At 35.4% G+C, this 57,671-nt stretch carries 67 protein-coding genes (2 of these 67 cut by a window edge); 9 read left to right on the top strand and 58 right to left on the bottom strand.

Annotation, left to right across the window (positions count from 1 at the left end; translation table 11 throughout):
* Nucleotides 1–319, bottom strand: partial view of an MDR family MFS transporter gene (locus ABF633_RS04390; RefSeq protein WP_415522388.1) — the beginning only. The gene continues 1,091 nt to the left of window position 1, outside the view; only the first 319 of its 1,410 coding nucleotides appear in the window; the start codon lies at nt 317–319; the stop codon falls past the left edge of the window.
* A 138-nt stretch (nt 320–457) separates the two neighbouring features.
* Nucleotides 458–1,285: an SDR family oxidoreductase gene (locus ABF633_RS04385; protein ID WP_415522386.1), complete on the bottom strand. Its 828-nt coding sequence runs from the start codon at nt 1,283–1,285 to the stop codon at nt 458–460.
* A 193-nt stretch (nt 1,286–1,478) separates the two neighbouring features.
* Between ABF633_RS04385 and ABF633_RS04380 the strand changes: the two genes are divergently transcribed.
* Both ABF633_RS04380 and ABF633_RS04375 read left to right on the top strand, forming a co-directional pair.
* Entirely contained in the window at nt 1,479–2,108 is a 630-nt protein-coding gene (locus ABF633_RS04380) for a TetR/AcrR family transcriptional regulator (RefSeq protein WP_415522384.1), read from the top strand.
* A 204-nt stretch (nt 2,109–2,312) separates the two neighbouring features.
* Nucleotides 2,313–2,840, top strand: coding sequence for an HPP family protein (locus tag ABF633_RS04375; RefSeq protein WP_415522382.1), 528 nt, complete (start codon nt 2,313–2,315; stop codon nt 2,838–2,840).
* 138 nt (nt 2,841–2,978) lie between these two features.
* On the opposite strand, the gene hcp is transcribed toward ABF633_RS04375, so the two are convergent.
* Together hcp and ABF633_RS04365 are read right to left on the bottom strand one after the other, a co-directional pair.
* Nucleotides 2,979–4,631 (bottom strand): hydroxylamine reductase, encoded by a 1,653-nt coding sequence (hcp, locus tag ABF633_RS04370; protein WP_415522380.1) that lies wholly within the window; start codon nt 4,629–4,631, stop codon nt 2,979–2,981.
* Between the two features lie 288 nt (nt 4,632–4,919).
* Entirely contained in the window at nt 4,920–5,114 is a 195-nt protein-coding gene (locus ABF633_RS04365) for a hypothetical protein (protein WP_415522378.1), read from the bottom strand.
* 18 nt (nt 5,115–5,132) lie between these two features.
* On the opposite strand from ABF633_RS04365, the gene ABF633_RS04360 reads away from it, so the two are divergent.
* Complete coding sequence (locus ABF633_RS04360; protein ID WP_415522401.1) at nt 5,133–5,276, top strand: SWIM zinc finger family protein; 144 nt, start codon at nt 5,133–5,135, stop codon at nt 5,274–5,276.
* A 366-nt stretch (nt 5,277–5,642) separates the two neighbouring features.
* Here ABF633_RS04360 and ABF633_RS04355 read toward each other — a convergent pair whose 3' ends face one another.
* The 4 genes from ABF633_RS04355 to ABF633_RS04340 all read right to left on the bottom strand — a co-directional run bounded on the left by ABF633_RS04355 (nt 5,643) and on the right by ABF633_RS04340 (nt 7,476).
* Nucleotides 5,643–6,317, bottom strand: coding sequence for an NAD(P)/FAD-dependent oxidoreductase (locus ABF633_RS04355; RefSeq protein WP_415522376.1), 675 nt, complete (start codon nt 6,315–6,317; stop codon nt 5,643–5,645).
* A 270-nt stretch (nt 6,318–6,587) separates the two neighbouring features.
* Nucleotides 6,588–6,710, bottom strand: a complete 123-nt coding sequence (locus tag ABF633_RS04350) for a pyrroline-5-carboxylate reductase dimerization domain-containing protein (RefSeq protein WP_415522399.1) — start codon at nt 6,708–6,710, stop codon at nt 6,588–6,590.
* 1 nt (nt 6,711) lies between these two features.
* Nucleotides 6,712–6,969, bottom strand: coding sequence for a reverse transcriptase domain-containing protein (locus tag ABF633_RS04345; protein ID WP_415522374.1), 258 nt, complete (start codon nt 6,967–6,969; stop codon nt 6,712–6,714).
* A gap of 219 nt (nt 6,970–7,188) precedes the next feature.
* Nucleotides 7,189–7,476, bottom strand: a complete 288-nt coding sequence (locus ABF633_RS04340; RefSeq protein WP_415522372.1) for a hypothetical protein — start codon at nt 7,474–7,476, stop codon at nt 7,189–7,191.
* 622 nt (nt 7,477–8,098) lie between these two features.
* Between ABF633_RS04340 and ABF633_RS04335 the strand changes: the two genes are divergently transcribed.
* Nucleotides 8,099–8,272, top strand: a complete 174-nt coding sequence (locus tag ABF633_RS04335) for a hypothetical protein (protein ID WP_415522370.1) — start codon at nt 8,099–8,101, stop codon at nt 8,270–8,272.
* 120 nt (nt 8,273–8,392) lie between these two features.
* Here the strand turns inward: ABF633_RS04335 and ABF633_RS04330 are convergent, their stop codons facing one another.
* The 50 genes from ABF633_RS04330 to ABF633_RS04085 form a co-directional block, all read right to left on the bottom strand.
* Nucleotides 8,393–8,743 (bottom strand): DUF2200 domain-containing protein, encoded by a 351-nt coding sequence (locus ABF633_RS04330; protein WP_415522368.1) that lies wholly within the window; start codon nt 8,741–8,743, stop codon nt 8,393–8,395.
* Nucleotides 8,744–9,368: 625 nt separating this feature from the next.
* Complete coding sequence (locus tag ABF633_RS04325; protein ID WP_415522366.1) at nt 9,369–10,283, bottom strand: hypothetical protein; 915 nt, start codon at nt 10,281–10,283, stop codon at nt 9,369–9,371.
* 41 nt (nt 10,284–10,324) lie between these two features.
* Nucleotides 10,325–13,261 carry a hypothetical protein gene (locus tag ABF633_RS04320; protein ID WP_415522364.1) on the bottom strand — a complete coding sequence of 979 codons (2,937 nt, stop codon included), beginning with the start codon at nt 13,259–13,261 and terminating at the stop codon, nt 10,325–10,327.
* Between the two features lie 25 nt (nt 13,262–13,286).
* Nucleotides 13,287–13,787, bottom strand: a complete 501-nt coding sequence (locus ABF633_RS04315) for a hypothetical protein (protein WP_415522362.1) — start codon at nt 13,785–13,787, stop codon at nt 13,287–13,289.
* Nucleotides 13,788–13,928: 141 nt separating this feature from the next.
* Entirely contained in the window at nt 13,929–15,074 is a 1,146-nt protein-coding gene (locus ABF633_RS04310; protein ID WP_415522360.1) for a ferredoxin, read from the bottom strand.
* A gap of 13 nt (nt 15,075–15,087) precedes the next feature.
* Nucleotides 15,088–15,888 carry a hypothetical protein gene (locus tag ABF633_RS04305; RefSeq protein WP_415522358.1) on the bottom strand — a complete coding sequence of 267 codons (801 nt, stop codon included), beginning with the start codon at nt 15,886–15,888 and terminating at the stop codon, nt 15,088–15,090.
* A 17-nt stretch (nt 15,889–15,905) separates the two neighbouring features.
* Nucleotides 15,906–17,159: a hypothetical protein gene (locus ABF633_RS04300; RefSeq protein WP_415522356.1), complete on the bottom strand. Its 1,254-nt coding sequence runs from the start codon at nt 17,157–17,159 to the stop codon at nt 15,906–15,908.
* Between the two features lie 240 nt (nt 17,160–17,399).
* Entirely contained in the window at nt 17,400–18,572 is a 1,173-nt protein-coding gene (locus tag ABF633_RS04295) for a hypothetical protein (RefSeq protein ID WP_415522354.1), read from the bottom strand.
* Nucleotides 18,573–18,628: 56 nt separating this feature from the next.
* Entirely contained in the window at nt 18,629–19,552 is a 924-nt protein-coding gene (locus tag ABF633_RS04290) for a helix-turn-helix transcriptional regulator (protein WP_415522350.1), read from the bottom strand.
* Nucleotides 19,553–19,626: 74 nt separating this feature from the next.
* Nucleotides 19,627–19,914: a helix-turn-helix transcriptional regulator gene (locus tag ABF633_RS04285; RefSeq protein ID WP_415522347.1), complete on the bottom strand. Its 288-nt coding sequence runs from the start codon at nt 19,912–19,914 to the stop codon at nt 19,627–19,629.
* Nucleotides 19,915–20,077: 163 nt separating this feature from the next.
* Nucleotides 20,078–21,643: a recombinase family protein gene (locus tag ABF633_RS04280; RefSeq protein ID WP_415522346.1), complete on the bottom strand. Its 1,566-nt coding sequence runs from the start codon at nt 21,641–21,643 to the stop codon at nt 20,078–20,080.
* Nucleotides 21,636–22,061, bottom strand: a complete 426-nt coding sequence (locus ABF633_RS04275) for a recombinase (protein WP_415522344.1) — start codon at nt 22,059–22,061, stop codon at nt 21,636–21,638. Before ABF633_RS04275 ends, ABF633_RS04280 begins: the two co-directional genes overlap by 8 nt.
* Nucleotides 22,061–23,623 (bottom strand): recombinase family protein, encoded by a 1,563-nt coding sequence (locus ABF633_RS04270; protein WP_415522343.1) that lies wholly within the window; start codon nt 23,621–23,623, stop codon nt 22,061–22,063. The genes ABF633_RS04275 and ABF633_RS04270 overlap by 1 nt, the downstream gene beginning before the upstream one ends.
* A 62-nt stretch (nt 23,624–23,685) precedes the next feature.
* Nucleotides 23,686–23,904 carry an SHOCT domain-containing protein gene (locus ABF633_RS04265; protein WP_415522342.1) on the bottom strand — a complete coding sequence of 73 codons (219 nt, stop codon included), beginning with the start codon at nt 23,902–23,904 and terminating at the stop codon, nt 23,686–23,688.
* Between the two features lie 180 nt (nt 23,905–24,084).
* Nucleotides 24,085–24,768, bottom strand: a complete 684-nt coding sequence (locus tag ABF633_RS04260) for an N-acetylmuramoyl-L-alanine amidase (RefSeq protein WP_415522341.1) — start codon at nt 24,766–24,768, stop codon at nt 24,085–24,087.
* Complete coding sequence (locus ABF633_RS04255; protein ID WP_415522340.1) at nt 24,761–25,171, bottom strand: holin family protein; 411 nt, start codon at nt 25,169–25,171, stop codon at nt 24,761–24,763. Before ABF633_RS04255 ends, ABF633_RS04260 begins: the two co-directional genes overlap by 8 nt.
* A 26-nt stretch (nt 25,172–25,197) precedes the next feature.
* The gene (locus ABF633_RS04250) at nt 25,198–26,628 is read right to left on the bottom strand and encodes a hypothetical protein (RefSeq protein ID WP_415522339.1); all 1,431 of its coding nucleotides are present in this window, start codon (nt 26,626–26,628) and stop codon (nt 25,198–25,200) included.
* Between the two features lie 3 nt (nt 26,629–26,631).
* Nucleotides 26,632–28,242: a hypothetical protein gene (locus ABF633_RS04245; protein WP_415522337.1), complete on the bottom strand. Its 1,611-nt coding sequence runs from the start codon at nt 28,240–28,242 to the stop codon at nt 26,632–26,634.
* A 1-nt stretch (nt 28,243) separates the two neighbouring features.
* Entirely contained in the window at nt 28,244–30,142 is a 1,899-nt protein-coding gene (locus ABF633_RS04240; RefSeq protein WP_415522335.1) for a phage tail spike protein, read from the bottom strand.
* Between the two features lies 1 nt (nt 30,143).
* Nucleotides 30,144–30,845, bottom strand: coding sequence for a distal tail protein Dit (locus ABF633_RS04235; protein ID WP_415522333.1), 702 nt, complete (start codon nt 30,843–30,845; stop codon nt 30,144–30,146).
* 1 nt (nt 30,846) lies between these two features.
* Nucleotides 30,847–33,480: a phage tail tape measure protein gene (locus tag ABF633_RS04230; RefSeq protein ID WP_415522331.1), complete on the bottom strand. Its 2,634-nt coding sequence runs from the start codon at nt 33,478–33,480 to the stop codon at nt 30,847–30,849.
* 12 nt (nt 33,481–33,492) lie between these two features.
* On the bottom strand, nt 33,493–33,618 hold the full coding sequence (locus tag ABF633_RS04225; protein WP_415522329.1) for a hypothetical protein: 126 nt from the start codon (nt 33,616–33,618) through the stop codon (nt 33,493–33,495).
* Between the two features lie 68 nt (nt 33,619–33,686).
* Nucleotides 33,687–34,010 (bottom strand): hypothetical protein, encoded by a 324-nt coding sequence (locus ABF633_RS04220; protein WP_394887170.1) that lies wholly within the window; start codon nt 34,008–34,010, stop codon nt 33,687–33,689.
* Between the two features lie 98 nt (nt 34,011–34,108).
* Nucleotides 34,109–34,645 (bottom strand): hypothetical protein, encoded by a 537-nt coding sequence (locus ABF633_RS04215; RefSeq protein ID WP_415522327.1) that lies wholly within the window; start codon nt 34,643–34,645, stop codon nt 34,109–34,111.
* A 29-nt stretch (nt 34,646–34,674) separates the two neighbouring features.
* A complete protein-coding gene (locus tag ABF633_RS04210) occupies nt 34,675–35,265 on the bottom strand; it encodes a hypothetical protein (protein ID WP_415522325.1) in 591 nt (196 codons plus the stop codon).
* Between the two features lie 119 nt (nt 35,266–35,384).
* Nucleotides 35,385–35,957 (bottom strand): major tail protein, encoded by a 573-nt coding sequence (locus tag ABF633_RS04205; RefSeq protein ID WP_415522323.1) that lies wholly within the window; start codon nt 35,955–35,957, stop codon nt 35,385–35,387.
* A complete protein-coding gene (locus ABF633_RS04200; RefSeq protein ID WP_415522321.1) occupies nt 35,950–36,294 on the bottom strand; it encodes a hypothetical protein in 345 nt (114 codons plus the stop codon). The genes ABF633_RS04205 and ABF633_RS04200 overlap by 8 nt, the downstream gene beginning before the upstream one ends.
* Nucleotides 36,291–36,683, bottom strand: coding sequence for an HK97-gp10 family putative phage morphogenesis protein (locus ABF633_RS04195; protein ID WP_415522319.1), 393 nt, complete (start codon nt 36,681–36,683; stop codon nt 36,291–36,293). The genes ABF633_RS04200 and ABF633_RS04195 overlap by 4 nt, the downstream gene beginning before the upstream one ends.
* Nucleotides 36,676–37,002: a phage head closure protein gene (locus ABF633_RS04190; RefSeq protein ID WP_415522317.1), complete on the bottom strand. Its 327-nt coding sequence runs from the start codon at nt 37,000–37,002 to the stop codon at nt 36,676–36,678. The genes ABF633_RS04195 and ABF633_RS04190 overlap by 8 nt, the downstream gene beginning before the upstream one ends.
* 4 nt (nt 37,003–37,006) lie before the next feature.
* Nucleotides 37,007–37,306, bottom strand: a complete 300-nt coding sequence (locus ABF633_RS04185) for a head-tail connector protein (protein WP_415522315.1) — start codon at nt 37,304–37,306, stop codon at nt 37,007–37,009.
* 17 nt (nt 37,307–37,323) lie between these two features.
* Nucleotides 37,324–37,536: a Head fiber protein gene (locus ABF633_RS04180; protein WP_415522313.1), complete on the bottom strand. Its 213-nt coding sequence runs from the start codon at nt 37,534–37,536 to the stop codon at nt 37,324–37,326.
* 12 nt (nt 37,537–37,548) lie between these two features.
* Nucleotides 37,549–38,745: a phage major capsid protein gene (locus tag ABF633_RS04175; protein WP_415522311.1), complete on the bottom strand. Its 1,197-nt coding sequence runs from the start codon at nt 38,743–38,745 to the stop codon at nt 37,549–37,551.
* Nucleotides 38,746–38,758: 13 nt separating this feature from the next.
* A complete protein-coding gene (locus ABF633_RS04170; RefSeq protein ID WP_415522309.1) occupies nt 38,759–39,454 on the bottom strand; it encodes a head maturation protease, ClpP-related in 696 nt (231 codons plus the stop codon).
* Nucleotides 39,451–40,710 (bottom strand): phage portal protein, encoded by a 1,260-nt coding sequence (locus tag ABF633_RS04165; protein ID WP_415522307.1) that lies wholly within the window; start codon nt 40,708–40,710, stop codon nt 39,451–39,453. The genes ABF633_RS04170 and ABF633_RS04165 overlap by 4 nt, the downstream gene beginning before the upstream one ends.
* Before the next feature lie 87 nt (nt 40,711–40,797).
* Nucleotides 40,798–41,403 (bottom strand): hypothetical protein, encoded by a 606-nt coding sequence (locus ABF633_RS04160; protein ID WP_415522305.1) that lies wholly within the window; start codon nt 41,401–41,403, stop codon nt 40,798–40,800.
* A gap of 88 nt (nt 41,404–41,491) precedes the next feature.
* Entirely contained in the window at nt 41,492–43,093 is a 1,602-nt protein-coding gene (locus ABF633_RS04155; RefSeq protein WP_415522303.1) for a terminase large subunit, read from the bottom strand.
* A gap of 104 nt (nt 43,094–43,197) precedes the next feature.
* The gene (locus ABF633_RS04150) at nt 43,198–43,422 is read right to left on the bottom strand and encodes a DUF4314 domain-containing protein (protein ID WP_415522302.1); all 225 of its coding nucleotides are present in this window, start codon (nt 43,420–43,422) and stop codon (nt 43,198–43,200) included.
* Nucleotides 43,406–44,113, bottom strand: coding sequence for a virulence protein (locus tag ABF633_RS04145; protein WP_415522300.1), 708 nt, complete (start codon nt 44,111–44,113; stop codon nt 43,406–43,408). Before ABF633_RS04145 ends, ABF633_RS04150 begins: the two co-directional genes overlap by 17 nt.
* A gap of 103 nt (nt 44,114–44,216) precedes the next feature.
* Nucleotides 44,217–44,528 carry a hypothetical protein gene (locus tag ABF633_RS04140; RefSeq protein ID WP_415522298.1) on the bottom strand — a complete coding sequence of 104 codons (312 nt, stop codon included), beginning with the start codon at nt 44,526–44,528 and terminating at the stop codon, nt 44,217–44,219.
* 129 nt (nt 44,529–44,657) lie between these two features.
* Nucleotides 44,658–45,908, bottom strand: coding sequence for a site-specific DNA-methyltransferase (locus ABF633_RS04135; RefSeq protein WP_415522397.1), 1,251 nt, complete (start codon nt 45,906–45,908; stop codon nt 44,658–44,660).
* 31 nt (nt 45,909–45,939) lie between these two features.
* Nucleotides 45,940–46,089: a hypothetical protein gene (locus tag ABF633_RS04130; RefSeq protein WP_415522296.1), complete on the bottom strand. Its 150-nt coding sequence runs from the start codon at nt 46,087–46,089 to the stop codon at nt 45,940–45,942.
* Between the two features lie 2 nt (nt 46,090–46,091).
* Entirely contained in the window at nt 46,092–46,670 is a 579-nt protein-coding gene (locus ABF633_RS04125) for a P27 family phage terminase small subunit (RefSeq protein WP_415522294.1), read from the bottom strand.
* A gap of 132 nt (nt 46,671–46,802) precedes the next feature.
* On the bottom strand, nt 46,803–47,162 hold the full coding sequence (locus tag ABF633_RS04120; protein ID WP_415522293.1) for an HNH endonuclease: 360 nt from the start codon (nt 47,160–47,162) through the stop codon (nt 46,803–46,805).
* A gap of 259 nt (nt 47,163–47,421) precedes the next feature.
* Nucleotides 47,422–47,823 (bottom strand): DUF1492 domain-containing protein, encoded by a 402-nt coding sequence (locus ABF633_RS04115; protein ID WP_415522291.1) that lies wholly within the window; start codon nt 47,821–47,823, stop codon nt 47,422–47,424.
* Between the two features lies 1 nt (nt 47,824).
* On the bottom strand, nt 47,825–49,177 hold the full coding sequence (locus ABF633_RS04110; protein ID WP_415522289.1) for an SNF2-related protein: 1,353 nt from the start codon (nt 49,175–49,177) through the stop codon (nt 47,825–47,827).
* Nucleotides 49,158–49,439: a VRR-NUC domain-containing protein gene (locus ABF633_RS04105; protein WP_415522287.1), complete on the bottom strand. Its 282-nt coding sequence runs from the start codon at nt 49,437–49,439 to the stop codon at nt 49,158–49,160. Before ABF633_RS04105 ends, ABF633_RS04110 begins: the two co-directional genes overlap by 20 nt.
* Nucleotides 49,440–49,630: 191 nt before the next feature.
* Complete coding sequence (locus ABF633_RS04100) at nt 49,631–51,895, bottom strand: phage/plasmid primase, P4 family (RefSeq protein ID WP_415522285.1); 2,265 nt, start codon at nt 51,893–51,895, stop codon at nt 49,631–49,633.
* Nucleotides 51,892–52,323 (bottom strand): DUF4406 domain-containing protein, encoded by a 432-nt coding sequence (locus tag ABF633_RS04095; RefSeq protein ID WP_415522283.1) that lies wholly within the window; start codon nt 52,321–52,323, stop codon nt 51,892–51,894. Before ABF633_RS04095 ends, ABF633_RS04100 begins: the two co-directional genes overlap by 4 nt.
* Entirely contained in the window at nt 52,304–52,537 is a 234-nt protein-coding gene (locus ABF633_RS04090; protein WP_415522281.1) for a hypothetical protein, read from the bottom strand. The genes ABF633_RS04095 and ABF633_RS04090 overlap by 20 nt, the downstream gene beginning before the upstream one ends.
* A 15-nt stretch (nt 52,538–52,552) precedes the next feature.
* Complete coding sequence (locus tag ABF633_RS04085) at nt 52,553–53,221, bottom strand: Rha family transcriptional regulator (RefSeq protein WP_415522280.1); 669 nt, start codon at nt 53,219–53,221, stop codon at nt 52,553–52,555.
* Nucleotides 53,222–53,614: 393 nt separating this feature from the next.
* Between ABF633_RS04085 and ABF633_RS04080 the strand changes: the two genes are divergently transcribed.
* From ABF633_RS04080 to ABF633_RS04060, 5 genes are all read left to right on the top strand, one after another.
* Nucleotides 53,615–53,788, top strand: a complete 174-nt coding sequence (locus ABF633_RS04080) for a hypothetical protein (RefSeq protein WP_415522278.1) — start codon at nt 53,615–53,617, stop codon at nt 53,786–53,788.
* The gene (locus ABF633_RS04075; protein WP_415522277.1) at nt 53,781–54,131 is read left to right on the top strand and encodes a DNA ligase; all 351 of its coding nucleotides are present in this window, start codon (nt 53,781–53,783) and stop codon (nt 54,129–54,131) included. The genes ABF633_RS04080 and ABF633_RS04075 overlap by 8 nt, the downstream gene beginning before the upstream one ends.
* The gene (locus ABF633_RS04070; protein WP_415522396.1) at nt 54,124–55,245 is read left to right on the top strand and encodes a DUF2800 domain-containing protein; all 1,122 of its coding nucleotides are present in this window, start codon (nt 54,124–54,126) and stop codon (nt 55,243–55,245) included. Before ABF633_RS04075 ends, ABF633_RS04070 begins: the two co-directional genes overlap by 8 nt.
* 13 nt (nt 55,246–55,258) lie before the next feature.
* Nucleotides 55,259–55,822 (top strand): DUF2815 family protein, encoded by a 564-nt coding sequence (locus ABF633_RS04065; protein WP_415522275.1) that lies wholly within the window; start codon nt 55,259–55,261, stop codon nt 55,820–55,822.
* Nucleotides 55,823–55,891: 69 nt separating this feature from the next.
* Nucleotides 55,892–57,671 carry the 5' portion of a DNA polymerase gene (locus ABF633_RS04060; RefSeq protein WP_415522273.1) on the top strand. The gene runs 212 nt beyond the window's last position, so only the first 1,780 of its 1,992 coding nucleotides appear in the window; its start codon is at nt 55,892–55,894; its stop codon lies off the right edge, out of view.

Genomic DNA, 57,671 nt, shown 5'->3' with positions numbered 1-57,671 from the left:
GACTAGGAGAAGTAGCTAAAGAGCAGAGGAATGAACCTATAGTAAATAGTCCAATAACGATAATAAAAATTCGTTTTGCACCAAATCGATCGGTAATCCAACCAGCCAAAGGAATAACAGCAGCAAGAGCAAGTGCATATCCGGTTATAGTCCATTGCATAGTTGACAAGGTACTACCAAAATATTTAACTATTCCTGGCATAGCTACGTTTAAAACTGAACCATCAAGACTAACCATAAACATACCTAATATAATAGCTAGAAGTGGACCTACTAAAGATTTTACAGATACATATTCATTTGTTTCTTTAATCTCCATTTTAATACCTCCAATATTTATAGTATAAAATTTGCTAAAAAGGATATAGAACTTAGACATTGGAAGGATGTCTAGATCTATATCAGTAATGATAGATGGTGCTTATTTGGATGGATCTTTATAATAAATGATTACTTCTTAGAAAGAAAAGTCTTTTCCTAAATACACCTTTGGAGCACAGAGGTATACCTCGCGCACAACAACGTTTTTAGGTTGCTTTAGGGCATAGACTACTGCATTTGCTACGTCCTCTGGGCTTAAAAAGATTTGTCCCATGGCTGAGTGTATACGCTTAAGTAGTTCATCAGAAAGGTGTTCATCTTTCTTGATTTCAACATCCATGCCAAGTTTTGCAGCAAGTCCTTGTATCATTGCAGGATCTGCACTTCTTCCAAAATTAGTGACAACTGCACCAGGCATAATATTAGTTACTTGTATTGGTTCATCTGCAAGCTCTTGAGTCAGTGCTTCACAGAGTGAATTTACCATGTGTTTTGTGGAACTGTAAAAATCTTTTCCAGGCTCTTTTGCATTACCTGAAGAAATATTGATGATATTTCCACCTGTACTGTCAGGATTTTCGAGCATTGCGTGAATGGCTGCTTGTGAACCAGCTAGCAGTGCTAAAATATTTACATCAATCATCTCACGCCAGCTTTCCAGGTCAGTTTCAGCTATTTTCCCGTGAATGTGTAGACCTGCATTGTTGACCATTACATCCAAACGGCCAGTTTCATCCTTTGCTTGCTGAATAAAATGTTGAAGTTTAGTTACATCTCGAATATCAAAAGCACTGGCACTGACACATCCACCAGCATTTTCGATTTGGGAACGAACAAGTTCAAGTTTCTCCTTATTTCGTCCAGTAATGTATATGTGCATCCCATCATTAGCCAGACTGTTTGCAATGGCACGACCAATACCACTGGAGGCACCAGTAATAACTGCAGTTTTTTTGTTTAACATATAAATCACTCCTCATAGAATTAGTCTACTCAAGGTTTTTTATTTAAAATGCACAATTAAATATTTTGCAACCTAGGTATAACAAATATGATACTACGGTATAATAAATTTGTCAATATATCTAGAATTGAATTGACGATAAATTAAAAAACATGATATTCTATAATAAATAAATTCTATAGGAGGGCTTCTTTTGGCTGAGATAAAAACAAGACAACGAATTATTCAGGTAGCAATTCCTTTATTTCGTGAGAAAGGTTTTGATGCCATAACAATTAAGGAAATATGTAGTGCTGCATCAATAAATAAGCATACATTTTATTATCATTTTAAATCTAAGGATGAATTGTTAGAGGAGTATTATAATTTTGAAAATGAAATTACTCCGGAAATTTTTGCTCGTATTATGAGTGCTAAAAATTATGTTGAGCAGGTGTGGATAGTTTTCCAACGTTTAATTGACTTTGTAACAGCTTCTGGTCCTGAGATTTTTAAGCAACTTTCTATAAAAGATATCTCTGAAAAAGTTAGTGCATTTAAAGATGAGAAAATAAAAATTTTATACGAGACTATAGTTCCTATGATACAAAAAGGTAAAGATTCAGGGGAATTCCGAACCAGTATTGATAATAAACTTTTATTCATTCTGTTTTTACAAGCTTTTCATGGAACTTCTAATTGGAATATAAGAGATGGAGAATTTGATTTTGAAAAAATGATGCGAATCATTTATGAAGCTTTGTTTGACGTTGCACCTGAACTTCGTATAAGTAATGAATCAGAGTTTGATGTAGCTTGGACAAAAATTAAAGAGTCGTTTTAATATGCATCAAGCCTTAGCTTAATGATCATAATCATTAGTTACCTTAGAAAGAAAATTCTCATAAATGATAAAAACTCTTTATTGCCATATTTAAGGCTAGTTATGGAATAATTAATATGGTTGCTGTGACGATAGTCACAGCAAATTTTATTATAACATGATATATTTAATTGTACATTATCAGCTGTAAAGGCGGGGTTTAAAATGACAAAAATAATTTCATATATTATGAATATAATTCACCATCAACATAGATTTATATTGCTAAATAAAGTTAAAAGAGCGTTATTAATTGGATTATGTGTTTTTATATCTGTATTTATAATTAATAAACTCAGTTACTATTATAAAATAACATTGTTGATTCCGCCTATAGCTGCCAGTTGTGTAATAATTTTCACTTTACCACATAGCCCCTTTTCGCGGCCAAAAAATATTTTTTGTGGACATATCATCAGTGCTTTTATTGGAATATTTCTTGTAAACACAATGAATATTACCTCATTAAGCTTATCTATTGGATTAAGCTTGTCAATACTTTTTATGCTTATAACAGATACTTTACATCCTCCTGCAGGAGCTACTACTATTTTAATTATGTCTACTAAATCAAACTGGCATTTTGTGTTTTTTTCAGTAGGAATCTCAGCTATTACAATATGTATAATTTCAATAGGATACAGAAGATTACACAGGTTTGTAAAGGAAGGAAAAAAAGAAATACATACATAAGAGTAAATGTTTTTCTGTAAATAACTTTCTATGATAATTATTATTTAAGCATGAAAGCCTACTAGAGACTTTCATGGCTTTATTAAAATGTAGTGGTAACAAAGTCGAATACAAATCCAACTTAATTCAAGTTTCACTTTATTTTGTTTGCTTTAGTGCAGTTCTTAAATCATCCTCTGGTGTACTTATTGGTGTTATATTAAATGTATCCACTAGATATTGTAGTACGTTAGGTGATAAGAATGCTGGCAAACTTGGTCCTAAGTACATTCCTTTTATACCCAGTGATAATAGTGCTAGTAAATCAGCTACAGCCTTTTGTTCATACCAAGAAAGTACAATGGTCAGCGGCAGCGAATTTACATCTGTTTCAAAGGCATCTGCCAATGCTGTGGCTATTCTAACTGCCGAATAGGCATCATTACATTGACCTACATCTAATAATCTAGGTAATCCAGCTACTGTCCCAAAGTCCAATTTATTGAATCTGTACTTACCGCAAGCTAAAGTAAGAATTACACAATCTTCTGGAACCATTTTAGCAAAATCAGTATAATAATTTCTTCCTGGTCTTGCTCCATCACAACCACCTATTAAGAAAAAATGTCTTAGTTTTCCCTCTTTAACTGCATTAACTATAGCTTCAGCATGTGATAATGTTGCATTATGTCCAAAGCCTACTAGTATTTCCTTTTCTTCTTCATCTTCTTTAAATCCACCTAGTTCTAATGCTTTATTTATTATTTCACTAAAATCCTTAGTTCCATCTTCAGAAACTCCGATATATTTTACTCCATCCCAACCTACAACACTAGTAGTAAATATTCTATCTTTATATGTTTCTCTTGGTCTCATCAAACAATTAGTTGTCATTAAAATACAGCCTGATATTCCATCAAATTCTTTCTGCTGATTTTGCCAAGCAGAACCAAAATTACCTACTAAATGTTTATATTTTTTTAATTCTGGATATCCATGTGACGGAAGCATTTCACCATGAGTATAAATGTTAATCCCCTTACCTTCGGTTTGCTCAAGCAGCATTTCTAAATCTCTTAAATCATGTCCGGATACTATAATAAATGGACCTTTTTTAATATTAACATTTACCTTATGAGGTGAAGGATTTTTGTATCTAGTGGTATTTGCTGCATCTAGAGTTTTCATTACTTCTACGCTCATCTCTCCAGTTCTCATAGCCATACGTATCATATCTTCAAGAGCTAAGTTGTCATTTGTGGTAGATTCCAGTCCTAAAAAATAAAATTGGTCTACTTGATCACTATTATAACCAATAAACCTTGCCTGATGTCCGTAAGCACTTATACCTTTTAATCCATATAATATAGTTGATCTTAAGGATCGAATATCAGCATCAAGATCTTGGTCATACATAATTCCTGCTTTTACTGAATCCTTTAACATAGCTTCTTTAGTATCACTTAGATTATATGTAGCAGCATCTGGATATTCTCCTTCAGGCGCTTCATTTCTTAAGCTTTCCTTTATCTTTTGTGATTCCTTTAATCTTCTTACATGAACCTCTGCATCAAAGTTTACATTTGTCAATGTTGTGAATAGACTATTTTCTACGAATTTTACTATCTCTTTATCAATAATCTTTCCCTGTTCAATTAGAGGCTTTGCATAACAAGAAATTCCTTTCAGCTGATATATTAACAAGTCCTGGAGATTTGCAATTTCTGGTACTTTTCCACAAACTCCACTCTTTGTACAGCCCTTTCCTCCAAATGTTTGTTCACACTGATAGCAAAACATTAAATTTTCCATTTTAATCTCTCCCTTAATAGAATTTGATTTGTACCCATTTTAACTTTACCATATTACCAATGATATTTGTACTTAAAGCTGTATTTATCAGACAACTTTTTACATATATTTTTATTTTTTTAATTATTCTTCTACTGTATCTGACTATACCATTTCATTATTTATTATGCGAATGAATTATTTATCTTTCATATTAGTCTAACCTAAAATAATAAGGGCTATCCATCTCCCTCTTATAGAAGATTTGGTCGCTTTCACAGAGTGCGCTGGAAATATTAGAGTGGGTAGTCATTGGATAAAAGATTTACACTGTCTTTTCTCATTTACATATGCTGGGGTTCTTCTCTTCTTACTGCAATAATAACCAAACTGTAGATATTTACACTCTGTGCATTTTGCTTTACCTTTCCTGTTCCATTCTTTATTCTTCCTTCCAACATCTACTATATAGCTTGTACTTATACCTGTTTTTCTTGATTTCATAATCTCAACTCCCGTTTAATTTATAATGTAGATTTAAATCATACTGTTTGTGATTGTAGATATTTTACTTTTCAAAAACGTGAGGAAAGAAAAAAATGCAAACACATAATAGCTGCAGGACAGTTATCTCTGACATTAAATACTTTAGCTAGTGCAAAATAAGATTTTACGAGCTACGAAAGAATGTTTTGGAATAAACCACCATATAGCATACACTTTCAAACTCAGATAGTACACACTGATATATAGCTATATCTATGTATAAGAAAAAATCCCTTACACCTTTTATCGATGTAAGGGATTAATAAATCTGCTTATTTTTTAGGATATATAACTTTTCAATATGGTTACTTTTCCTTACGGGTGAGTCCTCAATTCCATTAGCATAGTTCCATATAAGTACTCCATGACTTTTAAGAAATGATTTTAATATTTCCAGGTCATATTGGGCTAAATCTCCTATTGTGAATATATTCAATTTATTTAATTTAGGCAAAGTTGCCATATTTTTCCCAAGTCACAGTTACCTTATAGATAACTATCAAGATCTATTTGTTTCTTGAATTCATCTAATCCTACTCTATCTATGTAGCTTCCTAATCTTTCTCTAACAGTTGCATTTTCTTCATATATTTGAACCACTTTTTCTACTAAATCAAATACTTTTTCTTCTGATACACAAGGTGCTATTTTATCTGCTATTCTTGGCTTAGCTCCACCTTTTCCACCAACATAAAACATCCAGCCTTTTCCGCTTCCTATTAATCCTATATCCTTAAATGCACTATCTGCACAACTATGAGGACAGCCACTTATGCCAATTTTTAATTTATTAGGAAGTTTTTTCCCATGATATAAGCTGTCTAATTTTGATCCAACTGCTACTGAATCTTGAAGGCCTCTTTTACAAAAAGTAGTTCCTGGACATATTTTTACACTTCTTACACATAAACCTATTGCTGCACCTGGATCCATGCCTAAATCTTCCCAGACATTATCTAAATCTTCTTCTTTTAATCCAACTAGTGCAATTCTCTGAGCTCCTGTGACTTTAATAGCTGCTGAATTGTATTTTTCAGCTACATCTGCAATAGTTCTTAAAATATCCGGAGTTAAAAGTCCAGCCGTTAAATGTGGTGCAATTGCATAAGTTTCTTTATCTCTTTGTAATATTGCTCCTTTTTCTAATAAATCAGTTTTCATTTGTATCCCTCCCAAATTTCATAAATATAAATTATTAACTAATAATCCAGTTTAATTGTAACACATTTATATAATAATTCAATTCTCTTTCATACTAATTCTTGTATCTTATTCCTCAAACTTAAATAATTCTTCCACCGTAGTATTAAATATAAATTTTAAATATACTGCCTTCACCTAGTCCACTTTTTACACTTATATTCCACTGAACAATTGGTTTTACAATATATACACCCAATTCACTCCCCTCACTAGTTCTCCTAAATAGCTTTATTTTTCTAATTCATTAGCTCTTTCTAAAACTTTTTTTACAGCAGACATAACAATTCCATGAAAACCTGATTCATTTAGTACATGAGATGCATTAATCCCAATACCTGCTGGTGAATTCATTCTATCCAAAGCTTGTTTTATTTACCGTCATATTATTAAGCCTGCTATTTATTAGTAACCAATAGAAATTACTCGCCTCATTTTTATATCGAAAACAGCATACGTAATCATCGGCATATCTTACAATCTCGGCTTGACCTTTAAAATTTCTTTTAATTATTCTCTCAAACCATAAATCTAATGCATAATGCAAATATATATTAGCCAAAGTAGGTGAAATTATCGAACCTTGAGGAGTTTCTAATTCTGTTGCTTCCATGACCCCTTCTTCTATCATTCCAGCTTTCAAAAATTTATTTATTAGCTTGATGATGTTAGGATCTCCTATCCTTAGTTCTAAGAATTTTATCATCTACTCATGATTCACATTATTAAAGAATCCTTTTATATCTGCATCCACCACATAACTTATTTTACCTGTTTCAATTATATTGTTTAGCCTTTTAATTGCAGTATGGCAATTCTTGTTTGGTCTGAATCAATATGAAAACCCCATAAAATTTGCTCCATATATAGCTTGTAGTATTTTATTTAGTCCCATTTGCACTATTTTATCTTCATATAATGGTATCCCTAATGGTCTTTTTGATTTTCCATCACCTTTAGGCATATACACTCTTTTAACAGCTTGTGGTTTGTAGTTATGTTTCTTAACTCTCTCAACTAAGTTATTTATATTATCCTCTAAATTCTCAGCATATTCAGCTTTTGTAACCTCATCTATGCCTGTTGCTTTATTTCCACTAAGTTCTTTGTGGCATTTCATTAGCATTTCTTTATTTAGATAATGGTATAATGATATAAAGATGTGAACCTTTCTTTCGGATTTCTCTTTCGGATTTCTCTTTCGGATTTCTCTTTCGGATTTCTCTTTACAATTTCTGCTATCCTAACTAATTTTGTTTCCATTGTTTATTATAGTGTTGCTTTCCAGAGAACCGACATCGTCAGCCTTCCTATTTTTCTACTTATTACGGGACCCACTTTCAAGCCTGCTACCTAACTGTCAACGCTTAATATATAGGATTACTCCCATATATCCATGACTCACTACTGGTGGTTTGACTTTAACCTTTACAGAAGGGATTTCCACCCTTTAAATTACGCAGCCTTGCTCAGCCGCACCGATTCACCGTAACATCACTATCGGAGGTTTTATGCTATGTCGCTGTTTATCTACTTTACTTCGTTTCTCCGCTTATCGGAGTTTACAATTAACAATTGAAAAGCCTTTGGACTTCATAGAGCCCTTATAACCTCCAAAGGTACAGCTGGAAGAATCGGCAGTGTTATAACAACATTAAATCTTACTAGGACGGATTTAAACTATACTCAGTACTTTAAATATTGTCCATTTCTCACACATGGGAAATGTGGAGCTTGTATAAATGGCTGTTCCTCTTCAGCTATTACAAATGAAGGAAACGATAACAGGAGTTGCAGCGATTATATTAATAAAGAAATACTATCTGTATTTGCACCACGGTATGGTTGTGGCAAATGCAACATTAAAGTACCCTGGTAATATAGAATTCCCAAAATTTAAATCACTGGTACCATAATAGCTTTGATGCCAGGCACCAAGGTTATCTTCCTTAAGCTTCAAGATTATTCCAAATAAACGAAAAACACCAATTCTTTTATATTTTGCATATAGAATCAGTGTTTCTTCGTTTTAATTATTATTTCCGCAAAATCTTATCCATCGCTTTTCCCTTTGCTAACTCATCAATTAGCTTATCTAAATAGCGAATTTCCTGCATAGTTGGTTCTTCAATGTCTTCCACTCTGACACCACAGACCACACCTTTAATCAAAGTTCTCAAAGGATTCAGTTGTGGAGCTTCCACAAAGAAAGTCTCAAAATCTGTCTGTTTTTCCAGTTGAGCTTCTAACTCTTCCTGGCTATATCCTGTCAACCAACGGATGATTTCATCAACTTCTGTTTTCGTACGTCCTTTTTTCCCCGCCTTCGTAACATAAAGGGGATAGACACTTGCTACACTCATTGTATAGATATTATGTTTGGTCATGATACACCCTCACTTATGTAATTTTCTTTATTATATCACGAAAAATAGTTGGCTCAAACATAAGTTTCCTTTATTTTTATAAGCTCACCAAAAAACTGAAAATTAACCTCTTTTGCTAATTTCATCTATTATTAATGATTTTGAAATATACAGTGTTTAAATTATATTCTCAAGGCGAATGCGATGAAAGGTACCCTCCGCAAATTTTAGCTGTGCTTTTTCACATTTACTGATTATTGAAGATACTGGGGGTAGTGCTTCTATCAATTCTTCTTTTGTATATTTTTCCATAGAGTTTTATCTTTTAAAAAATCTGTTTAAATCCTGTTGGTTTTGGATTTTTTAAAATTAGACACTTTTCATCAATTCAATTTGAATCTCTCTTTCTTAACTTCATCTAAATCATTAGTGTACATTTTACCGTAGTATGAAGGAATATAAAACACACTCAAATATTCACTTAAAATCCGTAAAGCCTTTGATATCAGCCTATTTCTTTACTATCTTCACAACACACTCGAGGTGGCTTGAGAGGATAGGAAGTACGTCTATTCCATACTCCGCCAACCTTCCGTTTGTGGGAACATATCCACTGCCATTTCTTGTGTTCGTGGAAACATATCCACTACTTTTTCTTTGAATATACCCAAAAGAGAATGCTATCCATCAATCGCAATGAGAATAATACATCTTCTAAAGTAGGATTCTCTTGAGTGGCTTCATTTCTATGCGTACCGTAATCTGACATCATTGAATAAATCATGTAGATTGCTTTTGTTTTAGTTAATTTACCTGCACGATTTTCATAAAAGAAATCTGCCAAATCATCTTTTCGAAGGTCTGTATTTAATGCCTGAGACAAATCCTGTGCAGTAGAAACTGTATTTTCACCACTGGTATTATATATTCCTCTCATCCACTTAGCAAAATCTTCTGTACCCTTATATTTTGAAAAGATACTTACTAAACAAGTTCTGCATGATTCAATACACGCTCCTGCGTGTCCTTGAGTATACGCATCAATAGCCGACTCATAAGAATCATATACTTCTCTGTGGTTTTGTTTTAACCAATTTTCCACAGAAAACAATTCAACAACTCTTTTCTCATTGCTTGTCATACAGGTTGTCACAATTACTCTGTCACAATCAATACTTATTGATAAACCAAGCAACTCATAAAGGTTTGCCAATTCCTCAAAATCCGTAGCCAATTCTTCTGTAATATATCCAACATTAAACGATTTTGTTAGTTCCTTCAGTAAAGATATAATCTCGCCGTTTTTCCCTTCGTGATACAAATCGTTAAAAATGCTGTCCAATCCAAGGAATACATCATATTCCTCGTTCGGGTTCTCAAATTTATGTGCATATCCATTATTATAATAATATGGAATCAGATAATCAGCGTACTTTTCAAAATACTCGCCCAATCCTACACATTTAAGTCTTGATTTAAATTCCGAATTACTCTTTATAAGGAAGCCTCTTCTACTTAATATTTCCGCTATTTTTGATAGAATTATCTCTTTGTTATTCATATCAAATCCTCCTTGTGATGCTTCAGCAAGCCACATCATGCTTACTGTGTATTTTTCCTATTTTCGTATATAATCTGATGATGCCCAAATCTCCCAACAGCAATCAAACTATGCCCTTTTAATTTAGCTGCATATTTACCGTTTTTAAGATAAGACATTAAGAACTGAATAACGTCCCTTTCAGCTTCTTGTTCATCAAGCAATGCCGGCCAATACAGCGAATCACAAACATATGGATATTTCATATCCTCTGGTAGTAATTTTTCATTAAACCCTTTTACCGTGTTGAACTGCAGCTCCCATGATGTTTGCCCATAATTTTTAAACATAAAATATATAGGAATTTTGCCATCAAGCAATATGTCACCACCGAGTATCCTATTAAGCCAATTTTCTAACTGGTCATATTTCAAGCTTTCCTGTGCATCGCTTGTTTCATAATATAAATCGAACTCAGAAACTTGATTATCACTAATGGAACAACCGCCAAGGAGCAAATAGAATAAAACTATTGTATTCTCCCTGATTTCCTTAATCTCTTTGATATCATATACGTTATCCTTATGGAAATGGTCATTTCTATACGTTTTTCTATACTCAGCTAATTTATCTGCGATATAATATCTGGAAAATTTATTTACATCCCATAATTCTGGATAGTGTTTCACATAACCAATGAGACTTCCCAACGTGATGTCCGTTCGAGACGCATTTTCGCTTGTATATTCAATATACTCTCTGCTATCCTTTTTCTTAATTTCCTTCCCAGTATTTATCGAAAGACAAACTATTTTATACAGAAGTTGCTCTATGGATTTTAAGTATCCCGCAACAATTGCGGTCTGCTCTAATCCACTTGTTACCATATGCATTGAGAAGTACCACTCTGAACTCAAAAAGCTTTCTGCCAGATCTGAATCACCAAGGATAATCCTATATAATTCTCGCTCAAAGAAATTATGCTTTATTATATCGGTCTGTGAACTAAATAGCTCTGGTACATATTTTTGATAATCGAATTTTTTTATAACCTCAGCCGTGTTCATCTTAAATGAATGCAACATATCAACTGACGGAATAGTTACTGTACTATACCCAATAAGTTCTCTTACCGAATTATTAAACCTATCGCAGTATTTCTTGTATATACGATACTCATCTTCTCCTAACAGGGCAAATACAGATTCTATAGTTTCGTATGTCACAAAACCACCTGTAAGCCTTATTTCATTATTTACTATACTGTTTAGAGTGCTTTTGTCCCCCTGCACTTCAACAAGAGCCACAACTTTGATGCCATCAAGATTGTACTTTTCTTGTAATTGTTCCCAACCATTAATTCTTTCTGTCAAACTTGACGAAAAATGATAGGCTATGCGTTTTCCATCTTCGATTCTGACGAAAGGCATATACTTGCTATATTTTTCATCACCTTCAAATGGTTCATAGCTTACGTTGTTAAGTGTAAACAATCGCATTACCAATTCTTCGGTTTCAACGATAAGCGAATGTCTACTCATTTTAGTAACCGCATTGTATAGCTGTGTATTGTCATCAGACATCACTACTACCGGACGTTGCATAGACAACATCACGTTTTGAGCCTGCATCATATCATCTTTACATTTCTTTACATGATTATACATACAGCCAAAAGCATACTCATATAATCCGCTATTATCCATATCCACCTCTATATCTATGCTTTGGAAAACATCTTCCGATTGTGCCCTCTGTTCCAATAGCATCTGTGCCTTTGTATTTTTGTTCATAAATTTTTGGACATCCTGAGCTACATACTTCACTTCATTTTTAATCGAGAATGCAAATGCTCCTATACCAACAAAATTCAATCTCAACAATGTATCAGATATGGTTTTTACATTATCTTTCGGATTTCTTAATTTTGCTCTAATTACAGCATCAGCACTATCAACAACAGAAAAAGTTCCTGTAGCAATTGTTATCATACGGACAATACAGCGATTATTAAACGGAAGAATCTTTTTATATTCCAGCTGTTTACAATCCGCCAATGATGAAATTTTCTTTTCAGAATATTCTTGTGCCAGACGTCTGATAAAATAAAAACTTCTTACAATGCATTGATTTATAATCACTGGAACCGATTGTTTAACAGCAAAATTGGATATACCAAGTTCTGTTCTCAAATCAAAGCGTATCAAGTCTTTATTGCTGGTATGTTCAAAAGCAGTGCCGTTAAACAATTTAGAAACCCATGCTGAAAAGGCAATATCATCGCCTTTATATTGTACTTTTAAATCATGAAAAAGTGGAGTAGCTGATAAAACTTTCGCTAAAGACAACAATGGGCCTGGGATTCCTGTTCCTCGTCCTGAACTACCACTTGAGCCAGCCATATCACTAATAAGATGAAATGCCCAGTCGACAACCCCAAACATGATTTTTTCTTCAAAAGTGTTTCCCAAAGTGTCTGTTTGCGGAATGTCAGGAGTGATTATTTTTCCTTCAGTATCTGTCCCATAACCCTTTCCGGTAAATTGATTCAGAATCGAGCAAATCAACCCAAAAGGGGATGCATGATGTGAAAAATCACGTAAGTGATGCTGCCGTCCACCACCAAAGTCATTTGTTACTTTGTCGGCAGCCATAGGGTATTTATCTTCCAAATAGCCAATACAACCCTTTATATCCTCTTTCTTGCAACCCTTTTCTTTCGCAATTGCAATGACTAACTTTTCAATCTGCTCCGTTCCTACATCTTGTGCATACCTTAGCGAAAATTCTCCAACCCACAGTACATCTATCAATGCTGTCAGCATCCCGCTTGAAGCTGCTACGAGATAATCAAGTTTATCCGCTTTAATGTATTCGGCATCATATACAGATTTTATTGAGTCGATAGGAGTCACAGCAATTGTTTTATACGTATCTGTACAAAAGTCGAATTGCACAGATGTGTTTTCAAGTTGTCCATTCCACGAATTAATGTTCATTTGCCACTACTCCTTTCAAATTAAATCAGCCAAGTAACTGACGTATTCTTGCGGTCAATAATGCTTTTCTCTTTTCATAGAACTCTTCAAAACTCTCTAATTCAAGAGAAACTCCGTCTGGAATAATTGCTTCTCTGCGGAATTCAGTTTTTTGCTCATCATTCATATCATTATAATAATCGACAAGACGCATAGCATTTTTACTTCCATTACTTCTTCCCTCAAGCAGTTGAAGATTCGGCAATCTATTTCTGTTACCTCTCCATCTACGCCAATCATCCATAGAAACAGATATAGGTTTTGTGCTGTCAAATCGGTCATACGGATGCAAATGGTCTTGTTCATATTTGAAGTTTTTATTTATCCAATCAGCCCCTAAGAAATACAGAGCTTCACCTGCAACACGACTGCCTTTTTCGGAGTTGATTATATCATCGATTTTCCCATCAGTAACTCTAAGATCGTTCATCTGTTCAAGCATATCAACGGTTATTCCATAGTCATTATCGTTGATGTTACTCTTCATTTAGCAACAAAAATTTAAAATTGCATTTCCAATTTTCGAAAGGTGTCTCTGGCATCTTACAAAAACTGCTACAGTTTTTGTTTCTACTAAATTACAATCCATGAAGCAGTCATTCTTTTTTCATATTTCGGACTATATATATTATTTGAAACTATCAATAGCTTTTATCAATGCATCAACTTTCGCATCAACAACTTTTTTTGCATCTTCATAGAATTTTTTCAATGCAGCCTCAACTAAAGGTTGAACGCCATCACTGCCAGTCATTACATACTGTGTGTCATTTAACAAATATCCGCCAAATTTGCTACAGGCCTCGGAAATATTTTTATAACAGTACATATATTTCCCACGACTATCTTCTGTATCATCAGTGTCAATATATGTTTGATACCAACTCAAAGATTCACGCTCATTCATAATATTTTGAACAAACCATAATTCTTCAATATGGCGAAGTTGATAAACGTATAATTCTCTATTCATCGCATCACCTGAAATTCCAAATTGAGGAGTTACTTCAAATGTATCTATGTCTTTTGGAAAGTTAATTTTACCGTTTGATAAAGCTTTGGCTTCAGCTACAATTTGCTTGAGTAATTGCTCCATTTGTCTATTGAAATCATAATAATAATTTCCAACTTCTGTATCATAATATGAATATTTGCGCAACTTCTTATTTTTGTAATCAACAAGAATTTGCATAATAATCGCTTTGCTTTGTGAATACATTACTCTATCAAACTCTTTCAACCCAGCTTGTTCTGCTTTGTCACTGGACTTATAGTCATACCTATACTCGCCACTGCCGTATGCAGTTGGAGCAGAATATTCAGACTTGTTAAACTCATACTCTTTTCGGTTTGGATATGAGTATTTATAATTTTTTATTCTATCGATAATTATTTGTTTAAGCTCATTTAAACCAGCTTTGCCTGTAGAGTTTGTAAAACCGATATTTGCTAAGGAAATAGCTTTAGCAGGGCAGGAATTTATAACAGATTGTACGCTTGCTAAATTTTTATCGTCAACTATTGCTGGTTCAACTGGTTCAGCTTTTCCGTTGGCGCTTTCTTTTATTAATTGAGTAGATAACGAACAGCTACCACAAGCTTGACATTCATTCGATATTACTATTTTCTTTAAGATTGCTGTTCCATTATTGTCAATCTGTACTGCTTTTGCAACATCGGTAGATTCTGCTTTTACTTCGCTATTGTTTTCTACGCTTTTGTTGGATAATTCCTCAGTTACCTTTGATATATTTGAAAAAAACGAACTTAACATATTATTTTTCCTCCTAAGAATTTATTATTTCTTGTATTTGTGATAAGTATTTTTCTCCAGTTTCTATTGCTTTCATGGATTGTTCGGTTATTGCACCGTTCTCATCCATAAGTGGGGTTGCAAGTACCTTTTTTATAGCATCGGCAAAGATTAAACAGTTTTTTATGCAATCTCTGTCTTGACGGTTATAATTTGCACCATTTTTGCCGTTACGCTCAATGATTTCACTTGTTACTTCAATGCTTTTTCTAAATAATATATTCAATTTAGCAAGTAGCATAGACATACGTTCCGCTCGCTGAAAAATACCATCTAATACAACTTTTATGGTTTCAGATTGTGAAACGCTAACATCAATTGCCTTCTTTCTCATCCGAGCTGCATCTGCATAAAGTTCAGCTTCTTTTGCTATAACATTCGATACTCCACCTGTTAATCCTCCAAATTTTAGAAAACCAATTAAAAAAGTTGAAACTGTTTGGCTTGAATTTAAAGTAAAGCCAGAAACTGTTACCATTGACCTCATTTCATCTATAACCGCTGGCGAAAATGAATTCGCTCTAATTTTATCTATTTCATCAGATTCTTTAAATTCAATAAGCATAATCTTCTCATACAACTGAATAAAATTGCTTATTGATGTTTGCATTATACCTTTTTTTCGATTTGCTAACTTTTCCAATGCAAGACGTGTTTTTTCTTCTTCTTTTTGTTGCTCACGTTGTGCATCACCCAATTTATTTAAAGCCTTAATATTTGTTTTATCGGCTTGAGCATTATATTTATCAGCTCTAATCATATCTAATATAAACACATTTTATCTCCTCTCATTTAGAATGAAAAAACTCGATTTTCAGAATCAAAAAACGCATCAAATTCCTCATTGTTCTTAAATCTAACATTTTCTCCAAAGACATTTAAAATTCTGTCTATTCCGTTAGCAATGCCGTTTGAGTCATTTAAAACAGCGGAGTTAAAAATTTCTTCAAATCCTGTATTAAATTGCTCATCCCAATATGCATATTCTTCTGAAATCATTTCCTTCAAAATTGTACGTTCTTGTTTCATTACATATAAAGCTTGAGTTGCAATTCTTGATACTTCAGATAGTTTTTTATTATCATTTTTATTAAAAGTTAAATAGTTTTTAATTAATTTAAATGTGGTTATTGCGGCACCAATAGACAAACCTAATACAAATAGAGGACCAGCTGCTACTGGAATTAAAGCAGTTATGGCTGAACCTATTTGAACAACAGTTGTTCCTATTGCCCCTAATACTGGAGTCTGTATAATTACTCCTCCTATCAATGATGGTATTCCGGTAGAAACAGCTAATGAAGTAGTTGCTGCTGTTCCATATGCTCCTGCTGCAGCAATTGCCGTATCTTTACCAACCGCTGTTGCTAACTCAACCAAGTCCATATTGCCTTCAATAAATTCATAGAAGTTTTTTCCCATACTTAATCCAGCAGTAAAAGCACCAGCTCCTTTAGCAGCATTTAAGCCGATTTTATTCGCTTCTTCCATAATTTTACTACAAGCATACAATTTAGATGATATTGTAGCTGTGGTGCTTCCAGTTAATTCACCTTCAGCTTGCATTAATTTAGACACATTTTCTACTTCTTTTTTTGAAATGTCAGATTCTCTAAAATTGTGATTATTTTTTTCTAATCTATTCTTTAATGTTGTGTTACCTTTATCAATAACTATAGTATCATTTTCATATTTAAGATTGTCAACCACATTAGGTCTTGTTTCATATCCGCACTTAGCTTGTTGGTATTCTACAGTTCCATTTGCTTGAATTACTTTAATATCTGCAACCCCATTATCGTTGATGACTTCTAATCGTTGCATATTGCCGTTATGTACGTTTTTAGCATTTTCCGTAGCGACATCTGAGTATTCAAATACAAACCCTTTTAAACCTTTACCTCCACCGCGTTGTACATTTAAAGAGCTTAACTCTTTTTCCATAGTTACAAAGTTCTGTGATGCTTTTCCGGCAATAATGCCATCAGATATACTTTTTGAGTTATAAATAATTTTTATAACATCATCATTTTTATATTTATCCATGCAAGCTACTCCTTTAAATTATATTGATACCTATTCTTTGAGATACTTCGAATAATGCACCCCAATTTTCACAATTTTACATAAAATCACAGTGGGTTTATCTTTATTGCTTACCCTTTCTCCTATTTTTAATTCCATAGTAAATGAATCTATAAATAATTGTCCATCTGCAAAACGCAAATGCTCTTCACTATTTCATTATATTTTATTATAAGGACATCCTCTATCCTTATAATGAAGTCAAACTATTTTTATTGTTGTATGTGGTTGTGAAACAAGTATATCATCAACTTTAGAGTATATTGTGTCTTGATACATGCATATATTATTGTTAATTTCTACCTTGCTCTTAGAATCATTTTCGTTATAGATTTCGTTAATATAACTATGTGAATTACTTACACCAAGAGAAATTAAGCAATCATCAAAACATGTAGATTTTGTAAATTTAATTTCATTGCAAAATTCAGAGTATTTTCTATAAAGTGAAGCTGATTTCATAGGAAGTGCAATATTAACACAATGCGGATAGGAATAGGAATCAGACATTTGTACCGATAAATATGCTACCGCATCAATTCCTAAATCATTTATTGCCATCATTATCAATTGTGGGATAATATACTCTGTTTTGAAATTACGTTCTTTTTTTGTATCAACAACAAATGAAGATGCAATTACCAGCGGAAATATCTCTATTAGGTTAGAAATGTGCTGAATTTCATATTCTTCAACATATCCAGTTGCTGCACCGTTTATCGTATGCTGGGTAATGCAAAGATTCAACAATTTCAGATTATTGCTTTCTATCTGAAATGATGAGAGATAAAAATCTTTATAATTTGGATTTCCCAGTTCCAAATAGCTCCCAAGTGAAGATGTTGTAAGATACATACAAGGAATGCCAGACATACTATATCTTTGTGTAGATACTTTTTCTCTCAAATCATATGGAATATGAAGCATATCTTCCTTATCAAGTATTTCTTTTGAAATACGCCCTCTAAATAATGATATTGGGGTTTCATTCATCTTTTTATATTGTTCACTGTATGCCTTATCATAACCAAACTTTTTCTGAAGCATTTTTATTGGAGCAATACCTCTAAAAGCATATGATTTATCAAAATCAGATACAAAATAAGGTTCTTTGACATAATCCCTAATAATCAACTTTGTTTGAGTTATTGCATCTCCTATATACCCGTTAAAATAGAGCTTCAGAATATTCTTGATGGTTTCAATATTACTTTCTGTTTTCTTAACAGTTTGCGGCTGAAGCCCAATTATACTGTGGATATGTTTACTATAAGCACAAAGAACATTATCCAGTGAATTAACGTACTCATTATCACTACTTATGTGAACAGGTAACGAGAAATCATTTAACCTTGTGTCTATAATTTTCGACATAAAATCCCCCCTTAGCTCCTCTTAATTCATATTGAAAATTATCCTTTTGTTTCTATTCAATAGATATGAACATACTCCCCTTGACTTCTTAACCACATATCAATGCCAGTTCCATAAGCCTCAGCACGAATAGTATACACACCATTTTTCTCTCCTATTATTTCCGCTGTTGGCAACCTGTCCAGCACCGCTTCTATTGAAGGGCCACTAAATTCAAATATAATTTTTCTTAGTTCCCCAGAATACATAAATTGCACTCTTTTTCTAAACTCTCCATCATTAAACTTGTCCTTATACGGAATATTAAAATGTTGTTTTGTACCTGCTAAATTAGTAATTCGGTCTATTCGAAATATAGTAGGGAAATCTTTACTGTCATCTCCCATAAAGCCAATGAGATAGAAATAATACTCTGAAAACATTATAGCTACAGGTTTCACAGTTCTATCATTTACCTTTCCATCTTGCCTTGCATAAGAAAACGTGACTATTTCTTGTTTGTTTATAAATAATGATAACTCCCATATAGGTGACAGCAGCTTCTTATTGTGTTTAAGGGGTATGTATTGTGATAACTCATTTTTTACAATTTCACCTACAGTTTTTCTATCATTTGGAACAACCTGAGACATTAACTTACCAATTATCCCATTCAGTTCTTCCTTTTGAAAAGCACGACTTTCTAGAAGTATTTTACAAAGTGCAAGTACCTCCTCGTTAGTCAACCATTCACGCTCAAAGCGGACTAGAAAATATCCACCTTTGGACTTATCATATTTTATCAAAACTTCAGTTTCTGAAAGGTGCGTTTCAGAAAGATATGCTCTCAAATCATCAATATCTCGTTGAATTGTTTTTTCTGATACACCAAATTCAATTGCCAATTTATCTTTTGTGAGTAATTCACCTTTATTTAATCTCTCATAGATACTCAGCAATCTAAATCCTTTATTTCCACGATAGTCTATACTTAAATTCAACTCGTCACCACCTCATCCTCTAAATATAATTATACATATGAAGATGGACACATAATGGGGTTTTGAAAAAATTCTTATTTTAATTTCAATTCATTATTAAGTTCATCTGTATATATCTCAAGTATATTTAGAAGCTTGTCAGTCTCAGGGTTTTTGATAAATACCAATAGCAAGCTTAAAAAAGTATTCCAAGATAACTTAGCTTTCTTATTTTCTACTTGCATTATAGTGTGTCTTGAAACACCAATTAAATTAGCTAATTGTATTTGTGTTAAGCCTAACTTTGTTCGAAGCATTGCTAAATTATCTGCCATGTTTACTGTAACTTTTTCTCTCACTAACATTACATTATTGTTTTCCAAAGCACACTCACCTCTTTTGTGAAAATTTTACCATATAAATATATCACAAAATTTTACATTTTACAATTAATACATACAAAATGTTAAAAATAATGACTTTTAAATAAAAAAAAGAACCAACCCGAGAACATTTTCTCCTAAGTTGGTGCTTATAATAATTCTTCTATCTCTCTACATTCACACTTGTGCCTGACTTGAATTCCACCGAGAATTTTTTCTCATAAACCGTTACCTTTTCAACCATTCGTCTCACAAGGGATTCATCGTATTCTTCTATCTGCTCCATCTGCTCTGCAAGGAACTCCTGCATCTCGGCAATTCGCTGTTTCAAGCCTTCTCGTTCAGCATTCTCTGCCATAGCATTCTGCTTTAGTTCTCGCAAACGGTCTATCTTATCAGCAAGGTCATTATAATCCTTTTTAGCATTTGCTCGTTTCAACAGTTCCTTTTGCAATTCTTCCAACTTAACATTGATGCTTTCCATAGAACTTTCATCTTCCAAAGCAAGTACCGATGCAATGTTCTTCTCTAAAGCTACAAGCATATCATCCTTGCCACCAAGTGCCATATTAATAGCTTTTATTACAGCCTCTTGAAGTTCCGTTTCTGCAACTGTAGGTGCATCACAGCGCTCTGGACCATGTTCCACTCGGGTGACACATCGCCAAACAAAGGAACGCTTACCTCTGTTATTCCAAGCAATTCTGCGATATATATCACCACACTTTGGGCAATAGACAATGCTTGAAAGAGCATACTTGCTGCTATAAACTCTTTTCTTTCGGTCAGCACCACTATGGAGATTAACTCTTCTTAGCATTTCCTCCTGCACCTGCATATAAAGGTCACGGGGAATGATGGGTTCATGGCTATTCTCCACATAATACTGTGGAACAATGCCGTTATTTTTAACCCGCTTTTTCGTAAGTACATCCACCGTGTATGTCTTCTGCAAAAGGGCGTCACCAATGTATTTCTCATTTTTTAGGATTTTCTTTATTGTTTCTGGTCTCCATCTTGCTTTACCGGCTGCAGTTAGGATACCATCTGATTCCAAACTTTCTCCGATTTGTTTTAGGCTTGCTCCTTGCAGATACTCCAAATAGATACGTTTTACAATCTCTGCCTCAGTAGGTTCTATAATCAGATGACCTTCATCATCTTTGGTATATCCCATAAAACGATTGTGGTTCACCTGTACCTCACCGTTTTGGTAACGGAACTGCAATCCCAACTTTACATTCTTGCTTAAGGATTCCGATTCTTGTTGGGCAAGACTCGCCATAATTGTAAGTAGTATCTCTCCCTTAGAATCTAAGCTATTGATATTTTCTTTCTCAAAGTATACGGAAATGTTCTTTTCCTTTAATAATCTAATGTATTTCAGGCAGTCCAGAGTATTTCTCGAAAATCTGCTTATGGACTTTGTAATAATCATGTCGATGTTACCTGCCATACACTCCTCAATCATTCTATTAAACTCATGACGCTTTTTTGTATTGGTTCCACTTATACCATCATCCGCAAATACACCACTTAGCTGCCATTCTTCATTTTTTTGTATGAAATTGGTGTAATGCTCTATCTGTGTCTCGTAACTTGTAGCTTGCTCATCGCTGTCGGTACTTACACGGCAGTACGCTGCGACTCTGAGTTTTGGCTTGTCTTCCATTTTTACAGTATTGCCTACACGTCTTCGTGCTGGGATAACTGTTACGCTTTTATTCATCTTCTGTCACCTCACTTTCTATTAATCCATATGCATATTTAGCCTGTTCAAATGGGTCAGTATATTTTAACTGCACCCTTGGCATGGTAAAACGCACCACTGGCTTTGGCTTTTCCTGCTTTTCAAGTTCTCGAATTCTTCCAAGAGAACTTGCCCTTGCAATTCTCATTTCTTCAGCTTTATCAAATGTTTCTTTATCAATTATGGACGGATAGAAGTCATCCCCAAGGTAATACCTCTTTCTAAGCATCATTCCAGCACTACTATGAGATAACTTTAATCCTGCATTTTCAGCAGCTACCTTTAGTGCAAAGCCGGAAATATATGCTTTGTAAAAATTTCTTATATTTTCAGCCTGTTCTTCATCAACCACTGCTTTTCCATCTATAATTTTGTATCCATAAGGTATGTGTGCCATTAATATGCCATCCTTTCCCTAAGTTCTAATCCACATTTTAATAGGAATATAATTTCCTCTCTTGAAACCACTGTAATCTTATCCACGTGGGCAAGAAATACTTCATCTTCATACTCCTTCAGCATTTCACTTTCAGAAACATATTTTATTAGCTTTTCCAAAGCATCAAATTTTGTTCTATCACCACTTACTGAATGCATCAGCTTGTTTTTTTCAGTCTCTAACATTTCTTTTTCCTGAATCAAGGTGTTGTTTTCACTGTTAAATAGTGCAGGTTCTAAAATGCCACTTGCCATTAGGCTTGTAAGCACCTGCCTTTGTTCCATATTCTTTTCAAGCTTTGTTTCGTATTCTTGTATCTGCAGTAATCGGTATTTATCATCTAGTCCTTGCAAGCTGCGAAGTAACGGTCTTAGCACCACTTGATGTGAAAAAATCAACTTATTCATCATTGTAAGAAAAGCCACCTTTATGCTATCGTCTGTGATATATTTCATGGAGCAGGAATATTTATCTTCAATGTGATGGGTGCAACACCAAGCCACATAATTTCCACTTGGTTTATTATGAATTCTTCGTTTAAAAACACTACCACACTCTCCACATATGATTTTCCCTGAAAAACCATAACGGTTTTGATAACGCTGGGTATTCTCACCATTGCCTTTTTCCTTACCACGCTGGCTCATAACTTCATTAGCTTTGTTAAAAACCTCGTGGCTTACGATTGCCTCGTGATGGGCTGTACATAAATATTGGTCTTGCTCTCCATAATTTGTATGGCGGTTAAAACTGCTATCTGTGTATGTTTTCTGGAAAATAACATCTCCTGTGTACTTCTCATTTCGGATAATCGCATTAACAGTTCCAGCAGTCCATTTACTGCCTTTTTTACTTTTAACACCAAGTTCATTTAGTTCTTTTGCAATAGTATGGGTACTCTTTCCTGCAAGAGTATCTGTAAATATCTGTTTTACAACTTCCGCCTGCTCTGGCACAATTACCATTTCTCCATCTATGTTTGCATATCCATAGGGAGGAAAAGAAATTATGTAGGTGCCATCCTGAAAACGCTTCTTAATGCTCCATTTTTCATTTTCTGAAATGGACACCGATTCACTTTCTGCAAGACTGCTTAAAATGGAAAGCATCAGTTCACTATCCATAGAGCCGGTATTGATATTTTCCTTTTCAAAATTAATGTATACATTTAAATCAAGCAGTTTTCTTACTATCTCCAAACAGTCTGTTGTATTCCTGCAAAGTCTGCTGATGGACTTTGTAATCACCAAATCAATCATACCTTTTTCACAGTCTGCAATAAGAGAAAGCAATCCACTCCTGACTTCTTTTTTAGTGCCTGTGACCCCTTCGTCAAAATAAAGGCCCGAGTACTCCCACTCATCATTGGCTTTGATGTAATTTTCATAATGTGCCTTTTGTGCATCAAGGCTTATTAGCTGTTCATCACGTGCTGTAGATACTCTGCAATAGGCAGCAACACGGATTTTCTTCTTGACTGATAACACTTTGGTATCGATGATTTTTGTTATTCTTTTCATCAACTCACCTCGCTTTCCGTTAGGTCACATATTACCTCTGAACCCCATATAAATCAACGGATTCAGAGCATTATTTCTGCCAGATATGGCGAGAAAGTTTGGCGGTTTAATTCTGTGATTTTGTTAAATTCATCTACACTTATTAGCCCCTTTTCAAGGATAGATTTCAGTATCTTCTGAGCAATAATATAATCATATTCTCGCTGTAATTCTTCCTGCGTATATACCTTCTTTACGGATATAGGCATTTGCTGTTCATCTGTGACTTTTGTGACCTTCATAGGTTTTCCTCCCACCCTTTAAGATTAATCCCTCTAACTTCCTAAGGACAAAAATCATAAATTCGGACGCATGTTTTATAAAAAAGAAAAAAGCCTGCAAGAATCTCCGAAAAGAATCCTACAGGCTGTCGTTCAATTAATATTCAGTTAAACCTTTGTGGTGTATTCTAGGGGTAACAGCTACTTATTGAATATCATAATTGTTGCATCAAAGCCTGCTGCCTTTAACTTCTGTACTTGATTTTCAGCATTTTCTCTTACTGAATATGAACCTGACATTACTCTATAAAAAGTTTGTCCACTTGCTGATTGTGTTGATGCTGAAGGTTCAATATAATCAACCCCTACTTGTGCTAAGATTGCTTTTGCTAATGCCTTTATTATTTCATTTCTTTTTGCATCAAATAAGTTGTTGTCCCCTGTGTTATCAATAAAACCAATCTCTATTAACACCGCTGGAGCTTTGGTTTCTCTTAATACATGATAGTTTGCTTCCTTTACACCTCTATCTACAAAACCCAATGCTACAAGAGATGTTTGTATCCTTTGAGCCAAACTTTTTGATTTTGCTCCTGGATTTAAATATGTGTAAGTTTCAACTCCTCTAGCCTGTTCTGGCTGAAAGGCATTTCTATGAAAGGATATGAAGTAATCATAGATATTTCTATTTTCAAAAGCACTTCTATCATTAAGACTTACTGTAGCATCTGATGATCTTGTTTCATCAACTGTAACTCCATGCCTTCTTACCTCTGCTGCTACAGCCATGCCTATGCTTAAAACATCATTGCTTTCCCTTCTCCCATTATAACAAGCACCGCTGTCTTCTCCACCATGTCCATAATCAAAACATAATCTAACCATTACTCTTATCCTCCTTATTTAACTGTTCTAAAATTTCTTTTAGTTTTTGTGGTATTGGTAGACCTATCTTAGCTGCATTTTCTATAATGCTTATACCTTCATTAGAAACATAGAAAAAAATAACAGCAGTACGAATTGCACTACCGTTCTTAAGAAGATAAACATCTATTATATTTCCTATACCAACAAAAGCAAAAATCAATACCTTTTTAAAAATCCCTCTAAATCCAACCTCACTTGATAGCTTTTTCTCTAGCACTGCTACCATTAAGCCTGTTACATAGTCAATGACAACAAAAGTAATCAGTGCATACATAAAGCCATCAACTCCTCCCAAGAACCACCCTAAGTATCCTCCTAAGGCGGTAAATATCAATTGCAAAGTATTTAATATATTCTTCATCACTTTCTCCTCCTGAATTTATTATTTTAATGTGGCGGCATATCCAATGGATATACATAATCCACAGTTAGATCATATTGAATTTTCATTGTGTTAGTTGGAGTTTTAGTAACAGGCTCCGGAAGTAGTGTATGTGCTCCTGCTGGAACAACCCAACTAAAACCTATATACCCATAGCTACTTGTCCAATATCTGCATACAAGATTTAAATCAAAATCCCATCTACAATAGTCACTACCACTACTCCATTGACCAGCATTATTTCCACTATGGCTATTGCTATAAATACTTAAATCAGATTTATTAAAAACTATATGAATACCATTTGCTACAACCATTAGTTTATTGTTAGGGATTTCAAACACCGTAGCATTGTATCCGCTTGAACTATGAATGGTAATGTTTTTAACAAAAGTTCCATCCTTGTTGTATACAGCCATTACCGTTTTACATATTGACTGATTAGAATTATAAGTATAAAAGGTATATAATACATTGCTTTCTGTAACGCATATATCCCAATAATATCTTGAAGTTGTCATTGTTACTCCATCAACAGTATCCATTGCTGCACTTCTACCATAGGTTTGCACCACTTGTAAATTCTTATCTAGCTTTTTAAAGGTTCCATCTGTATGCAGAATCCAAAAACTTTGAGTGTATTTATCGTAACAAATACTCCTTGCATTTGCTGGCAGTGCTTTATCAGCTTGGGCCACCCAAGTTCTCTTATCCCAACAATATACCTTCGTAGAATCAACTTGTAGTGCGTAAAAATAGGTTTCATCTGTTGCAACACAATGAGTTCCTAAACTAGCGCTAGAATTACCTGACTTAAGCCATTTTTTATCATAAAGCCAATTATACTGTGGATATCCATAACTACCGCTTTCCATGCTCCCAAAACCTGTTAAATAAATACTTTTAAATGTTCCATTCCCTGCACTTGTAGGAAAATCCACTACCCAATGCCTAGTTACTGAATTTAATATTGTTCCACTACCGTTAGCATATGTAGCAGGTCTAGTTGATTCATTGGCATTTCTGTTACCTCTTCTTGTGTTGGAGCCAGCATAATTTTGCCATAAATCACAGTATCCTATTACGTTTCCCCACATCCAATAATCATAAGGATCTTCTGGAATATCTCCATCAGTTAATGCTAATACATTGCATGGGCCATAACCTTGGCTATTGTAACACCTGTAAATATCATTATTCACAGTGTTATCTAGTATTTTATAGAAGTACCCATCTAAGTAGGCTGCATTTGCAAATACCGCTGATATCCTATTTTCACTTTTAGCTTCATAGGTTTTCTCACCTGTTATTGCATCAAATAGCTCTACAGTAAATACACCTTTTGTTGGTACTTCAATAGGCTTATTTTTTACTACTTCAAGCTTTCTGCCTGTTATAAAATCTTTACTGTAAGCCACACTTTCCCTAAACTTCACCGATTACACCCCCTGTGTTTTATAATCTAACTTTATCTGTCTTACTATAACTGGGCTGTTTAAATTGACTTGCTCCATATACCAAGCAAATCTTATTTTCTTATTACTTAGCCCTAAACTAGTCCATTGAGCTTCGGTTATTGCTTCAAGAGTTGCTTTAGTCATCCCCCTGTCTTTTACATCCTGCATATTATTTATATCTAAAGAAACCCAAGCGTTGTTATACCAAGCTTTCCATGTAACTCCGCCATTTTCACTTAGTGCAAACTTTAAAACACTTGCTCCACTGCAATTTACTTGAAGAGTTGCTTTTACTATTCCTATAATATAGGCTTCATCAAAGAATTCATCATTTGCCATTTTTATAAGCTTAGGATGAGGTACACCTGTCTGATATATCTTTGGAGATGGATTTGTATCATACATGGTAGCAAAATCACACCACATAAGTAATGTAGGAGTTGGAGTAACAATCCCCACCCTTGTTGGATGCGGCTTATCATTTCCATAATCTCTAAACATTTGTGGGGTTGCAGGTGCATCACCAACCTTTGCAAATTGAACCGCCTTCAATACTGCTGTAATACTACTTAAAGTTAAACTCTTACCACTACTTGATTCTTGATAAGTCCCACTAGAAGTACTATCAAATACAGTAAACCAATTGATACCATCTTCTGAAACTTGAGTTTTTGTTCCATAATAAGTTCTGCTGTCACTGTAATAATGCCATATTTTTATTGTGCTTAATTGATAACCTTGTTGTAAATCTATCTCTACATAAGCTGGTTGTGTCATTGAAATTCCAACATATAAACTTGTATCTGTGCTATTATCAGTAACCCTTGATAGGGGCCTTGAACTATCTTCAATAGGACCATTTGAAGATACTGGTTTGTTCTGAGCTACGTTTGCACCTAAGCTAGTTATCGCTTGTACTTCTACCCAATGATTACCTGTATTTGCTGTACTACCATTAACCCAGTCTCTTATATATCTAATATTTAATTCACTAGCAAGTTTTGAAAACACAGTAGTTTCAGCATAATTTTTAATCTCCTCACCATCCTGCACTAAATACTTGGTTATCGCAGGCATATACTGCCCTTCTGAAATAGTATAATAAGTTCCTCTGTTGGCAGGGTCTGCTGGAGCTAAAGCGTAGCTTTTTCCTGTTTGACAGCCATAACTTATTGTCCCATTACCCTTTGAATCAAGGTTACTTGTTCCTCCACCATCATTTCTTACTACAATTAAGGTCATCCCACCATCCGGAAAACATATTAGTTCCCAAATTAAATTATTTGACCCCCATGAACTATAATAAGTATTTCCTTCAAATCTAAGCCTAAAGCAGGTTTGTCCATACATTGTTTCAGTGCTGTAATAAAGAGCATTGTAGCTTGCATCTCTATTATTTATATTTAAATGCTGTGTACCACTACCAAACCCAACCCAACTATTACCACTTGTATAAATGGTGTTTACATCAGCTCCTCCATATTTCATTGTCATGCCCATAGCAATATTTACCGTAGTATCATCATTAGTAGTCCCAAGCCTAGTCATTCCTGTATTTCCTAAGGCTGAAAGCTGTGTGCTTATTGCTGGCATATTACTTCACCTCCAATGTTTCTATATAAGACCACTTTGCTGCATCTGCCATTGGTGCTGATAAGATAATTCCATCAGAGATTGGATCTGTAAGCTTTGTAAATTCAACTGCAGGAACTGTACTTAAAAAATACATTCCATTATTGTCTATTGCTAAGTCAGATGCATTATATAAATATTGGTTACTCAAAACTGGAATCACATCCCATATAACCCCATACTTTATTTGACTTATAAAATAGGAAGTTGTCTGATTCTTATTTGCCGTAATTGTATTTATAGCAACTCCTTGGTTGCTGCTTAATGCAGGGTTGTTTGGATTTGTATTTCCTGCTTGGTTAATTGGTTGATCTATAATGATATTTCTAGATGTATTTCCACTTAACAAATTGAAATACATACTGTGCATGGCAACAAAGGCTTGAGAATCTTTAACTTCTGCGTGTGGCGGTTCTGCATTAAGTCCACCTTGAAGATTTCTACCATCAATCATAAGCTGTAAATTCCATATCGGTATTGTAAAAGTTCCAGCATCAACACTAAAAAATACACCTATATAATGTGCTCCTGCTGCTACCTGTGGAATTCCAAGCGGTATTCCTATGGTGTTATCCCCTTGCTGCAGTTTTGTTTTGGGTGTAAAAGTTATATCCGTATTATCAAGTTGTATTTTTATTGTGAGAGTACAAGCTTGACTTGCTACACCATAAATAGATAAAAGCACAGTAAGATTGGTGTTGGCTATTGCAGTAACCCCTAAATATATAGGTTGCTGCACTGATGTATTAATAGTTAAAACCTGTGGACTTGCATAATAAAGCATAGAACTTAAAGCTTGTGCTACTTGGTTTCCTAAATCATCTTTTACAGTTTTAAGCAAAGAAGTAGGGTCCATTGTATTAGTTAAATCCTTTAGCGGCTGCCCAAGTTCAACTTTAGTATTTAAGCCTGTTAATACATCCTTCTTTGTTTTAATTACCTTTACCTTAACATCAACATTAAATTCACTATGCCTTACAGTAACAATATCTCCAACCTTTACAGTTTCAAGCTGTTTATATTGTGTATATTCCTTGGTCCTGCTAAGTTCAATGAAATCCACCTGAATATTAACAGTACTTAAGCCAATAACATTTGCTAAATCAGTAGCCATCTTCCTTAAGGTTACTTCATCACCAGCATCATTAATTTCTACTTTTTTTATAATCGGAAATGGGGGATAACTGCTGCTATCCCAATTAGGAACACTAATATATTTTTCTTTTAACTTAACTCCGCCAGCACCTTTAGGATAAAGCTTTGTTACTACTTCTGTTGTATCAACAGTAACCTTCAAACCTTGAATGTTTTTTCCGTACTTTATTAATACCCCAGTGTCATTTCCCATTTGCTTTAGAATTTTAACTGTGTAGTTGTCTCTTAAAAGTTCCCCTTGTCCCCATTTCTCTATCATCTTGAAAAACGCTTCAACTGGACTTATTTCTACCATATAAAGTGTATTGGCAACTACAATATCACTATCTACTTCATAAATTAGAGACAAATCATTCACTAAAGCTTTTTGCATTGCAGTTTTTATTGGTGCGTTTTCTGCTCTTACATCTTCTATAAAATAATAGGCCATGTCATAAAAGATATGGTTTGCATAAACCTTAATCCTTTTATCACTGGCCTGTACTTTTTCCACTTTATATATTCTAAATAACTGTCCATTAACTTTTATTATATTGAACTCTTGTAAATACTGAACCTTTTTAGAATTAGCAGGATACTCTAATTCCAAAGCATACTGTCCATTTAACTCTTCTGTTATTTCTAATAGGATACACTCATGTAAAACCGCTAAACCATTATTATCAAAGTTCCCTTTTAAAGTCCTTCTATCATAAACGCAGATCAAACTATAGCCACCTCCAATTTGGAGTGATTTCTACCTTAGAAACATTACCACTCCAAGAGATGCTGTTATCTCCAACAGATAAAACAGGAAATTCCCCTGTAACCTTGCTATTTAGATTTTCACCACTTTGATTATATGCATTTTGCTGAAGACTATCTAAAATAATATGATCTGTTATTCCTTTAAATTTTACAGTTTGAGATTGGATATTCAAAGTAATATCTCCATTCCCCATAACCTTTACTACAGGTTCAGAGTATATCGTACCTAGATTGGTTACCTTACCTGTTGCTATTAAATTTATGCTATTGTTATTTACTGCGTATTTAAATGGATGGCAGTTAAAAACAATAACAAACTTAGAAAAATATTTATAGGCTTGAGTAAAGTCAATTTCATTAACTACTTGTGCTACATACTTTCTATCTGTTTGAAAATCAAAAATCAAGCTGCTTTCTCCTGTTCCTATAAGCCAACCTTTTACATCATCTATTTTGTTAGGAAGGCTTCCTTCCTTTAAAGAACATTCAACTGTTATTGTAATATCCTCATAAGTATTTTCATCAAATCTCAAACTTGAATTTCTTCCTGGAACTACAACATTTGTTATTCTTCTTTTAGGCGAAGGAATAGAAGGTCTCTTAGTTATTAAAATCCCATAGTCTGTAAAGCTGTTTTTACCGCCAAAATTAAAACTAAGCATCCTAAGCACCTCCTCTTCCCATTGCTACTCTCTGCCTATAAAATTCAAGTTCATAAGCAAGCTGTTCTATATCTTTTTCTGTATTGTTAATGAAGTTTTCTATATGAAGTGTTAATCCGCTGCCACTTCCTCCTTTGGCTTTTTCAATTGCTTTTGCCATAAGATCATCTAATCTATCAATAGGAAGTACAGCTTCAGTTCCTGCTTCACCAACACCGATAACACTTGGTCTGTTAAAGATTCCTCCCTTTGCATACCAATCTACACCTAGATGAGGTACACTTGGAGGATTTAAGCTGAATTCGCCTTTAATACTGAAGTGTGGCAGGTTAATATGAGGAAATTTAATATCCAGTCTATCAAAGAAACCTTTTATTTTATCTAACTGATCCTTCACAAAATTTACTGCAGCATTGATTGGCGTCATTATTGCAGATTTAATATTATTCCATATATTAGTTGTAACTGATAAAATACTGCTCCATACATTAGATACAGTGTTTTTAATGCCATTTACTGTATTTGTAAATAAGCTTGATACTCCACTCCACATATTTGAAAAGAAACTTGAGATAGAATTCCAAACAGATGTGGTGGTATTCTTTATTGCACTCCATACAGAATTTAAAGCTAATTGTATAGCATTCCAAACGGTAGTTGTCACTGATTTTATAGTATTCCAAGCTGTAGTCAAAGTAGAAACTATTGAATTTATTATAGGAGTAATAAAATTAACTATTGAGTTCCAGACCATATTTATTATTGAAGAAACTGCATTAAACACTGTTGTTGTAACAGTTTTTATGTTATTCCATGCAACAGTAATTGTATTTCCTATTGCTTGAATAGTAGGATTTAGAAAACTGACTATACCATTCCAAACAGTACTTATCACACCAGATACAGCATTCCACACCGTGGTTGTTACAACTTGAATAAGCTGCCAAGCAACACTTATCACAGCTGTAACTATATTTATATAGGTTTGAACAATAGATGAAATAATAGTCCAAGCACTGATAAAGATAGCCTTTATTATTTCCCATAGAAAAGCAAATCCTGTCTTTACACCTTCCCAGATAGTTTTAATAACATTTGCTATACCCTCAACTATTGGAAGAACCACAGCTTTTATTGATTCCCAAGTAGAAACTATTGCTGTTTTTATTGCAGTTACAGAATTACTAATGCTAGTTTTAAGCCATTCCCATATGCCGCTTATTGAAACTTTTATAGTATCCCAGTTTTTATATAGAAGAACTCCAACAGCAACAAGTCCAGCTATAACAGCTATTGCAATTCCAACTGGACCAGTTATTGCTGCAAATACTGCACCTAGTGCCGCTGACGCACCTCCTGCTGCTGCAATGGCTCCTGAAACTGCACTTATAATAGAAGATAATGTTCCTATGATTGTGATAACTTTTCCTACTATTAAAATAACAGGACCAACTGCAGCTACAATTAAGCCTATCTTAACTATACTTTCCTGTTGTTCTTTTGATAATCCTTGGAACTTATCCATCAAAGGCTTTATTACAGCTATAAGTTTTTCAAGTATTGGAATTAGAATCTGACCAAATTGAATACCAATCTGCTCTGCCTGTTCTTTCATTATTCTAATCTTATTTGTTGGGCTGTCCATGGTTCTAGCAAGGTCACCTTGAGCATTCTTGGTTGCTTCCATGATTGCTCCATATCTTGCTTGTACCTTTTGAGCCTCAGTTAATTCCTGTCCCTGCTTTGCTATACCATTTGCATAGGCATAAGTTTTAATTGTTGTGTCATTAACCAAAATACCCAAAGATTTGAGAGGTTCTGCCTCTCCTGAAATACCTGACTTTAACTTTTCAAAAGCCTCCTCTGGCTTAAGGTTGTAAAATGAAGCCATATCATAAGAAAGCTGTGTTAATCCTTCGGACATTTTTAAAGATTCATCTGTTGTAAGTCCCATGCTTGTAAGCATTGCATTATAAGTAGCCATATTGTTTCTAACATTATAGGCATTTAAGCCTAAAGCCTTAGAAGTTTCCTCAGACCACTTTCTTGCATCTCCAGCCACTCCCCCCATAGCTACTTCAAAGAGATTCTCTGATTCTACTGCATCCATAGCCATTTTTGTAGCTGCTGTTCCAATTCCTACAAGAGGTAATGTAACAGCAGTGGAAAGCTTACTTCCAACTGAAGATATCTTCTCTCCTACAGACTTCATCTTTTCCCCTGCTTTTTCCATGGACTCTGAAAGCTTATACCAAGATGAACTCTTCGTATTTAATTCAGTTGTAGTTTGTTTTAGTTCCTGCTGCATCTTATTTAATTCAGCTACTGCATAGTTAAGTTTTATCTTAAGGTTCTCTGTTGCTTTAGCATCTTCACCTTTTTTCTGGGCACTTTCCTGAAAGCTTTTATTAAGTGCTGCAACTTTATCCTTTTGAAGTTCAATCTGTTTACTTAAGGTATCTGCTTTAAGCCTTAGGCCTTCTTCAGATTTTCCAAAGTCACCAAGTTTAGAACTTGCCGCTGCAAATTCACTTTGAACTAACTTTAACCCTCTTTGGATTTTAGCTACACCTTCTTGAAAGCCTCTATCATCAAGGCCAACTCTTGCTACAACTGTACTTGCATCTGCCGCCATCGCATCACCTCCTTAGAAAATAACATTATCTATATAATCAAGCTCCTCTTCTTCTTCAATTCCATTAACTCTTTTGTATACATTGAAAAGTGCTTGTAACTTCTTAGGTGTACTTTTCCAAAACTGCTCCTCAGTCATTTTTAAAAGGTTTGTTCCTAAATAGAAAAGCCACTCCCAATCCCATCCTTCGGAATCAGTGTGGCTTTCTATTCCCCCATGTTTTCAGTTACTTCTGGCATTGCTATTACCAATGCTTCATTAATAGCTGTACCTAATCTCTCCATATCATTTAAAGTAAGCATTTTTCCTACTTCTTTAAGAGTAACACTTTCATCTTCAGCTTTAATTGCTGAGTAGATCAGTGCTCTAATTGCTTTAATCTTTCTGTTCTGTAAGTCCTCAAAGGCTTGGTTAATATCACCATATACCTCTTCTAGCTCACAGAATGTGTTCATATCAAATTTAAGCTCATACTCTTTATTACTGAGTTTAAACTTTATTCCTTTATTTTTTAGTTCTGATGCTTTCATGTGATCAGCTCCTTTCTGAATTTTGGGCAAGAAAAAAACAGGGTGTCTTGAATTCCCTGTTGTAAGTTACTATATAAGAACATTGTTAAAAATAATAACTAAATCACTTCATACATAAATAAATTCAGTTCATTATCTTCTACAGTATTTAAAGCAGTTTTAAAAAACTTAGTCTTAATACTTCTTTTATTTACTAGGTTCAATGGTGCATTGTCTCGAATTAAATACTTATGATTTTCATCTATATCTCCACCATAACCTATTATAAACACATATTTTTTACAACCTAGTTCCTTTTGAAGTTTTAAAACATCATTTTTAATATCCTTATCATCATCTTTTATCCAAATTTTAAATTCAATTAATGAATCTAAAGTTCCATCTTCTTTTAACAGGGCAAGATCACAATGATTCTTTGCATTGCTAGGATATGGGTACTCCCAATAAACAGTGAATGGATACTCCTTTCTTAAAAGTTCCTTAAAAATCAAATAAACAAATGTAGTTTCATAAAGATTACATACTCCATGGTGACTCTTTTTATAGTAATTTGCATTTAATTTAAAAAGTTCATTCAATTCATTCTCTTCGCATAAAATAGCCTCAAGAGCAGAATTAAAAAAAGAATTTATCATCTGCTATACCTCCTCATTAATTTCTTAAATTATTTTTTAAACACAAATACCTCTGCATAGTTATCTGTATAAGTTACCCTTTTGACTGGTGTCATAATAACAGCATCCATATTAGGGTAGATACTTTGTAAAGCATTTGAAATATTAGATAACCTATTTAAATCTTTTATAGAAACAAAGAGTATTACACCTACATCATTCTCTGCTGGTTTAAAGCTTTTTTTAAGCTTTTCAATACCTTCTGATTCATCACAATTTAAATTTATTTTCAAATACTCAATTAAACTTCCTTTTGTAAGTGACTTAATATCATTAAAATCAACCATTCCCACACCATAGTCTTCTGATTCATATTTTTCTAACATATCTAGATAAGCCTCAATATGCTTTTGACCTATAAAAGCATCTACACTACTGCTTAATTCATCAACATTTATCTTAAGATTATCCTTAGAATCTTCTTCTGTAAAATCATAGTTTCTATCTACTACACAAATATCACACCCGCTCAATTCAGTAACGAATTTTAGTTGTCTATGTTTAAATTTTTCATTTATCCATTCAATATTTGTAAAGCATCTTAACTTAAAATCTGGCTCATCTAGTTGAAAATCAAGCAATTGTTTCATCTCCTCATCTATCAACAGAATTGTATTTTTACAATTTAAAATGCAAATCACTTACACTCTTTATTATACCAAACATTTCCTTCAAGTTAAATTTATTTCATATAATTAGTTTATGGTATTTCAGCAGGCTCACTTGGCACAGCTGTAAACCATGAACTAATTATTGTTGTATCTACTCCTTGAGCATCCTCATCACAAATAAATCTGTAATTACCATCAAACTCCCTTGAGAAGAATTTCCCTTTAAGCTTTGCGCTCTGAGCCTTTGGCTTTTCTGCCTCTGTATCATATTCATCTGTGGCAAGTTCAAATTTCCCTTTCAATAGCCACACAAACCTATACTTACCACTATTCTTCTTTGATTTAAAACCTAAAGCTATCGTTGGTGGCATATCATCCTTATTTTCAATAAGAACCCCTTTTACAACCTTTGCTCCTTGAAGCTTTGCTCTGCTTGTAAGTGAAAGCTGATTCACTTCAATTTCAACATCTACACCTTCAAAAGCAGTAATAATATCTTCCACTGCATCATCAGAATAAATATTATCTGAATTTGATTTTGGAGAAAGCTTTGCACTTATTGCTCTTTCAAGTTTTATTGGCGGATCATAAGTTGTTGCAGTTGCATCATCTGTTTTTAATATAGCTATATGAATATCTCTAAGTCCTATCTGTCTAGCCATTTGAATCACTCTCCATTTCTTCTAAATAATAAAATTTAAGACCCTTATGATAAATTTTCGTATCTTCCTCATAAAGGTCCACTTCATTTAATCTTTTAAATCCAACCTTAATCAAAAGTTCCTTAATACTTTTAACTATCCCTGTATAATCCACCTTTGACCAAACATCTACTTGTATATAATGTGCTGTTAAGGCTTCCTCATCATCTTCATATTCTTCACCATTTGTAAAATACTCGTGAAAGGTTATATAGGTATCTGCTTTTCCAGTATATCTTTGAAAAGAAACAGGGATATTAAGAGGTTTTAAGGCATCAATTATAAGTTTATTTATCATTCCTCAATCCCCCTTTTTAGTTCTTCCATAATGGTTTCATTTATTTTCTTCTTATTCTCAAGAAGTGAGTTTTCTGCCCAATGTTGTGCGGGCATTTTTGAAGTTCCAAACTCTGTGAATTTAGAATAAAAGAACTCTGAATTATCTCCTTTGTTAGGACCGATATTAATAAAGTCTACGCCACTTTCCTTCTTTATATCTGAAACCTTTATATTGTCAGCCATGTGTTTCTTAGTTATTTGAGACCTTGGTGCTTTGTTTTCCATGCTATTTTTAACAAGTTCTCCTGCCTTATCTAAAGCTTTCTTTTTGATTTGTTCACCTTTAGCACTAAGTTTATTAACCTTATCAATAAGTTCTTGCATTCCTTCAAGTTCTATTTTAGCCACTGCTCTCTACCTCCAGAGCCTTGATTTCTATGAATTTATTAGCATATTTTATGTTATCAATAGAGGTTATATTGTACTGCTTATCTTTAAATATAATCCTCATTGTTGGTTCTATATTTGGTACATACCTTATTGTAAATTTTACAGTATTCTCTGCTTTAATCACTGCAGCTTCAAAGTATTCTCTACCATGAAGATTTGTAATTGCAACCCATACCGTCTTGTAATCTTGCCAATCCTCAATCTCAAAACCATTCTCATTGGTATCAGTTACTAATTTTTGAAAGGTAATTCTATGCCTCAATTCACCAATATCCATAAAATCACCAGCTTTCCCTGCGAAGATTTCCGAGTATTAATTTCATTACATTAATTGTCTCTGAAATACTGCCACTTTCACTTTTCTGAGAATATGTTCCTTCCCTTTTTTCATACATATTGGCTACCGCATAAAGGACTGCTTGCCTTACTACCTTTGGCACTTCCTCAAATTCAGATAATGGATATCTTAATATATCTTCACAGATTTCTTCAGCTGTAAAAATAAAATTAGTGATGAGTGTATTTTCCTCATCACCATCTATTCTTAAATACAGTTTTGTCTCTTCAAGTGTTACTACCATACACCCATCACCTCACTTTATTCCACTTCCATAAGACCTGCTACTTTAAGTTTTGTAAGTAGAGCATTGAAATCATTTTTTAAATCTGCAATAGTAGCAGCTATACTTTCTGCTTGATTTGTAGCCATAGGAAACCCTTCTACAATAGCATCTTCATTTATTTTCAAAGCTCCACCTATAACCCATTTATCCCCACCTTGCTCGCTATAATTTTTCGGTATATAACTCATACTACACCTCCATTAAGCTTTCATTTTCAGAATCTGTACTGCTTCTGGAAGAACAAGTCTACCATCCACACGCTCTTTGGCTACAAAACCAACCATGCCATTACCTGCAAATAGTTCCTTCAATTCCGCAAATGAACGGGAACCACGGTCACCAATGTTATAGTAGCTATAATCACCAAATGCCATTACGGGATTTCCTGCACTAACCGTTGGTACATAAGCCGATGTATAGACAGGGTAACCGAGTAAACTATCTGGTTCTCCAACTTGATAGGATGGTTGCCAAATATATGCACCATTACCGTCCTTTAATTTACGAAGAATGGCAAGAGTTTGATCATTGGTTATAAATGCAGCATTCTTACGATATGGACGCTTTAGTGAATAAATTAAATTGATTACCTCATCAGCTGTAATTGTTGTAGCACTAGCAGTAGTTACAGCAATTTGTCCACCACCAGTGGCTGCAAAGATACCAAGTGGCTTTCCTACGCCATCACCATTTAAGAATGCATCTTCCTCTGCATTTGCAAGTGCTTTAGCAAACCTATTAAGGATATATGTTTCAAGATTAAACACATTATCATAGAGAAGTTCTTCTGTCACCTTAACTGCCACATGGAGTTTATGTGCATCAAGGTTAATCTGGTCAAATTTAGCATCGCCAAAGGTCAGAGCCTCACCTTCATCAATCCAAGCTGCCGCAGGAGTGGATGCTGCAATGTTAATTTTTCTTTCAGCACCTGTTTTGATGATAGTTGCAAGCTTACGCATAATATTTTCTTCAGTTAACCCTTCAATTAGGCGAGTATCATATTCTGTTGGAACAAGATATCCACCATCAGCATCAACACCTTCTTGTAGTACATTGCCAATTCTTCTGAAATTAGAGCGAAGGGCATTTAGCATAGACTCTTTATACTCATTTGTTGCAATTCCTGCTTTAGGCTTTTCATTTGTTTGTGGATTTGTTGGAGTACCAAGAATAGGACTACTTGTAGGTTTTGACATTTCAGCATCAATTGCTGTTAGTCTGCTTTCCCTCTCGATTTCCTTTGTTAGAGCCATAATAGAATTCTCCATTTTTGTGTAAGTAGCATTATCCTCTTCTGAGAGAATGTCACTTTCATTTCGCTTGCTATCAAGAAATGCTCTTGCATCAGCCACAGCCTTATTACGCTTTTCATATAGTTCCATAAGTTTATTCATATTGAAATTCCTCCTAAATAAATTTAAGACGCTCTTTTAGCGCCTCAATTGATGGTTGATTTTTATTTGTTTTAGTAGCCTTTTTTATTACCATTTTATCAAGTAGTGCGTTGGTTACTGCTCTTCTCGAAAATGCAAAAGTTACAGTTTCATCGGAAGTATTATTATCAACATACATTATCTCGTCAGCAAAACCTAGCTCAACTGCTTTATGTGCATTCATCCAAGTTTCAGCGTCCATAAGATTGCTGATTTTCAGCCTCGACATTCCAGTTTTGATTTCATAAGCATTGATGATACTTTGCTTAACTTCTGAGAGCATATCGATGGCCTTTTGCATTTCCTCACTATCACCGATGGCTACAGTTAGTGGATTGTGAATCATCATCAAACTGACTGGCGACATTTTTACTGTAGTTCCAGCCATAGCAATAACAGAAGCTGCACTTGCTGCAATACCATCAATTTTTACAGTAACGTTACCCTTAAAATCCATAAGCATATTGTAGATTTGAGCAGCGGCTACAACATCCCCTCCAGGTGAGTTGATTTGTACTTCAATATCACCAGTGCAGTTCATGAGTTCAGACTTAAAAAGTTTAGGTGTAACCTCATCGCCAAACCATGATTCTTCAGCAATTACACCATTTAAGCACAGTGTGCTGATTCCTGTGTCTTCATTTTTTATCCAATTCCAAAATTTCCTCACTTGCTTTCCTCCATTCCTAAATTATTTTTATTAGCAAATATCCCTGCATCCTGCAGCTTTGTCATATTTCCATTAATCAGATATAAATTGCCACCTAGTTCTTCTGGAATACGATCTAGGTTTTCAAGTTCTCTAATGTCATTGGCGCTCATCCATCCGTTTTGCCTTGCAGTGGCATAACCACTCATACGGCTTTGGTAATCACCTCGAAGTAGTCCATCAACATTGAACTTGATAAAATATTTTCTTTTATCTTTTGGCGAAAGTAGAGAACGCACCATTGCCTGTTCCCATCTTGATACCCAAGGGTCAAGAGTATACTTAACAAATTCAAGTGATTGCTGCTCTATATTAGAAAAGCTAGACTTCTCAAGGTCACCTACCATATGTGGTGGCACTCTGAAAATTCTAGCTATTTCATTAATTTGAAATTTCCTTGTTTCAAGAAATTGTGCTTGCTCTGGTGAAATTGATATTGGTGTATATTTCATTCCTTCCTCTAAAACAGCTACCTTACTTGAATTACTGCTACCTCCAAAGGTTGCATTCCAACTTTCTCGAACTCTTGTAGGGTCCTTTAATGTTCCCGGATGCTCTAGCACACCACCCGGTGCAGCACCATTTGCAAAGAACTTAGCTCCGTATTCCTCACAAGCAATTGCCATACCTATAGCATTTTTTGCCATAGCAATAGGGGAATATCCCATAAGTCCATCAAATCCAAGACCGGGAATATGAAGTACATCTGAAGGGTGTAACTTTACGGTACTCCCTTTCATATTTGGGATATCAAGACTACTAGTAAAGTACGTGTAATAAAGTTGTCCGTTTTCATCTCTATCAACAGTCATTCGATTTGGCATTAGGGGATATAATGCTACTACTTCACCTTTACCATTTCTAATAATCTGAGCATAAGCATTCCCCCATAAAAGCAAATGGGTCATAAGCGTTTCACGAAATACAAAGGATGTCATTTCTGGATTTGGCTCATCATGCAATATAAAGTATAGTGGATTGCTAATAGCTTTATCTTTTCCACCATTCTCTGTATACTCATACAAATGGAGTGGTAATCCTGCCACTGCCTCTGCTAAAATTCTCACACAAGAATACACAGCTGTCATTTGCATTGCGGTTCTTTCAGTAACAGGTTTTCCAGAAGTTGTATTACCTAAAAAGAAACTATATCCACTTCCAGCAGTTCTGTTTATTGGCTTATCACGAGACTTAAATAGACCGCTTAATATATTCATAAAATATCACATCCCTTCTAAAAACAGGCATAAGAAAAGCACCTACCAATCGATAGATGCTTTTCTTATATTAACTACAAAATTATATTAATAGCCAATCAGGCATTTCAAAAACAGACATACGTTTTGTGCCTTGCTTTTGTCTCTTTTTATAAATGGTCTAATAGAGAAACGGTGTGGATATGGAGATGATGTTTTTAAATCAAAATAAGCATATCCCTGTTTTTCATCATATCCTAAATTGACAATCTTATTATAAGGATACATCATAGCAGTGTTATTCAATAACATATAGACACTTTTATCCGTAAAAACAATGCTTACATTCTCTCCAATAAGCTGATTTGTTTCATTCCATGTAGGCATCTTTTCATATCGATAGCCTGTCTCGACCATTTTGCATCGGTTCTTTGACTCTGAAATGGAAACCATATTTTCTATATAGATGACTGTTTCATTTGTCCGAATCGCTGTCTTATCTAAAATCTCATGTTCTAAATAATTCTTATATAAACAATCAGATGATGCTAACGACACCAGTTGGTTCTTGGCATCTTTTGCAGTTATAGATTCTTGATTGTACTGATTTACAATCTGCTCCATTTTTCCAAGAAACATCTGAATCTTATCGTAACAATCCTCATGATAGCTTTTTAACAAACCCGCTGGATTTTTGCAGAAGATACACTTCATCCTGCCACCTCCATACTACACTTTTTCTCCATTATAGCATAAAAGTATGCAGCCGAATTATGATTTTAAAAAATCAAGCGTGGTTACATTAGATAAACAAAATGCCTCTGTCATCATAAACAGAAGCACCTGCCTCATTGCCACAACGAATTGCTCTATCAAGCGCCATTATCGTTGCTACAGCCCCATCTATCTTTTCAGTTGATTTTTCTTTATCAGCTTTAATGTTCCCAGCAGGGTCAGTTCTAATGAAGATATTATCCATCATCCATCTAAGAACAGGATGCCCACTATGAGCAAGTCTCTGCTCTAGTGTCAGTTTCATTAGTTCCTTGGTTGGTGGACTCATATCCTTAAACCCTTGGCCAAATGGTACAACGGTAAATCCCATGCCCTCAAGGTTTTGTACCATCTGAACTGCTCCCCAGCGGTCAAAAGCTATTTCACGGATATTAAACTTCTCACCAAGCTTTTCTATAAATTTTTCTATAAATCCATAATGAACTACATTGCCTTCAGTAGTTTGTATAAAACCTTGCCTTTCCCACACATCATAAGGAACATGGTCACGCTTTACACGAAGATCTATTGTTTCTTCTGGTATCCAAAAATAAGGTAGTACACAAAATTTATCATCTTCATCTACAGGTGGGAATACTAATACAAAAGCTGTAATGTCCGTTGTACTAGAAAGGTCTAAACCACCATAACAAACACGCCCTTTTAAAGATTCTTCATCCACCCTAAAAGAACAAGCATCCCATCTATCCATTGGCATCCAACGAATAGCTTGTTTTACCCACTGATTAAGTCTAAGTTGCCTAAAAGAATTCTCTTCAGCGGGGTTCTGCTTTGCAGATTCACAAGCAGCTTTTACTTTATCAATACCAACCGTTATTCCAAGGGAAGGATTGGCTTTCTTCCACACCTTAGGGTCTGTCCAATCGTCAGCTTCTTCTGCTCCATAAATAACAGGATAGAAGGTAGTGTCATTTTTTCTACCTTCTAAAATATCCTTTGCCTTTTGGTGTGTTTCATAGCAGATACTCTGAGTATCTGTTCCTGCTGTAGTAATAAGAAAATATAATGGTTGCATACGGGCATCTCCAGACCCCTTTGTCATAACATCAAACAACTTTCTATTTGGCTGAGTGTGCAATTCATCGAACACAACCCCGTGTATATTAAAACCGTGTTTGGAATAGGCCTCTGCTGATAAAACTTGATAAAAACTATTTGTAGGGGTATAAATTATTCTCTTTTGAGATGCTAGAATTTTAACTCTTTTACTAAGCGCAGGACACATACGCACCATATCAGCAGCTACCTCAAATACGATAGATGCTTGCTGGCGGTCAGCTGCACAGCCATAAACCTCAGCTCTTTCTTCAAAATCACCACAGCATAAAAGTAATGCAACTGCGGCAGCAAGTTCTGATTTACCTTGCTTTTTAGGAATTTCTATATATGCAGTATTAAACTGCCTATATCCATTGGGTTTTAGTGTTCCAAAAATATCACGGATAATCTTCTCTTGCCAATCTATAAGTTCAAACTTTTTTCCTGCCCATGTACCTTTGGTATGGCAAAGGGCTTCAATAAAGGAAACAGCATAATCTGCGTGTTCTTTGCTATAAGTGCTACCCTTTGCCTTAAACTTAGTTGGAGCGTACTTCTTTAATTTACGCATATACTGCCTCCTTTCTTTGTATAAAAAAAAGACCACCAGCAGTAGTCTATATCTATAACTTGAAACAGCCCTATAAAGGGCTATCTCATAATATGTCTATTGTCTTATCCTTCTACAATCTTGCATTTATCCACTCCATAAATAACATGAAGTCCAGAGCCATTATCCCAATGCACCATAATTGATCCTGCATCATCAACACCCCATACTGTACCCTTTGTTCCCATTGGAGGTGATTGAACATCATCCATCTCCACAAGTTCTACCCTTGCGCCTACTGGATACTTCTTCCGAAGCATTTGAACTATTTCTTTACTCGGAAACTTCATTCTTAGCACCTCCCTTGAAAGCTGATGAACCTGTGAGGTTCTGTAGGAGAATCTTGCGTTCCTTCTTATACTCATCACCGATAAAGCCTAATCGAAGGAGGAAACAGCGAAATGCGTATTTCTCATTGTCCACTTCCTTTTCTCTTGAACTGATTCGTTTCTGGTTTCTTGCCATTTCACAAATGCTGTAAATGAAATGGGTGTAGGCTTTAACAGTGTCGCTGTCCTCAGGCATGAATGAAAACCAAGGGAAGGAAACCTTATCATCGTCCTTGAGAATCGGAAGGCTGTTTAATCCTAGTGCCTTTTTAATTAAGTTTCCTTTTGCCTTGATAATGTGCTGTAGGTTTTCCAAGGCATCATCTGCAAAGTAGGTCGCAGGCATTGCCACTGTTAGCCCTACATTTTCATTTTGTGGTTCTTCTTCTAAAGTATTGGTATGTTCGTTTGATTCTTCTGTTATTTCCGCCACAAAGCCTTTTTTAGCAAGTTTCTCAAGCAGAGTTTTGATTTCCTCCCTGTCTGCTTTATCATCAAAAATAAGTGTTCCTTCTCTATCAATGGTGAAGGAACTAACTGCATAATTGCAACTTGGAACACCAAGGTATTTTACTTCTGCACCAGTGATTTCTCCCATTATCTGTACAAGGTGTTTTCTATCCTTGCCTGTTACATTAAATTTAACTTCCATCATGTGTACCTCCTTGTTTTTTGGTACTTACATATATCACTCTAAAGGCACATAATAGCAAGTGGTTTGTATAACATTCTAATAAGAAAAAAGGCTTTTCAGCCTATTTTTCTACCGCTGTGTACCTTGGGTATGTGTATCCTTCTGAATCTACTAAGATGCATTTCTTTGTCTTTATATTCTTAACTCTTATGCATCTTAATTCTCCCTTTTCATTGCAGCCACCGTCTTCTTTTGTTATCCAAGGCTGGTCTTTGCAAAAGTCCTTTTCAAATTCCTTAAACTCCTCATCACTTAATTCAATTACCTTTGTAACTTCATAGGCTGTACCTTTTGCTCCATCTTCCTTAGCTATTTTTGTTAGTTCCTTAAGCTCCTTTAAATTTAAAACCTTTCTTCCAAATAATGCTTTCATTTTCTTACCTCCAAGTGTGTTTTTTGTTATACTATATATCACTCTAAAACACACATATAGCAAGCTAATAATGTATAATTAATCAAGTTTATTTTGTGAATACATACCACCTATATTTTTTAGTTTTCTTCATTCAGTAGCTTCCATTTCTGCAATTACAGTAGAATATGGAATTTTATTGTCATTTCTGATAACAAAAATATCCGTTCCCGCTTCATCGGAATTCTTGTGTTCTAAAGAATGCTGATAAAATCTCTTTACAATAACATCACAAAACTTCTCATCAAGTTCAACAGTACAGCAGATTCTATCTGTTTGCTCACAAGCTATAAGAGTTGAGCCACTGCCACCAAATGGGTCAAGAACTATTGAGTTTGTTAAACTTGAATTTTGAATTGGGTAAGCAATAAGAGCTACAGGTTTCATCGTTGGATGATCTGCATTTTTACTTGGTCTATCAAATTCCCATATGGTAGTTTGCTTACGGTCTGAATACCATTGATGTTTACCCGATTTCTTCCATCCAAATAAAACAGGCTCATGCTGCCATTGGTAAGGACTTCTGCCTAATACAAGACTTTGCTTCTTCCAAATGCAAGTACCACTTAAGTAAAATCCAGCATCTGCAAAGGCTTTTCTAAAATTAAGTCCTTCTGTATCAGCATGGAAAACATAAATGGAGCCATCACTAGCTAATGCCTTTTCCATGTTGGTAAAGCTATCAAAAAGGAAATTAAAAAAAGCATCTGCTGAAAGATTATCGTTTTGTATCTTTCCTGCAGTGCCTTCATATTTGACGTTATAAGGTGGATCGGTAACTATTAAGTTTGCCTTTTTACCTTCCATCAACTTTTCATAGGTTTCAGCTTTTGTACTATCCCCACAAACAAGTCTATGCCTTCCCAAAATCCACACATCACCTTGCTTTGTAATGTTAGGATTTTTAAGTTCTTCATCAACATCAAAATCATCTTCTTTTACATCTTCAGCAGAGTCTAAAAGTATATTTAATTCAGCTGCATCAAATCCTAAAAGGTCTATATCAAAATCAAGTTCTTTTAAACTTTCAAGTTCAATAGATAGTAAATCTTTATCCCATCCTGCATCTTCCGCAAGTCTGTTATCTGCAATAATGTATGCTTTCTTTTGTGCCTCAGTTAAATGGTCTACAAATACACAAGGTACAGTTTTCATTCCATCTTCTTTCGCAGCTAAAACTCTTCCATGCCCTGCTATTATATTAAAATCTCTATCAATCAAAATGGGATTTACAAAACCAAATTCTCTAAGGCTTGATTGTAATTTCTTTATTTGCTTTTCATTATGGGTTCTCGAATTGTTAGCATATGGCACAAGCTTTGATATTTCTACTTGTTGCATTTCTTGAGTGAATTTATTTTCTCTATCCAAACTAAAACCCCCTTTGTAATATTTTTATAAGTCCTTTATTTGCACCCATAACATCTCCTGCTACTGCCTGCCCTTTTAAGGTTCTGTATTGTTGTTTGCTTAATATATTTTTATTTTGATTAAGTTGTTTCATAAAAAGTTGTTTCTCCATTTTTATCTTCCCTTTCTACCCGATAAAAGTGCCTCCATAATATCATCTTGAGGATTTCCAACAAATGCAGTGGTACAATTTTGCTTAACGATATCAAAAATCTCATACCACAGTAGATTGGCTTGTTTTAAAAATGATTGGCTCATCTGTACAAACGGACTTGCTATAGCACCACCTGTTGTAGGATGCTTTCCTAAAAGTCCGTATGTACTAATAGCCTCCTCACATTGAATATATCTTGTAAAGGCTTGAGCATATGATTCAATAAGTCTTGGATTAACAAACTTCTCACAACCTCTCTCTTTCAGCCATTTCCATGTTTCAGTGAATAATAAATCTGCTCCAAGTGGTTTACCATCTCTTTGTTTTGCACTAAGATAATCACTTGGATTTGGCATATCTTCACCATTTAAATTTTCAGCACCATCTAGCTCATCAACCTCAAATATTGTTTCAGGTTGTAGGTTTGGTACTTCTAATACTTTTGCTGCTTTACCTTTTGTAATTTTATCTGAAAGAGGTATCTGCTTATCCCCTGCACGAACTCGTCTGCCACCCCTATTTGTTCCGTCTTTGGCCACATTTTTCACCCCTTTCCTAGCCTATGGGTTTAATACCCTGTTTGAACTGCGGTTTTTGTGCGTGTGACCCCCCGCCCGTTCCCCAGCGGTGTCGGCACAGAGATTTCTACCGCCCCTACCTTCTACTAGGCATCAGCTTCTATTCCATCTGTCCCCATCCTTTGCAGTAATAGCAGAGTGACAAGACTTACACAAAGCCATTAGGTTAGTCCTTTCATGAGTTCCGCCACGTGATAAAGGAAGGATATGATGAACCTCCTCTGCTTTTGTAAGTTTTCCTTGTCTTTGGCACTCCTCGCACAAAGGGTGCTGTGAGATATAACTGTCACGAATTCGTTTCCATGCTCTTCCATACCTACGGCGTATAGCTGGGTCACGACCATACTTCTCATAGCGTTTGTTCTCTTGTCTTTCATGTTCCTTGCAAAACCTCCCATCTGTTAAGTTAGGACAGCTTGGATGGGAACATGGTCTCTTTGGTTTTCTTGGCATAACATTCACCTCCTTAAGGGCATAAAGAAAGCCTCGCAGGTGCAATCCCACAAGGCTTGTTTTATTTTTTCTCTATTGTAATACTATCATAATATCCTACTCTATTTCGCTGTACTTTACTGTAATGTTTTGGGTACACTCCCCTCAAAAGAAAAGCCATTACAGATTTTACTTCGCAACAGCTTTAATTTTTCACTTCGTCTATTATAATTAAATCACAATTTGCTACTCTCTTTCTATCACATTTACTCTCATCTTTTTAAATTACTATTACCTTTACTGCCTTATCGTGAATACGAAATATATGTTGTAAGCTATACCCCATCTCAACAGCTATTTGCTCCCAAGATTTAAAACAAAGATATCTAAGCTCTAGCAGCGTATGCTGTTCTGGGTTATTTACCTTTTTAATAACCTCCATAATATCTTTTTTCAAATCTATAAGCACATCAATATCTGCATTTATTTCATTTTCCAACTCAATCATTTTAACAATGGTATCTTCCATGGAATGCACATTGCGTGTGCCACTTGGAGGTGTATCACTTAAAGTTGATGTAGCTTTTGTAGCTAAAGATCTTAAAGACATTATCTGTTCTAGCTTACTGTTTATCCTTTGGTCAATTCTATAGGCTTGCGATAAATATTCTTTTGCTGTCATATTACTTTTCCCCCTTTAACTTAGCTTTTACAGCTTCTATTAAGTCTGATTGTACTTTTTCTTTTCTCTTTAAAGCTTTTATAATGTCCTCATCAATTGTTCCTTTAGCAATAATATGATGAATAACTACTGTTTCATTTTGTCCTTGCCTCCACAATCTTGCATTGGTTTGCTGATAAAGCTCTAAACTCCAAGTAAGCCCAAACCATATAAGAGTTGAACCTCCTGCTTGAAGGTTTAGTCCATGTCCTGCTGATGCAGGATGTATTAAAGCTACTTCTATTTCACCATTATTCCAATCCTTAATATCTTTTGAAGTTTTTATTTCACGAACCTTAAACCTCTTTTTAACTCTTTCTAAATCATGATTAAACCAATAAGCCACAAGTACCGGCTTTCCATTTGCTGATTCAATTAAATCTTCTAATGCATCTAACTTTTTATCGTGTATTTCAAAAACTTTCTTGTCCTCACCATACACAGCACCATTTGCCATCTGACAAAGCTTATTCGATAATGCAGCAGCATTTACTGCATCTATTTCTTCATCTTTAAGAGATAAGACCAAATCTTGTTTTAAGCTGTTATAATCTTTTTGCTCCTTTTCTGAAAGTGTTACAACAACCTCATTTATAACGCATTCTGGCATTTTCAAATAATCCGTACTTTTCATAGAAATTGTAATATCTGAAATAAGGCGATAAATTGCATCTTCAGCACCTGCTTTAGGTTTATAACTAAATACCATCTGCTGATTTCTTTTATCTGGGTCAAAGAAGTTATTTCGATAATGAGTAATAAATCTTCCAAGCCTTTCACCCATATCAAGGAGCCTAAACTCTGCCCATAAATCCATTAATCCGTTACTACTTGGGGTTCCTGTCAGCCCAATAATTCTTTTTACCTTTGGTCTGACTTTTAATAGACTTTTAAACCTCTTAGCACTATAAGATTTAAAGGATGATAACTCATCTATCACAACCATATCATAATCGAAAGGTAGTCCACTCTCATTTATAAGCCAATCCACATTTTCACGATTAATAAGATACACATTAGCTTTTTGCATAAGTGCTACTTTCCTTTGAGTTTCACTACCTATAGCTACTGAGTAGGTAAGCCCTTTAAGATGATCCCATTTTTTAATTTCTAATGGCCATGTATCTCTTGCAACTCTTAATGGACCAATAACTAAAACCTTTGATACTTCAAAGCTATCAAGACAAAGTGAAAATATAGCAGTAAGAGTTATTACACTTTTGCCTAAGCCCATATCCAAAAGTACTGCTGAAATTGGATTCTCTAATATAAAATTCGTTACAAAGTTTTGATAATCATGTGGATTGTATTTCATCAAGAATACCCCCAATCTGGTCTTCCCCATCAATAACAAATACTTGAAAGCCTAACCCCTGAAGTAATCTGTGTCTTGCAGCCTGAAGTCGTCTTGGCTTTTTCTTAGGAGCCTTTACTTCTACAAATGCAATCTTCCCACCTGGCAATAAGATTAAGCGGTCGGGCATTCCATCAAAACCAGGTGACGTGAACTTTGGACAGATACCACCACGCTTTTTAACTTCTATTGCTAACTTCTTTTCTATGACCTTTTCTCTCATGCGAACCTCCATCAAAAATAATGTTGTGCAGGTCTACTGTGGTCATATCCTAAACTCTTCTTATATGATATTTTTATATTTTTTGCTATAGGGACTTTTTATATATGACTATAGTAGACATACATTTTTATAATTTCTTCATTTAAGAAAAGTTTAGATTTTGACCATTAATGACCTGCACATCACTGTAATTACTCTATAAAATCTGTGTTTTTAAGGCGCACCCCATTAATAAATGATCCATTGGATAACCTTTTACGATTTAGACCTGATACCTCAAGTGCAGCATAAAAATCTGTGGTACTTCTTGTGTATTCTCCTGTTCTCAAACAGTAGGCACGATATTCCTGGTAGAACTCTCCAGACTTCTGCTTATAAGCAGGGTCAAGTTCACAACACTCATCAAGAAATGCTCCAAGCCAGTCATTATTAGCACGATAATGATTAATCGCATTTTCTACACAAGATGGAAGTTTTAATTTAAAGCCATTTGCAATAACTTTCTGCGCGCCTTCAATAATCCATGCCAATACATAAGAACCTGCATTTTGAACTAGATAATCTGTATAGTTCTTGATATCACTATTTCCTTCAATCTTTGCATTGAAAGGAATAACAATTAATCTACGCCAGGTCCCTTCATCATTAGCACCTACTCTTGGCAGGTGATTGGTGTATAGAACCAGTGTATGGCTTGGCACATATTTGAAAGGGTCCTTATACTTCTTCTCTGCCATAACCTCATCTGTGGAACAAAGCTGTTTAATGACGGAAGTGTTCAATCTCATGCCTTCTTCCAGTTCAGCAGCTATGATGAGACGCTTACCTTTCAGTTCCGCCATCTCTGGCTTAACATTTCTCTTGCATCCAACGGTCAATGCATCAGCTGACATAGAGCCACTGTAGGTACCAAGAACTCTTGAGATAGTGTTCCAGAAGGTAGATTTACCGTTACGGCCTTCTCCATAAGAAATGATAAGAGCCTCAACATACACCTTTCCGATGGATGCAAGTCCTACAATCTGCTGTACATAATCAATCAGTTCCTGATCACCACAGAAGAATGTATCAAGTGCATCGAGCCATAACTGCTTACCGTCATCTCCTGGAGTGACTGAGGTCTGTTTTGTGATGTAATCCATAGCATCAGGCTCGTGCATTCCAGAAAGCCCATCTTTCAAATGATAAGTTGCACTGGGTGTATTTAGAAGAAACTCATCCTTATCCAAATCACTTACACTGATAGAAAGCATCGGCTTGGCAGCCTGTAAGGCACTTATTACATATTTCATGTCACGGCGTTTCATTACAAATGATCTGTATGCTATTGCAGATAAATAAGTACGGTATGCCTCCAACTGGTCACCCTGCAGTGAGTTTTCAAACTTTTTACCTCCTGCTTTAACTTCATCCTCTACTGCTCCACTTGCCACAACAGCCTCTAAGGCTCTCTGCACTTCATCTAAAGCATCTTCAAGCTGTAAATCTAGGAACTCTTCCATTGCTCCAACAGCCTGCTGCTTTGATTCCACCCAATACTCCCCATTAAAGCGAAGGTAGTCAGTGGCATCCGTGTAGCAGAGTTCATTTCCATATTCACGGGTCAAAACCTTTGCTTGTCCTATATCTGAAAAGTCTGAAGGTTTGAGTGACTCCCCTGTGAAATCATCATTAAAATCATTTGGAGCAACATACCCTTCTTGGCTCTGTACCTTCCTAGCAAATTTCACGGCACTATTCCATATAGTAGTAAGTTCCTCATCATCCATTGGTGGGTCACACTTTTTTGCCTCATCAATAAAAATCTGATGTGCTTTTTCTGTAGCACCATAGCGTTTTACCACTCTACCTGCAAAACGGGATAATGTACTGTTTCTTTTTCCTTCTGGAATAGAAAAACCTCCTGTTGTTTCAGTATCCTCTTCATCTTGAAATACAGGTAATTCTTCATCAATAGTCTCCCATCCGTCATGCCATATTACTTCATTGCAATCAGCACCAAAAATAAAACGTGCTGCATCTAAGGCATTATCATCAAAGAATGGAAAAGCATTTTGTATCCTTCTTTTTAGCTTCACATAATCCATGGCATCTTTGCATGGATTAATAAGGAAATACACATGAAACCTTGGTCTTGCTGATTGGTCATCCTTTTGTTTCATATGATTACGGCTTGGTGCAATGGCATAAGAAACATCTGGTAAAAGTTCATCTATCTTTTCTGGGGTAATCCAATCACTTGCTTTTTCTGAGTGGTCATTATCGCAATCCATAACAGCTACCACAGACTCCACAAAATTATCTGCACTACGGTAGTTGTTCTTGTATTCACCGCAAACATGATCAATTTTAACTACTGCCTTTAATTCTTCTGCATTCGTTGCCTCCACGCGGTTAGGGTAGCTGCAGTTCTTGGCATTACCTGTGCAGTTTGCTGTATAAAATACTAACTTCATCTGCTCTCCTCCTTTAAGTCCTCCGTAAAATAGCGGATTGTCATACGTTTTTGCTTGGCTCTTTGAATCTCTGCACTCATCCCTTTTGATACTTTTTCTCCAAACACCCACAGTTCTGAACATCTTCCAAGCAGTACCATGTTCATGAACATTGCTAATTCCCTTTCCTGTGGAATGTCATCATTCATAAACTGTGGAAACAACAGATGTGGTGCAATTGGAATAGTATTTTTATCTACTGCAAACCTACAAAAGTCACGAGCCTTTTTTACATTTCCAACAATATCACCTGAATAAGGTGAACAAATATATACAAGAGGTTTGAAGGCAGCATTTTTTTCTGCCCTCTCACCTTTAATAATATTTGTAAGAGCCTGATAAGTAGTAGGGTCCTGGTAACCTTCTGAGTTATATTTGCTTATGCACATAACCCTTTCCTCCATAATTCGCTCTGATTTTTTTACTACATTCATTGCAATAAACAGATGTGCCATATAAATCCCCATTCCCATCAGCAAATATTTCTGAAAAGTCAACATTAACTTCACATCCACAAATAGGGCAGATACAGAATACATTTTCATCATTTATTTCTACTGACACTTCCATAGCGTCATTTATTTTTTCCTTAACATAAAACATTAAATTCTCCCCCTTTTATATTGCCTTATTATTTAATTTTGTCATGTACCATTCAAGATGACGCTTACGCTGCTCATAGTCTGGCACTGCTACAAGCAAACCTACATCAACTTTTTGTAGGGTTTCAAGCATACTGATTTGCTCATCAATGAGATATGGTCTAATGCTTTTTCCTTTTTCTATGTTGTTTGCCAACCTAAACTGCTTTGCTGTCATCCCAATTACAATGCGGTTAAGCATATCGCATTCATTACTGAAATGATAAGGCTTCGGATTTTCATGAAGTAACTTGATGTTTTCCGTTAATAATGGGAACTCCTTACGAGCAGAAACTAATGTTTTTATAAATTGCTCCATTTCATTAAAGCGTTTAATATATAGTTCCTTAAAACGCATTGCCTTTTGTCCTGTGTATCCCATAACTAACATAGTAAAACCATCTCTAGTCATAGCATAAGCTTTTTGCTTTCTGTTCCAGCCATCTGTGTATGAGGTCGGCTCAAAATTGAGCCGAGCAAATTCCTCACTCAATCCAGATTTGGGGTCAGTGATTTTAGCAATGTCACGTAGAACATTTTTATGTTCCTTTTCAAAAAAATCAGCTACAAACAAACTATCAACCCTTGCAGTATCTTTTGTGTCGGCAAAAATGCCATATTGGTCTTTAGGTATTAACTCTTTCATAAGAACCCCTCCTTTAAAAGTACATAGGGATAAGTCCCCTATAGCTTCCTAAGGACAGAACTTTCTCTTTTGGACGGAGGATTTAAAAACTTTTTTACTTTAACAAAATTGCTTCCTTAATATAAGAAAAAATAGTATTTTAAAAAAATTAAAAAATCCTCCGTCCATTTTTAACTCTTTTGTCCTTAGAGAATTAGAAGGATATGAAACAAAAAGTATTTTTAAAAAACTTCAAGAAAGTCCGTCCAAATTGAAAACTTTTGTCCTTTGAAAGGTAGAGGGACATAAGTAAAAAAATTTCAAAAAAGGTTTCTTGAAAATCCGTCCAAATCACAAACTTCTGTCCTTTGGAAATTAGAGAGGTAATAAACTCTCAGAAAGGTGGTGCTACTTATGCAAGCTGGAACAACTGCTGACACTGAAAACAGACAAGAGAACTGCTTAGATGAAGAACTTGCAGATGTACTAATTGCAATTAGTGTCATATCAAAAAGACTTGCAAGGAAATTAACCGAGCAGTTAGCGCAAGAACAATCAAATATGGAAGGAGATAAAGCACATGGGTAAAATGAGCAAATTATCTGCAGAACTTGATGAACTCAGGAAATGTGGAGAAATCTTAATTGGAATCTCAGATACTTTGAGAGAATTGTTTTCTACGGCAGAAGAAGAAAAGCCCGCAAAAGATCCTAAGAAGAAAGAAGCCGTGGCAGAAGAAACTCAAAAGCCTGAAAAGAAGGCACTCTCACTTACTGATGTCCGTGCTGTTCTAGCTGACAAATCCCGTAATGGATATACAGCAGATGTCAAAGCACTTCTTTTAAAATATGGTGCGGACAAACTGTCAGACATCAAACCATCAGACTACGAGGCTTTACTGGCAGAGGCTGAGGTGTTTGGAAATGCCTAAACACGCACTACTCTCCGCTTCATCCAGCCACAGGTGGCTAAATTGCCCACCTTCGGCAAAGTTATGTGCAGAGCAAGATGACAAAGCCAGTGCCTATGCACAGCAAGGTACAGATGCACACAGTTTATGTCAGTACAAATTGGAAAAGGCTCTCGGCATGAATACCCAAGACCTAATAAAGAATCTGGAGTACTACGATGCAGAGATGGAAAACTGCGCAGATGAATACGCATCCTTTGTCATGGAGCAGGTGGAAGAAGCAAAACAGCACTGCCCTGATCTTTTGGTCTTGATCGAACAGCATCTTGACTTCTCCAAATATGTAGAGGAAGGCTTCGGCACGGGTGACTGTGTCATCGTTGCAGATGGTGTTCTGCAGGTAATTGATTACAAGCACGGTCTTGGCATCTTGATATCGGCAGAAGAAAATCCGCAAATGATGTGCTATGCACTTGGTGCTTTGGAACTCTTCGATGGTATCTACGATGTGGGTATTATAAAAATGACAGTTTTTCAGCCACGCAGAGACAATGTCAGTACCTACACCTTATCAAAGGAAGACCTGCTGAAATGGGGAAATGAAGTTCTCTCTCCTATAGCTGAACTTGCTTATGCAGGCGATGGAGAATTCAAAGCTGGGGACCACTGTCAGTTCTGCAAAGTAAAGGCTACCTGCCGTAAACGTGCTGAGTATAACCTTGAACTTGCAAAGTACGATTTTGAAATGCCTGCTACCTTGGACAGCACAGAAATCGAGGTCATTCTCTCAAAAGCTGATAACCTTATAGCCTGGGTCAATGACATCAAGGAATATGCCTTAAAGCAGGCACTCAGTGGTACAAAGTATTGTGGGTTTAAAATTGTAGAATCACGTTCCACAAGAAAATATACTGATGAACAAGCGGTTGCAGATGCTGTTAGTTCAGCAGGCTTTAATCCATATGAACAGAAACTTCTCGGAGTTACCTCTATGACTTCGGCTCTTGGCAAAAAGAAGTTTGAAGAAATCCTAGGTAGTCTTGTCTACAAGGCACCAGGTAAACCAACACTCGTGCCGGAGAGTGACAAACGTCCGGCAATGAATACAGCACAAAATGATTTTATTGAAGAATAAGGAGGACAATATTATGTCAAAAATAGCAAATCCAACTAAAGTTATTACAGGTCCACAAACAAGATGGTCTTATGCAAATGTATGGGATCCAAAGTCAATCAACGGGGGAACACCTAAGTATAGCGTAAGCCTCATTATTCCTAAGTCCGATGTTAAGACTGTTGCAAAGATTAAAGCAGCAATTGAGGCAGCTTACAAGGAAGGCGAATCAAAGTTAAAAGGAAATGGCAAAACAATACCTGCTCTTTCAGTTCTTAAGACTCCGCTTCGCGATGGCGATGCAGAAAGACCAGATGATCCTACTTATGCAAATGCATACTTCATCAATGCCAATAGTGCTACCGCACCGGGTGTAGTTGATGCAGACCGTAATCCTATACTTGAGCGCTCTGAAGTATATTCTGGCGTTTATGGCAGGGCCTCAATTAACCTTTATGTCTTCAACTCTAACGGAAATCGCGGAATCGCTTGTGGCTTAAATAACCTACAAAAAATTTCAGATGGTGAACCTTTAGGTGGCAAATCTCGTGCTGAGGATGATTTCACAACAGATTCAGATGATGATTTCCTTTCATAAGATAAACATTTAGTCTCTAACTAGGCGGTAGCTATGCTGCCGCTTTTTATTATAAGGATGGTGACAATCATGGACAAAATAATATCATTATCGATAGACCTTGAGACTTTCTCTGATATCAATCTGAAGAAATGTGGAACATATAAATATACAGAATCTCCCAACTTTGAAATTCTCCTCTTCGCCTACTCCATCAATGGTGGTGATGTTATTGTCATAGACCTGGCGAGTGGCGAGGAAGTTCCAATTGAAATAATATCTGCCCTTTCAGACGAATCCGTGACCAAATGGGCATTCAACTCGGCATTTGAGCGTATATGCCTGTCAGCATGGCTTAGAAAAAATTATCCTGAACACTTCAGTAGCTACAGTAACAGCGATGACACTGTCGGTAACTACCTAAACCCCTCTTCATGGAAATGCTCCATGATATGGTCTGCTTATAATGGACTGCCCTTATCCCTTGAAGGTGTTGGGGCTGTCCTTGGCTTACAGGAACAGAAAATGAAAGAAGGCAAAGACCTCATCCGTTACTTCTGTGTTCCATGCAAGCCCACAAAATCTAATGGTAACCGAACTCGCAATCTTCCTATGCATGACATAGCAAAATGGGCAACCTTCGTCTCCTACAATCGCAGAGATGTTGAAGTTGAAATGTCCATTCAGAAAAAGTTGGCTAAGTTTCCTGTGCCTGAATTTGTATGGGGAGAATATCAAATAGACCAGAAAATTAATGATCGTGGAATCGCCATTGACGTGAATGTTGTTGAACAGGCAATTAAGATGGATGAGCGTTCCAAGGAAGTGCTCTCGGAAGAAATGAAGAAGCTCACAAATCTTGATAATCCAAATTCTGTACTGCAGATGAAACAATGGTTAAATGACAATGGCATTGAAACCGACACTCTTGATAAAAAGGCTGTGGCAGAGATGCTAAAGGATGCTCCACAGGAACTTGCTGATGTCCTTATTCTCCGTCAGCAGCTTGCCAAATCAAGTATAAAGAAATATCAGGCAATGCAAAATGCTGTATGTGCTGATAGCCGTGCAAGAGGAATGTTCCAGTTCTACGGAGCAAATCGTAGTGGTCGCTGGGCTGGACGTTTAATTCAATTACAAAATTTGCCACAGAATCATATGCCAGATTTGGAGCAGGCTCGTAACCTTGTAAAAAGCGGTAACTATTATGCATTAGAAATGCTTTATGATTCTGTCCCAGAAGTATTGTCAGAGTTAATCCGCACCGCTTTCATTCCAAAGCCTGGATATAAATTCGCTGTGCTAGACTATAGTGCAATCGAGGCGAGGGTACTCTCACACCTTGCACAGGAGTCATGGAGAAATAAAGTCTTTGCTAATAATGGAGATATTTATTGTGCAAGTGCCTCTGCGATGTTTGGTGTTCCAGTTGAAAAACATGGTCTGAACAGCCATCTTCGCCAGAAAGGCAAGATAGCCGAACTTGCATTAGGATACGGCGGTTCCTGTGGAGCCCTTAAATCTATGGGTGCCTTAGATATGGGGCTTGCAGAAGAGGAATTACAACCTCTTGTTGATGCCTGGAGAACCTCCAATCCTAACATAGTACAGTTTTGGTGGGATGTTGATAACGCAGTTAAAATTGCAATAAAACAGAAAACTACCACCGAAACTCACGGTATCTATTTTATTTATCAAAGCGGTATGCTGTTCATCAAACTCCCATCTGGAAGAAAGCTGGCTTACGTAAAGCCTAAGATTGGTGTTAATCAGTTTGGTGGCGAAGCTGTAACCTACGAAGGTGTCGGAGCAACAAAGAAATGGGAACGCATCGAATCATATGGTCCTAAATTTGTGGAAAATATTGTAC

This window comes from Clostridium sp., assembly GCF_047718555.1.
Taxonomy (GTDB): domain Bacteria; phylum Bacillota; class Clostridia; order Clostridiales; family Clostridiaceae; genus Clostridium_I.
The sequence above is the reverse complement of the archived record's forward strand: the minus strand, read 5'-3'. Positions and strand labels throughout refer to the sequence as shown.

What these genes read in the sequence shown, in the direction of transcription:
- ABF633_RS04235 (WP_415522333.1), bottom strand. Translation starts at nt 30,845, where the DNA reads ATGCTTAGTTTTAATTTTGGCGGTAAAAACAGCTTTACAGACTATGGG.
- ABF633_RS04365 (WP_415522378.1), bottom strand. Translation starts at nt 5,114, where the DNA reads ATGAAATCAAGAAAAACAGGTATAAGTACAAGCTATATAGTAGATGTT.
- ABF633_RS04275 (WP_415522344.1), bottom strand. Translation starts at nt 22,061, where the DNA reads ATGGCACACATACCTTATGGATACAAAATTATAGATGGAAAAGCAGTG.
- ABF633_RS04335 (WP_415522370.1), top strand. Translation starts at nt 8,099, where the DNA reads ATGGCTGTTCCTCTTCAGCTATTACAAATGAAGGAAACGATAACAGGA.
- ABF633_RS04315 (WP_415522362.1), bottom strand. Translation starts at nt 13,787, where the DNA reads ATGAAGAGTAACATCAACGATAATGACTATGGAATAACCGTTGATATG.
- ABF633_RS04205 (WP_415522323.1), bottom strand. Translation starts at nt 35,957, where the DNA reads ATGGCTAGACAGATAGGACTTAGAGATATTCATATAGCTATATTAAAA.
- ABF633_RS04300 (WP_415522356.1), bottom strand. Translation starts at nt 17,159, where the DNA reads ATGGATAAATATAAAAATGATGATGTTATAAAAATTATTTATAACTCA.
- ABF633_RS04105 (WP_415522287.1), bottom strand. Translation starts at nt 49,439, where the DNA reads ATGAGAGAAAAGGTCATAGAAAAGAAGTTAGCAATAGAAGTTAAAAAG.
- ABF633_RS04340 (WP_415522372.1), bottom strand. Translation starts at nt 7,476, where the DNA reads ATGAAATGCCACAAAGAACTTAGTGGAAATAAAGCAACAGGCATAGAT.
- ABF633_RS04220 (WP_394887170.1), bottom strand. Translation starts at nt 34,010, where the DNA reads ATGAAAGCATCAGAACTAAAAAATAAAGGAATAAAGTTTAAACTCAGT.
- ABF633_RS04325 (WP_415522366.1), bottom strand. Translation starts at nt 10,283, where the DNA reads ATGAATAACAAAGAGATAATTCTATCAAAAATAGCGGAAATATTAAGT.
- ABF633_RS04265 (WP_415522342.1), bottom strand. Translation starts at nt 23,904, where the DNA reads ATGAAGGTCACAAAAGTCACAGATGAACAGCAAATGCCTATATCCGTA.
- ABF633_RS04120 (WP_415522293.1), bottom strand. Translation starts at nt 47,162, where the DNA reads ATGCCAAGAAAACCAAAGAGACCATGTTCCCATCCAAGCTGTCCTAAC.
- ABF633_RS04260 (WP_415522341.1), bottom strand. Translation starts at nt 24,768, where the DNA reads ATGGTTAGATTATGTTTTGATTATGGACATGGTGGAGAAGACAGCGGT.
- ABF633_RS04345 (WP_415522374.1), bottom strand. Translation starts at nt 6,969, where the DNA reads ATGGAAGCAACAGAATTAGAAACTCCTCAAGGTTCGATAATTTCACCT.
- ABF633_RS04185 (WP_415522315.1), bottom strand. Translation starts at nt 37,306, where the DNA reads ATGGTAGTAACACTTGAAGAGACAAAACTGTATTTAAGAATAGATGGT.
- ABF633_RS04065 (WP_415522275.1), top strand. Translation starts at nt 55,259, where the DNA reads ATGTCAAAAATAGCAAATCCAACTAAAGTTATTACAGGTCCACAAACA.
- ABF633_RS04115 (WP_415522291.1), bottom strand. Translation starts at nt 47,823, where the DNA reads ATGACAGCAAAAGAATATTTATCGCAAGCCTATAGAATTGACCAAAGG.
- ABF633_RS04190 (WP_415522317.1), bottom strand. Translation starts at nt 37,002, where the DNA reads ATGGATATTGGTGAATTGAGGCATAGAATTACCTTTCAAAAATTAGTA.
- ABF633_RS04085 (WP_415522280.1), bottom strand. Translation starts at nt 53,221, where the DNA reads ATGAAAGAGTTAATACCTAAAGACCAATATGGCATTTTTGCCGACACA.
- ABF633_RS04255 (WP_415522340.1), bottom strand. Translation starts at nt 25,171, where the DNA reads ATGAAGAATATATTAAATACTTTGCAATTGATATTTACCGCCTTAGGA.
- ABF633_RS04090 (WP_415522281.1), bottom strand. Translation starts at nt 52,537, where the DNA reads ATGTTTTATGTTAAGGAAAAAATAAATGACGCTATGGAAGTGTCAGTA.
- ABF633_RS04270 (WP_415522343.1), bottom strand. Translation starts at nt 23,623, where the DNA reads ATGAAAAGAATAACAAAAATCATCGATACCAAAGTGTTATCAGTCAAG.
- ABF633_RS04080 (WP_415522278.1), top strand. Translation starts at nt 53,615, where the DNA reads ATGCAAGCTGGAACAACTGCTGACACTGAAAACAGACAAGAGAACTGC.
- ABF633_RS04095 (WP_415522283.1), bottom strand. Translation starts at nt 52,323, where the DNA reads ATGTGCATAAGCAAATATAACTCAGAAGGTTACCAGGACCCTACTACT.
- ABF633_RS04070 (WP_415522396.1), top strand. Translation starts at nt 54,124, where the DNA reads ATGCCTAAACACGCACTACTCTCCGCTTCATCCAGCCACAGGTGGCTA.
- ABF633_RS04155 (WP_415522303.1), bottom strand. Translation starts at nt 43,093, where the DNA reads ATGCGTAAATTAAAGAAGTACGCTCCAACTAAGTTTAAGGCAAAGGGT.
- hcp (WP_415522380.1), bottom strand. Translation starts at nt 4,631, where the DNA reads ATGGAAAATTTAATGTTTTGCTATCAGTGTGAACAAACATTTGGAGGA.
- ABF633_RS04130 (WP_415522296.1), bottom strand. Translation starts at nt 46,089, where the DNA reads ATGGAGAAACAACTTTTTATGAAACAACTTAATCAAAATAAAAATATA.
- ABF633_RS04375 (WP_415522382.1), top strand. Translation starts at nt 2,313, where the DNA reads ATGACAAAAATAATTTCATATATTATGAATATAATTCACCATCAACAT.
- ABF633_RS04145 (WP_415522300.1), bottom strand. Translation starts at nt 44,113, where the DNA reads ATGGAAGTTAAATTTAATGTAACAGGCAAGGATAGAAAACACCTTGTA.
- ABF633_RS04310 (WP_415522360.1), bottom strand. Translation starts at nt 15,074, where the DNA reads ATGTTAAGTTCGTTTTTTTCAAATATATCAAAGGTAACTGAGGAATTA.
- ABF633_RS04180 (WP_415522313.1), bottom strand. Translation starts at nt 37,536, where the DNA reads ATGAGTTATATACCGAAAAATTATAGCGAGCAAGGTGGGGATAAATGG.
- ABF633_RS04200 (WP_415522321.1), bottom strand. Translation starts at nt 36,294, where the DNA reads ATGATAAATAAACTTATAATTGATGCCTTAAAACCTCTTAATATCCCT.
- ABF633_RS04140 (WP_415522298.1), bottom strand. Translation starts at nt 44,528, where the DNA reads ATGAAAGCATTATTTGGAAGAAAGGTTTTAAATTTAAAGGAGCTTAAG.
- ABF633_RS04230 (WP_415522331.1), bottom strand. Translation starts at nt 33,480, where the DNA reads ATGGCGGCAGATGCAAGTACAGTTGTAGCAAGAGTTGGCCTTGATGAT.
- ABF633_RS04355 (WP_415522376.1), bottom strand. Translation starts at nt 6,317, where the DNA reads ATGAAAACTGATTTATTAGAAAAAGGAGCAATATTACAAAGAGATAAA.
- ABF633_RS04320 (WP_415522364.1), bottom strand. Translation starts at nt 13,261, where the DNA reads ATGAACATTAATTCGTGGAATGGACAACTTGAAAACACATCTGTGCAA.
- ABF633_RS04350 (WP_415522399.1), bottom strand. Translation starts at nt 6,710, where the DNA reads ATGAATTCACCAGCAGGTATTGGGATTAATGCATCTCATGTACTAAAT.
- ABF633_RS04100 (WP_415522285.1), bottom strand. Translation starts at nt 51,895, where the DNA reads ATGAAGTTAGTATTTTATACAGCAAACTGCACAGGTAATGCCAAGAAC.
- ABF633_RS04110 (WP_415522289.1), bottom strand. Translation starts at nt 49,177, where the DNA reads ATGAAATACAATCCACATGATTATCAAAACTTTGTAACGAATTTTATA.
- ABF633_RS04160 (WP_415522305.1), bottom strand. Translation starts at nt 41,403, where the DNA reads ATGAAGTGTATCTTCTGCAAAAATCCAGCGGGTTTGTTAAAAAGCTAT.
- ABF633_RS04225 (WP_415522329.1), bottom strand. Translation starts at nt 33,618, where the DNA reads ATGACTGAGGAGCAGTTTTGGAAAAGTACACCTAAGAAGTTACAAGCA.
- ABF633_RS04280 (WP_415522346.1), bottom strand. Translation starts at nt 21,643, where the DNA reads ATGAATAAAAGCGTAACAGTTATCCCAGCACGAAGACGTGTAGGCAAT.
- ABF633_RS04150 (WP_415522302.1), bottom strand. Translation starts at nt 43,422, where the DNA reads ATGAAGTTTCCGAGTAAAGAAATAGTTCAAATGCTTCGGAAGAAGTAT.
- ABF633_RS04075 (WP_415522277.1), top strand. Translation starts at nt 53,781, where the DNA reads ATGGGTAAAATGAGCAAATTATCTGCAGAACTTGATGAACTCAGGAAA.
- ABF633_RS04295 (WP_415522354.1), bottom strand. Translation starts at nt 18,572, where the DNA reads ATGTCGAAAATTATAGACACAAGGTTAAATGATTTCTCGTTACCTGTT.
- ABF633_RS04165 (WP_415522307.1), bottom strand. Translation starts at nt 40,710, where the DNA reads ATGAATATATTAAGCGGTCTATTTAAGTCTCGTGATAAGCCAATAAAC.
- ABF633_RS04330 (WP_415522368.1), bottom strand. Translation starts at nt 8,743, where the DNA reads ATGACCAAACATAATATCTATACAATGAGTGTAGCAAGTGTCTATCCC.
- ABF633_RS04385 (WP_415522386.1), bottom strand. Translation starts at nt 1,285, where the DNA reads ATGTTAAACAAAAAAACTGCAGTTATTACTGGTGCCTCCAGTGGTATT.
- ABF633_RS04135 (WP_415522397.1), bottom strand. Translation starts at nt 45,908, where the DNA reads ATGCAACAAGTAGAAATATCAAAGCTTGTGCCATATGCTAACAATTCG.
- ABF633_RS04215 (WP_415522327.1), bottom strand. Translation starts at nt 34,645, where the DNA reads ATGATAAATTCTTTTTTTAATTCTGCTCTTGAGGCTATTTTATGCGAA.
- ABF633_RS04245 (WP_415522337.1), bottom strand. Translation starts at nt 28,242, where the DNA reads ATGCCAGCAATAAGCACACAGCTTTCAGCCTTAGGAAATACAGGAATG.
- ABF633_RS04175 (WP_415522311.1), bottom strand. Translation starts at nt 38,745, where the DNA reads ATGAATAAACTTATGGAACTATATGAAAAGCGTAATAAGGCTGTGGCT.